This is a genomic window from Rubritalea profundi, assembly GCF_002954445.1.
GTDB lineage: Bacteria > Verrucomicrobiota > Verrucomicrobiia > Verrucomicrobiales > Akkermansiaceae > Rubritalea > Rubritalea profundi.
In genome coordinates this window covers 1709781-1765938 of sequence record NZ_MQWA01000001.1, presented here as the reverse complement: position 1 = coordinate 1765938, position 56158 = coordinate 1709781, and the positions used below count along the sequence as shown (strand labels likewise).

Here is a 56158-nt window from a genome sequence, read left to right as displayed (position 1 = left end):
GCCTGTGACAACACCCTAGAAATTGCTGAAAAATGTAATGTCGAGCTTGCGTTAGATCCGACAAGCTCGGACAAATACCCGCAATTCGAAGCACCAGACGGCAGCCCGCGTGAAGAGTACTTCAAGCGCGTTTGTAAAGAAGGTGTGCAGATGCGCTACCCAGAGGAAAAGATCGAAGAGCTCTGTGGCGTCTACGACACCGATGTCGCTGGAGTCTGGAAGATCCTCGACGAACGCCTCGAGTACGAAACGGAGATTATCAACAGTCTAGGCTTCGCCTCGTACTTCTTGATCACTGCCGATTTCATCCTCTGGGCTCTCGACCAAAAAATCCCCGTAGGTCCAGGTCGTGGATCGGCTGCAGGATCACTGGTCGCCTACGCGATGCAGATCACCGACATCTGCCCGATGCGTTTTGGTCTCCTGTTCGAGCGATTCCTCAACCCTGAGCGTGTCTCCCCGCCCGACGTAGATATTGACTTCTGCCAGACCCGCCGACCAGAGGTTATCGACTACGTGCGTAAAAAATACGGTGAGCGATGCGTTTGCCACATCATCACTTACGGCACGCTCGGAGCAAAATCAGTACTGCGCGACGTGGCCCGTGTGATGGGTGTTTCCTTTGGCGACGCAGCTCATCTCGCCAAAATGATCGAGACACTTCCCGGAGTTAAACTCCAAGGCGAATACGACCTCAAGGAAGAACTGCGCGATGCGATTGCCGCCTCGAGCACCTACCAAGAACTTTGGAAATACGCCATCAAGCTAGAAGGCCTCAAGCGTAACACCGGTGTCCACGCCGCTGGTGTGGTGATAGGTGATGGTGATCTCGACCGCCACGTGCCACTTGCACGTGCGAAAGAAGGTGAAGTTGTTTCACAAGCGGACATGGGTGCGATCACTGAGATTGGGCTACTCAAGATGGACTTTCTAGGCCTAAAGAACCTCACCGTCATCCAAGACGCTGTTGACCACATCACCCCACACACACCGGGCTTTGACATCACCAAAGTCCCACTCGATGACGTCCCAGCCCTCGCGCTACTCAACCGTGGTGAAACCATGGGCGTGTTCCAACTGGAATCCGGCGGCATGGTCGATACCTGTAAGAAGTATGGAATCGACAAGATCGAAGACGTGATTGACCTTTTGGCGGTTTATCGCCCAGGTGCGATGCAGTACATCGATGAGATGATCTCTGTGAAAAAAGGGATCACCACTGTCGACTATGAACACCCGCTGTTAGAGACCATCTGTGGCGACACCTATGGCGTGATGATTTATCAGGAGCAGGTGCAGAATGCGGCAAAAGTGCTCGCGGGCTACTCGCTCGGTGGTGCGGATATTCTCCGTCGTGCGATGGGTAAAAAGAAGCCGTCTGAGATGGCGAAACAGCGTGAAATTTTCATCAAGGGTGCAGCCGAGACTAACCAAATTGATAAAACAACAGCTAACAAGATTTTCGACAAGATCGCTGGATTCGCGGGTTACGGTTTCAACAAATCCCACTCCGCTTGCTACGGTCACATCTCCTACTGGACCGCCTACCTCAAAGCTAACTTCCCCGTCGAATTCCTCTGTGGTCTGCTCTCTAACGAGATCAACAACACTGAGAAAATTTCCGTTTTCATCGCCGAGTGTCACAACATGAAGATCGAGGTCTTGCCACCAAACGTCAACAAATCCAAACTACGATTTTGCCCAGAAAAGCTCGCATCTGGAAAAATGGCGATCCGCTACGGACTCTCCGCCATCAAGAACGTAGGTGAAGGCGCTATGAAAGTTGCCGTTGCTGACCGTGACGCCAACGGCCCATTCGAGTCGATGAAAGACTTTTCCAACAGACTCGACACCAAGGCAGTCAACAAGCGCATTCTCGAGAACCTCGTGAAGGCTGGTGCCTTCGATTGGACCAAAGAAAACCGCTCTAGCCTAGATGCTAGAGTCGAAAACGTGATCGCCTCTGCTTCGTCAGCCCACAAAGACCGCGCCTCTGGCCAGGTCTCACTTTTCGACACCGTCGACTTTGGCTCAGCACCTGAACCCGATGATGCCCCGCGTATCCTCATAGAATGGCCAAAAGAGCAACGCCTTGACACTGAGAAAGAACTACTAGGATTCTACATCTCAGGCCACCCGCTCGATGCCTACCGTGGCATTATCGACGTCGACATGTACACCCGTATCGGCATCATTGATGAACTCGACCTCTCCGACCGCCGCAAGCGCCACCGCTTCGCCGGCATGATCAAACACATCGAGCACAAAGTCACCAAAGCAGGAAAGCCCTTCGGTGTGATTCACCTAGAAGATTTCACAGGCACCAAAGAAATCCTCGCTTGGAGTGAAAGCTACAGCCCCGCCCGAGAAGAAGGCTTGTTAGAACCCGGCAACGTCATTCGCCTTTTCGGAAACGTGCAAGAAGATGATCGCAACCCAGAATCGCGCCGTGTCTCAGGCTCAAAAATCGAAGGCTTAGCAGGAAAACGCGTCACATGTGCCGACAAAAAAGCGCTCAACATCACCCTCTGGACATCCAAACACGACGAAAAAGACCTTCACGAGATCAAAGGAATTCTCCAGTCAAACCCCGGCAAGACCTCCGTACTGATCCACATCCAGAACAGCATGGGCGACCGAGCCACCCTCGCCGCCTCAGAGTCCTTCCTCGTCCGCAAATCCGACTCCCTAGAGATGGCTCTGGCGAAGTGGATGGAGTAAAACTAACAACACCCGCCTAAAACCCCTCAAAACCTCCCTCCTCAAAATCGCCTTCAAAGGTCAATTATTATCAAAATTCTCGACACATTTCCCAAATTGGGAAATTATTTAATTGTTCCCAGAAATAATCTCTCCACGGTGACGCTTAACAGATGAGAGTAGCTGGCAGAGACAAGCTCGATGACTTCATGACGAAACATGCGCAGAGCAAAGGAAAGCTCAGCGCATGGCTGAAGGAAACCGAGAATGCCGATTGGAAAACCAGTCAGGACATCAAACAGCGCTATGCCTCCGCCAGCTTTCTCAGTAACAATCAAGTGGTCTTCAACATTTCAGGAAACAAATACCGTCTGGTAGTAGTGGTGCGCTACCGCAACGGCATTGTCGCCATCGACAAAGTCGGCACCCACGCAGAATACGACAAGTGGAAGTTGAAGTAACAACAGAAAGGACACAGCGATGAAACTAATCAAAACCAAGCAAGCACACGCCGAGGCTATGGAGCATCTCAGCGAACTCATGCTGGCCGATCCCGCGGCTGATTCGCCAGAGGAAAAGGAGCTTGAGCTGTTGGCATTTCTGATCGAATCCTATGAAAAGGAACACATCTGCATCGCCCCGCCCACTCCGGTCGAAGCAATCAAGTTCCGCATGGAACAGCAGGGCTTTAAACAAGCTGACCTGGTGAAATACATCGGCAGTCGCAGCAAGGTCTCCGAGGTCCTCAATGGCAAACGTCCATTGAGCCTGCCGATGATCCGTAAGCTCCATATAGGGCTCGGCATTGCCGCCGACGTGCTGATAGAGCAACCGGATAAAGACCTTCCTGATGAGATCCCGGTTGGAGAATTTCCCGTGAAGGAAATGCACGCTCGCGGTTGGTTCCCTGCATTTCGGGGCACCTGGGCGCAAGTGAAAGAACAAGCCAAAGAAATGCTGCATGACTTCTTTGGAAGCTCAAAGATGATGGCTATCCCAGCCCTTAACCGCCAACTCATCCGCAGCAATAGCAAGCTGGATAGCAATGCCCTGCACGCCTGGCGTCACCGCGTGCTGCAGCTAGCCACAGAAAAAAAACTACCTAGCTATAAAGCTGAAGATGTCAACGACGCCTTCGTTCGTTCCCTGATCGCTCTCAGCAGCTTTGAGGAAGGCCCAGCTCTTGCCATCAAGGCTCTGGAGAATAAAGGCATTGCCGTGGTGATTGAGGCCCGTCTGCCTCAAACGCACCTCGACGGAGCTGCCCTACTCTCCAACCAACGCCCTGTCATCGGCTTGACCTTGCGTCATGACCGACTCGATAACTTCTGGTTCGTCCTCCTGCACGAACTCGCCCATGTAAAACTCCACCTATCCAAGGGAGACATCACAGATTTCCTAGACACAGATATTGATAAGGAAAGCAGCGAGAAACTTGAAAAAGAAGCGGATGAGTTCGCCCTCAACTCCTGCATTTCTAAAGACAATTGGGCGGAACTAAAATCACTCACACGCGCACCTCAAATCCGCTCTGCAGCGAGTAAACTATCCATTCACCCCTCCATCCTCGCCGGCCGCCTCCGCCGCATCCACGGCTACAAAAAGCACTCCAGCATAGTAGGACAAGGAATACTGAGAGAGGCTCTCGGCTTCGAAAATGCCACTTGGCCAAAATAAAAAACACCCCGTTACTTACCGGGCGAACGAGGAAAAGCCGAATTCAGTTGCATGCTGAGCAAGGCACTGTCTGGCTTAGTCAGCTAGAAATTTCAGAGCTATTCAATGCCACCAAGCAAAACATCTCAAGAATCTCTTTCTACTATTACCATCATGAAATACCTATTGCTCACTCTCGCATTACTCATCACCCCAGCTCTAGCTAAAGAAGATGCTAAGCTCTCAACCACTCCTGTCGCTCAGACTGCAAAGTGGGCGGTCAAATGGTGGATGCCGCGCCATGAGGCAAAATTGAAAGAAAAGGAAGCTCTCGGTGACGTGCAGTTAGTCTTCCTCGGTGACTCCATCACCCACGCATGGGATAACAAAGGAAAAGCCACCTTGAAGGACAACTATGCGTCATACAATGCCCTCAACCTCGGTTTCTCAGGAGACCGCACCGAGCAAGTCCTCTGGCATCTCGATCATGGTGAGCTAGACGTTATCAAGCCTAAAGCCATCGTCATCATGATCGGCACCAACAACGCTGGGCACCGCAAAGAGGAATCCACTAAGACTGCGGCTGGCATCAAAGCCATTCTCGAATCTGTCCAAAAAAAGCAACCACAGGCCAAAGTCCTACTACTTGGAATCTTCCCACGTGGAGCCACCAGTGACGATCCCCTGCGTCAACTAACCGATGGAACCAACGCAATCATCAAAGACTACGCAGACAACAAGCGCGTCTTTTATCTTAACATCAACGATAAGTTCCTCGCTAAAGATGGCAAGCTCAGCAGAACTGTCATGGCTGACCTGCTCCACCCAAATAAGTCTCAATACCAAGTCTGGGCCGACTCCATCGCCCCCACCCTCGAAGTACTGATGGCTGATTGATCAATCACTATTTTCCACCTAAACCATTTAAAAAAAATTATGATCACGATAAATAAATGCCTTCTCCTGGCATTCACGGGAGACATCAGCTCGACCACCCTGCAGGTTGATTCGATTAGCCTATTCGATGGCAAGTCGCTTAAGGGCTGGACTGGCGACTAGGCATTCTGGAAAGTCGAAGACGGAACCATCACGGGTGAATCTACCGCCGCCAATCCCTGTAAAAAGACCACTTACCTCACCTATAACAAACTGGAGTTTTCAAATTTTGAACTCACCTTTTCATTCCGATTCATGAGTGAAGCTGGCAACTCTGGTGTCCAGTACCGCAGCCTATGAAAAGACAAAGATGCCTTCCAAATCAAAGGCTATCAGGCAGACATGGAAACCGGTAAAAACTACAGCGGAATTCTTTACGATCAAGACGGCAGAGGGATTGTAGCGAAACGCGGTGAGCATGTCACGATTTCGAAAACTGGCTAAAAAACCAAGAAAACTCCATTCACCCAGTCCTCACAACTCGCACAAGATTCCCTTAAATTGAAAAAATGGAACAGCTACCGGATTGTCGCAGATGGCCATACGCTCACGCATAAAATTAATGGCCATAAAACGATTCAGGTCGTCGATAATCAGGAAAATAAATTCTCACTAAAAGGTCTATTTGCACTCCAGCTGCACCAAGGTCCAGCAATGAAAATCCAGTTCAAGGACATGCTTATGCTGGAGCTGGAAGATACCCAGGAAAAGCCAAAGATCTCTGAAAATATCCAAACCCTACCCGGCTTCAAAGTGACTAAAATCCATCAAGTCAACAAAAAGGAACATAGCTCATGGGTCGCGATCTGCTTTGATGATAAAGGGTCACTTTACACCTCTAACCAGAGCGGTGAAATTTACCGCATTACCCTCAAAAAAGGCCAAGTCCAAAAAATTGAATAACTGGAGAGCCCTGGCCGTATTCAAGGGCTCTGCTGGGCATTCGATAGCCTCTATGTGACTAGCCAACGTAAAGGCAAACAAGGCATCCATAGAATGCGTGATACTAACAACGATGGCAAATTTGATAAAATCGAACACATCGTCAAAGCCAATGGCCATGGTGAGCACGGCCCTCATGGTGTGATCAAAGCGCCAGATGGCAAAAACCTCATCGTCGTAATAGGTAACCACACCCAAATACCCGAAGGTGTGAAATCACTCAATGGTCACAACTGGGCAGAAGACACCCTTCACCCACATCTCAAAGATGCCTCAGGACACGCTGTAAGAATCAAAGCACCAGGCGGAACTCTCATCAAGTTCTCAGCCGATGGAAGTGAGCAGACAGTTATCGCTAATGGTATGCGAAACACCTACGATATCGCAGCCAATACCAATGGCGCCCTCTTTGGCTATGACTCCGATATGGAATATGACATCGGCACACCATGATACCGACCAACTCGCGTCATGCATTACATCGATGGCGCAGAATTCGGCTGGCGTAATGGCACCGCAAAATGGCCAGCCTATTATGCCGATAGCCTCGGAGCTGTGGAAAATGTCGGACCAGGTTGCCCAACAGGTGTAAGCTTTAGCTTCGGCACAAAGTTCTCGGCTGACTATCAACGTGCGCTTTACATCCTCGACTGGACATTTGGCCGCATCGACACGCTCCACCTCGAGCCCAATGGCGCTACTTACCGTGCTAGCCGCGAAACCTTCCTATCTGGCAAGCCACTCCCGCTGACAGACATTGCTGCAGGTCCTGATGGTTCCCTCTATTTCACCACTGGTGGACGAGGCCTAGTTTCAGCTCTCTACCGCGTCGATTATGTCGGAAATGAGAGCACCAAGCCGGTGCAATCTCTCGCCCTCAACGACGCGCAGAAACTCCAAATCAAACTACAAGCTAGCTCAGACGTAAACACCCTCTGGAATGCCCTAAGCTCTCCAGACAGAACCCTCCGCTACACCGCTAGAATCGGCTTAGAGAAGTTGCCACTCAAGCAATGGCTACCAAAGTATAATGCAGAAAATAAACCACAGACACTCATCACATCCACACTCGCATTCGCACGCATGAAGGGTGAGCAAAAACTTGCTACTAAAAAGCTGCTAGGGATCGACTATGCCAAACTTAGTGTGAACCAAAAAATCGAATACCTACGGGCCTGCTCGCTGGTTTGGATCCGACTTGGTTGCTCGGATAGTGATAAGTTAGCATGGATCAAGAAACTCTCTAATCATTATCCATCATACGATAAGAACCTAGACAGCGAGCTCTCTAGAGCGATGATTTATTTGGATTCTCCACTTGCTGTCACTAAAACAATTACCTTGATGCAAAGCGCAGCAGACGAAAAAAAGAAGTCTCCAAAGAGGTTCTCGAAGGCAATGATACCTATGCCAAAGACATTCTAAATATGCTCAAAAACCACCCAAAAACTCAGGCATTACATTATGCTCTGGTGCTTAAAAATGCAAAATCTGGATGGAATGAAAAAACTGTCCTCAGCTACTATTCATGGCTCAACAAAGCGAGCTCTAGGAGTGGTGGACGCAGCTACAAAGGCTTCATTAATAATATCCGTAAAGAAGCCCTCGATAAGCTCTCAGAGCCACTCAAAAAGGTAGCCGCCTCAGCACCGCAATACAAAGCTCCTAAAGAGCCAATCGCTATTGCTGAAGGCCCTGGTAGAAACTGGGACCTAGAAAGCGCCCAGGCAGCGACCAGCGACTTGAGTAAGGCGAACATAGCTAACGGCAAGAAAATGTTCCAAGCCGCTCTCTGCATACGCTGCCACACCATGGGTGGATCAGGAGGCAACTCAGGACCTAAACTAACCAATGTTGGCAATCGATTCAGCACAAAAGACGTGCTCAAAGCTATCATTGATCCCTCCGAAGTCATTTCAGAGCAATACCATTTCTCACAGTTTGACTTAAAAGATGGCAGCAGCACACGAGGTAAGGTAATGCAGGAAGATGCCACTCACCTCAGTATCGCGCTTAATCCCTTTGACTTGAGCCAAGTCATCAAACTCAAGAAGTCCGAGATCAAGAAGACGAGTCACTCCCTAGTATCTCCTATGCCTCCAGCTCTGATCAACAGCCTCAACCCTAGCGAATTGAGAGACTTAATGTCTTACCTAACTCAACAAAACCAAGGATAATACACCAGCAATGAGCATGTTGCCCATTATGCTGGGTAGGCGCCGTAGATGTAATCGTAGAGCGTGTGGATGACTCCTTCTTCTTCGGCGATGGCGCGGTGGGTGAGGTCGCCGCTGGAGATCATGCCTAGCAGGTGGCCGTCTTGAACCACCGGAAGGTGCCGTGTGCGTTTGTCGCTGACAATCTGCATGGCCTCTCGCACGGTGAGGCTGGGTTTGAGGACTACTACGTCCTTAGTCATGACCTCATGAACCTTGGTCGCTGCGGGATCGATGCCTTCTGCCACGACACGATGGAGCATGTCGCGTTCGGTAAGAATCCCGAGGATTTTTTCACCTTGGAGGACAAGTAATGCTCCGATTTTTTCGTGTTTCATCAGCTGGGCTGCTTCTAGCACGTTAGCCTCCGGCTTCACATGGCACACACGACCACCCTTTGTCCTAAGTATTTCATCTAGAGTCGTTTCCATCGTATATAGATAATATTTTTGAGTTGAAAAGTCAAGATGTCTCTACCATAAACTCTGGCTTCAAGTCATTTATTTTGAATGGCTACAGTGTGGTGACTAACATTTTCACCAGCTCTAAAAGTGGAGCAGGATGAATGCCGATTGTTAGGCTGAGGAGAGTGAGTGCGGCTAGGATAACAAAGCTGGATCTATTCAATGGGGATGTAGTAGAGGACAGTTCTGAAAGTTCGTCTGTCGGCGAGTAGAGCACGAAGAGAATGCGGAGATAGTAGTAGAGGCCAATTGCGCTATTGAGGGCTAGTAGGATCACCAGAACCCATAGCCCTGACTGAATGCCTGCGATGAAGATGAAAAGTTTTGCCCAGAAGCCACTAGTTAGGGGAATACCGATGAGCGAGAAGATAGCGAGGCTGAGGAAAACCGCCGCCGAACGGTTTCGCCAGAACAAGCCCTTGAAAGGAGCAAGGGTTTCTGGTTCACCGTCTGCGTTCGAGAGGGCAGCTAACAAACCGAACACACTCAGCGTGGCAATGCTGTAGCTGACGATGTAGAAGGTCGCTGATTCGATGGCTTGGGGGCCACCTGAAAGGAATGCCACCAAGACATAACCAAGGTGGGCGATCGAGCTGTAGGCCATGATGCGCTTTACATTGGTTTGTCGCAGAGCGAGTAGATTACCGATAGTCATGGAGGCTACGGCGATGCAGGAAATGGCGGTAAACACAGCACCGCTTTGATCGCTTGGGATCGCACCAAAGAAACGCAACAACAAGGCGACCATGGCACCTTTCGATATGGTGGCTATGAAGGCTGTTACGGGGGCCGGGGCTCCTTGATAAATGTCAGGTGTCCACATGTGGAAAGGGGCGACAGCCAGTTTGAAGCCAAAGCCCGTGATCATCAGGGCGATGCCAGCGAGTAACAAACCACGACGTTCCCCGATGCCAGCTTGCAGGTTGTCGCGGAGGCCATCGAAATGCATGGTTCCCAGTTCTGCGTAAATCAGTGCCATGCCAAAGAGTAGGAAGGCGGAAGCTGTGGCGGCGAGGATGAGGTATTTTAGTGCCGCCTCTAGCGAGTCGTTCTTACGGAAAACGTAAGCGATCAGCACGTAGAGCGGAACTGAAAGCAGCTCGATACCAAGGAACATGGTGGCGAAGTGGTTGCTGGCGGCAAGCACACACCCACCCAGAGTGGCTAGGGTCAGCAGGGCGTAGAATTCCTCGGCTTTAAGATGGATTTTTTTCAGGTAGTCATAAGCAAAAGTCGTCACCACCGACGCGGCTAACAGGAGGAGGCCTATATAGAACAGTGCGAATGCGTCTATAACCAACATCTCACCAACCAAGTGAGGTGCTTGCGCAACAGCAGCGCGGATTGAGGCGAGTGCAACAAGCATACCGACAATCGTGATCAGGTAAGCAGTGCGGTGCCCTGGTAGGAAAGCCGCTCCCAGTAAAATAAACAAGGAAGTCGCAGCTAGGATGAGTAGAGGGAGCAGAGCTTGGAGGTCGGCAGCTGTCACTGAGCACCTCCATTCTGCTGAGTTCTTTCCAAGGTTTCTGTGAGAGACGGCGACACTAGATCTAACACCGGCTGGGGCATCAGACCTAGCCACAGGATGGCTATGACTAGCACCGCCATCACGCCTATTTCACGTCGGTCGAAATCCGTAACGCTCCACCTTTCTGCCTGCTGGCCATGGAAGGTACGTTGGACAATCCTCAGTGAGTAGATTGCGGAGGCTGGCAATGATAACGCAGCTATAATGGCAATGGTCGGGCTGATTTGGAAGCTGCCTAGCAGGATGAGAAATTCACCTATAAAATTCCCCATACCCGGCAATCCTAGCGATGCCAGAGCAAACACGAGTCCGAATGCCGCGAGCTTCGGAGTGACACCCCACAGGCCCCCCATGCGACGGATATCCCGCGTGTGCATGCGGTCCTGCAGCGCCCCAGCGATAATGAACAAGGCACCAGTGCTGATACCGTGGCAAATCATCTGCATCAGCACGCCTTGCACCGCCCAGCTATTCCATGAAAACACCCCCACTAACACAAAGCCCATGTGGCTCACACTAGTGTAAGCAATGAGCCGTTTCAGGTCAGTCTGAGCCAAGGCTAACAGAGCTCCGTAGAGAATGCCGATGACCCCCATCGCCAGAGCAATCGGTGCAAAATCGCGTGCGGCATCAGGAAACAAAGGCACGACAATGCGCACCAGCCCATATGCACCCGTTTTCAGCATCAGCCCCGCGAGAATGACACTGCCCGCAGTCGGAGCCTCGGTGTGGGCGTCGGCGAGCCAGGTGTGGAATGGGAAGGCTGGGAGCTTGACTGTGAAGGCTACAAAGAATCCCAGCATCAGCCAAAAAGCAGTGCCCTCTGGCATTTCAGTACCCAGCAAGTCGTCATAGCGGAACGTGCCGTGCAGCGCATACAGCCCCACAATCGACACTAACATCAACAGGCTACTGGCCTGAGTAAAAATGAAGAACTTGATGGCAGCATAACGACGGTTCTCGTGCCCCCAGATCGCAATTAGAAACACCATTGGCACTACCATTAGCTCCCAGAAGAAGAAAAAAGCGAGGAGGTCGAGCGCCATGAATACTCCCAGCGTGCCGGCCAGCACCCAGAGTAGATTAAAATAGAAAAATCCAACGCGCTCGGTAATGCCTTTCCACGATGCTAGCACCGCAACAATGCCGAGGAAAATGGTGAGTAAGATCAATGCCAAACTGAAGCCGTCGACTGCTAGGTAAAGCTGGACGTTGAGCGCGGTGATCCAGTCGACTTCATAGGTCATCAGCCAGCGCCCGTCTGCTGGGGAATCATTGATAGCGCAGAAAATCCATCCCACCAGAGCAGCGTCTAGCAATAGCACTGTCAGCGCCGTCCAGCGAGTCGCCGAGGCACTTATTCTCCCTGCGGCCCATACTAACAGGCCACCCAGCAGGAGAACGAGAATGAGCAAAGGAAGCATCATGTGAAATAAACGATTAGGAAGATGAAAATGGTGCCTGCGGAAATGCCCGCCGCATACCAACGCATGCGTCCGGTCTGGCTGGCACTGAGCAGGAAATTGAGTAAACGCGCAAAGCTGGCGAGGCCCGTGTAGAAGAGATCGATGATGTCGCGTCGGTTTAACTGGGCCACAGCGACGATGGGTTTCACCAGCAGCTGATCGTAAATCCAGTCAAACCCCCAACCTGCCAGCCAAGCTTTACGTATAGGTTTCCCCCAGCCAGATGCGATGCGCTCAGGGAGATGTGGCGCTTTTTGATAGAGCCAGTAAGCCAGTGCGACTCCCGCTAGAACAATCGCCACAGCCACGGCTTGTAGCGTGATTTCTACGGAAGAACTGCCATTGAGGTGAGTGACAGGCAGAGCAGTTTCTAGCAGATCAGAAAAGGCATGCAGGTGACCGAGGCTGTGAGGAGTCTGTAGCAAACCCGCCACGGTTGAGAGAGCTGCAAGAATGCACAGCGGTAGCACCATGCGCGCTCCAGGTTGGTGGCTTACTTCTGTTTTTACTTTGCCGAAGAAGGTCAGAATCACTGCACGAGTCGTGTAGAGAGCAGTGATGAAGGCTCCAACAATCCCCGCGGCCCAGAGAGTTGGATGACCATGAGGAGAGGCCCAGGCACTCCAGAGGATGAGCTCCTTACTGTAGAACCCCGAGGTGACCAAAGGGAGTGCCGCCAACGACGCCGACCCTATCAGAAAAGTCCAGAACACGGCGGGCAGTTTTTTCCGCAATCCCCCCATCTTGAACATATCTTTTTGATCATTCAGGGAATGAATCACCGCGCCAGCTCCCAGGAAGAGCAGGGCTTTGAAAAAGGCGTGGGTCATGAAGTGAAACATCGCCGCCGTCCAGGCTCCCACTCCCAACGCGAGAAACATGTAGCCGATTTGACTGATAGTTGAATACGCCAGCACGCGTTTTAGGTCGCTTTGTACCAGCGCACTGCAGCCAGCCACTAACATTGTGGTCGCGCCTAACACGGCCACCACACCCATCACCACTGGCGCGAGTAGGAAAATGCCATGCATCCGGGCGATCAGATAGACCCCTGCGGTCACCATGGTGGCGGCATGCACTAGAGCGCTCACGGGGGTGGGGCCAGCCATCGCATCGGGCAGCCATGTTTGCAGAGGTAGCTGGGAAGATTTCCCCACAGCACCCCCCAGCAACAGGGCGGCGGCGGTGATAGCGATGGTGGATCCTGGCTGCCATTGAGCGTTTGCTGTGGATAGAATTTGCCCGATATCGAGCGTGCCGAGATGTTTGAAAAGCAGTAAAATGCCGACCATCAGCGCTGTGTCCCCCACCCGTGTTACCACAAAAGCTTTGCGCGCTGCAGCGCCATTGGCGGGATCGCTATACCAAAAACCGATGAGTAAATAACTGCACAGCCCCACACCTTCCCAGCCTAGCAGAAGCATCAATAGGTTATCAGCCAACACCAGAACCAGCATGGCGCAGACGAATAGGTTGAGATAGGCAAAGAAGCGGCTATAGCCTTCCTTCGCCATGTATTCGCTGGCATAGATATGGATGAAGAAGGCCACCCAAGTCACCACCAAGATCATCAACAGCGATAGCGCATCAAGGTGCAGACCGATGCTTAGCGAAAGCCCGCCGACCTCGAACCAGTTCCAGAGATGTTGAGTAAAAGAGGCGTTTTCGCTATTCGTTGTTAGTAGATCAAATCCTGCAGCGGTGGCCACTAAGGCGGATAGACCGATCGAGCCACAACCAACCGTAGCCACCAACCCACGACTCCAGCGCGATCCGCACAGTGCGAGGATCAGGAAGCCGAGCAGTGGGAGTGTCGGCACTAGCCAGAGTTGGTTGAGCATGGTTATCCTTTCATCTTGTTAAGGGTGTCAGAGTCGAGCGAGAGACGACGCCAATGAAGGTGGAGAATGAGCGCCAACCCCACCGCTACTTCAGCTGATGCCATGGTGAGAATGAATAGGAACATCACCTGACCATCTGCCTGCTGCCAGCGCGCACCCGCCGCGACAAATGCGAGCCCCGCGGCATTCAGCATGACTTCTACAGAGACCAGCATGAAGATGATGTTACGCCGCGCCAGCACCCCAGTAAGGCCAACGCTGAACAAGATAGCGGCTAGAATCAGCACGTGATTGATAGGCACGGCGCTCACGATTCCTCCTTCCCAGTGATTTCGCTTTGAAACTCACGGCGTCTCAAATGCGACGCTCCAACCACGCCAGCCATGAGCAGGAAGGCTCCCAGTTCGGCGGCGATCATATACGGGCCGAAGAGTAAACTGCCGACCGCCTTGGGCCCAACCTCCTCAGTGACCACGGATGCACTCCCCTCCCCCATGATCGCGTGGATAATAAGAGCTAACAAAATGCAGGAGAGTAATGCTGGTCCTATCCAAATTCTTAGGGGTTGCCACTCGCGTTCCTGCTCTTTGGCGTCCTGTCCCAGGTTGAGCATCATCATCACAAACAAGAAAAGCACGAGGATCGCTCCCGCATAAATGATGACTTCAAGCGCTGCCACGAAGGGCGCGCCTAGCGTGAAAAAGACCAGCGCCACCGCGAGTAACGACACGATCAAGTAGAGCAAGGCATGCACCGCATGGTGGCGGGTGATTGCCAATACAGTGGCGATTATGGCAACCAATGCCGCGATGTAAAAGAGGTTGATCATGGCATAAGATCCTTTGGGTTGATGGGAGGTGACTCATTTTCAGCCTCACCCTTGTCTTTTCCGCCGATCGAGAGTCCCGCTACTTTGTAGTAATTGTAACCGGGGTATTTCCCTTCGCCTGAGATCAGCAGGTCTTCTTTTTCGTAAACCAGATTAGGCCGATCGTATTCCGCCATTTCCACATCGGGTGTGAGTTGGATGGCGTAGGTCGGACAGGCATCTTCGCAGAGGCCGCAGTAGATGCAGCGGGAGAAGTTGATGCGGAAAAACTCAGGGAAGCGTCTGCCGTTCTCGTCCTCGGCGGCTTGCAGGGCAATGCAGTCGACCGGGCACACCACCGCGCAGAGTTGGCAGCCCACACAGCGCTCGCCTCCATCGGGGTCGCGACTTAGGATGATGCGACCACGATAACGCGGCGAGAGGCGAGCCTTTTCCTCGGGATACTGGATCGTGATGTTCTTCCGGAATAAATGCCGGAATACCAGTGCTAGGCTGCGGATGTGAGAAAGCATGGTTAGAAGTGATAAGTGTAGAGTGATAAGTGATAAGGGGGGAGTTAGTGCCTTTGGCGTGTGTTAGGTGTTGGCTAAAATGATTGCTCCGGTGACTAGGACGTTGAGCAGCGATAGAGGGAGCAGAACTTTCCAGCCGAGCGCCATGAATTGGTCGTAGCGTGGCCGCGGCATAGCAGCGCGGCAGAGGATGAAGAAGAACAGGAAGGCGCCGAGCTTAAGTGCAAACCATACTAATGGGGGCAGGAAAGGGCCGTGCCATCCGCCGAAGAAGAGCACCACCATCAGTGAGGAAATCAAGATCACCCCGACGTATTCACCGACAAAAAACATGCCGAATTTCATACCTGAGTATTCGGCATGGTAGCCGGCAATCAGCTCGCTCTCGGCCTCGGGCATGTCGGCAGGCAAACGGTGGGTTTCCGCCAGCCCGGCAATCATGAAGATCACAAAGCCAAGGAACTGCGGCACCACGAACCATAGTCTTTGCTGAGAATCGACGATTTCGCGCAGATTGAAAGTGCCAGCCATAGCCACCACTCCGAGCAAGGAAAGCCCCATGAAGACCTCGTAGCTGAACATCTGGGCTGACATTCTTAATCCACCTAACAGCGAATACTTACTGTTGGATGCCCAGCCCGCCAAAACGATGCTGTAAATGCCTATCGACGACATCGCCAGCACATAGAGTAGGCCAATGTTGAGGTCGATGACTTGAATTCCTGGGGCAAAAGGAATCACGGCGAACGAAAGCAGAGTAGTAGCCATGATGATGGCGGGCGCGAGGACAAACACCACCTTGTCTGAAAATGGTGGGATCCAGTCTTCCTTAGTGAAAATCTTGATCATATCAGCTAGGATAACTAACAAGCCGAATGGCCCAGCTCTGTTAGGTCCCAATCGATCCTGCATCAACGCCAGCAAGCGTCGCTCAATCCATATCATCAAGGCTGCCATGTTCAGCATGCAGAACAGGATGAGGGCCGCGATGAGGATATTCTGGAAGGTTGGGGACATTACTTTGGAGTGCTCCGAAAATCGGCGCTTTGTTTGTTAGAGGACGCTGATTCTTCTTCACCAAGGCGCACCCCAATGAGCGTATTAGCCTCGACGATGTTTGTGGGTAAAGCTGCGGTGCCGATTGGTAGTTCGGGGGTGATGGTTAGGGAAAGTTTGTGTTCGTTGTTGTTTGCTGTGATGGTGACGGTGGAGCCTTCTTTTAGCTTACGTTTGGCAGCTTCTTGAGGGTTAAGGCCGATGGCTGGAATTGGGATGCGTTCGGCGACGGATGAGGATTGGTTACTGAGCTCTTCAGTGCCGAAGATCTGGTGCCGAGGGAGGGCGAGGAGCTTGTCGTTCTCAGGTGTGAATGCTGGTGGAATTTCAGTAAACCACGCGCTGTTGTCGTCTTTTTTTTTCAAAGAGGCAGATGCCGGGGTCGCCACCTCGCAGCGGGCCGCCGATTTCTTGTTGGTATTGATTGAGGGCCTGCACTGAATTCCAACCAGGTGACCAGTAGCGGTTGTTGAGGGCGGTTGATGAGGAGGCCGGGTTGCCTTCCATGGTAAAAGAAAGCGGAGCGTCGGGGTCGCTTGGTGGCTTGGGTTCGTGCACGGTCGCCAGAATGGCGGTACGGCCACCAGAACGACGCGAGGCTCGGGCGACTTTTTGACTGCTCTGACGCCACTTGGAGTTGGGTGCTACTTCTGAAAGTTTTGCAAGCTTGGGGAATTCAGTTACTAAAGAAGCGAGAACGTCGTCGAGAGTTTCCCATGCGCCAGTTTGTTGCTTGTTTGCCGCGACCATAAGATCACGTAACCAACGCCAACTAGCTTGCACAGGATCGCTTGCGAGCACGACCTGAAAGCTTCTCTGCGCACGTCCCTCATTGTTGATGGAAGTTCCACTTGCTTCGGTGAAAGTGGCAGCGGGGAGCGATGCGTGGGCTTGCTGAGTTGTGGCATTCTCGAGGTGATCGATGGTGATCACGCAGTTGGCCGATTTGAGCATTCTATTTATCAGATGATCGGTGGATCGGCGGAAAATGTTGTTCTCTAACACGATGATGGTGTCGGCTTTCTCCTGAATGGCACTACTGATGCTCTTGTCTCCAAGCAAGGCCACACCGAGCGTGTTGGCTTCGGCCACAATCAGAGAAATGCGAGCTTCATTTTGCTTCAATGCCTTGGTGATTTGCCCAGCCGCTTGCACCAAGGCGACGCTGCCAAGGCTTGATCCAGCAACCACCAGCGGACGTTTCGCTTGGCGGAGGTCATGGGCGACTTGTTTCGCGTAGGCGGCTTGTTCGGATGTTAAGTTTGCTACGGCTGGTGCGTCGGAGTCTAACTCATGGGCGATGGCGAAACCGATGCGTGCTAGGTCGGCGGGTGCGGCCAAATGTCTGCTGGTGGCGATATCATCGAGCTGAGTCGCAGCGATGGAGGCGAGGTGTAGCGGGCCGTGGCGGTGCTGGATGACATCTGCCACAGCCCTAGCGTGCCAGCGAGGGATCTTGAGTTTATCGGCGTCTTCCAGCGGCGTATTGCGCACCGCTTGTCGCAGAGCCAAGGCTAGTCGTGGTGCGGTATTGGTGAGGTCTTCACCGAGAACAAAAACGGCATCGGATTCTGCGGCGTCACGCAAAGAAGCGATGTGGGTGTGTTGGTAGATGCTGATGATTTGCTTGGAAATGGCGGCATCGTTCTCTGACAGTCCGTTAAAAAAGGCGTCTTCACCCACCAAAGTTCTCAGAGCATAGTTGGCTTCCATTGAGGCACGCGGCGAGCCGATGCCAATCACTTTTTTACCGTCTAAAATTTCAGTAGCTAACAAGTCGGTGATGGTTTGTTTGTCGAGGCTAACCGTCTGTCCATTTTCCCTCCATTGGGGCTGCCTGCTACGTTTGTCGCTATTCACAAAGGCTGAGCCAAAACGTCCTCTATCACAGAGGAAATAGCCGTTGAGGTCGTGGTGGTAGCGGTTGAGCACTCGGCGGAATTTTCCATAGCGTTCGCCTACGATAGTATTGCAACCAAGGCTGCAATGAGGGCAGATGGAGGCTGCGGTGCTGAGGTCCCACTTACGGGTGGGCTGGGCTTTGAAAGGCTTATCGGTGAAGACGCCAGTGGGACAAACTTCGACCAGATTTCCGCTGAACGGGTTTTCTAAAACTCCTTCTTCATGACGCCCAAAGTAAACCCGATTGCGGGAGGAAAAAACATCGAGATCTCTGCCACCAGCATAGTCTTTGTAGAAACGCACACAGCGGTAGCATTGGATGCAGCGGTTCATCTCGTGATTGATGAAGGGGCCTAGGTATTGGTTACGGTGAGTGCGTTTCTGGAATCTATAACGACGCTTGGAGTGGCCAGCCATCACTGTCATGTCCTGTAGGTGACACTCGCCTCCTTCGTCACACACTGCGCAGTCATGCGGATGGTTGGTCATCAGCCACTCGACCACGCCCTTGCGAAATTCTTTGGCTTCGGGGTCGTCGATGGAAATGCGCAGTCCATCGCTAACTGGCACCATGCAAGCCATCACAATCATGCCAGTGGTGTCGTCATCATCGCGGAACTGCCTGACCGCACATTGGCGGCACGCCCCGACAGATCCCATGGCGGGGTGCCAGCAGAAATACGGTAGGTCGAACCCCAGCTGCAATGCTGTCTGCAGAAGGTTCTGCGAAGCATCGGCTTGGTAGGATTTGCCGTCTATGGTGATCGTGGCCATTTAAGATTGAAGATGTTTGTAAGGGCAGCGTTTTTCGGAGATGTGTTGCTCGAAGTCGTCGGCGAAGTATTTGAGGGCGCTCTGCAGGGGTTCGACGGCTCCGGGAGCGAAGGCGCAGAAAGTGCGTCCGGGGCCAAGCATCCGGGAGTGTTGGTGGAGAAGGTCGATATCGCTAGCGACACCCCTCCCCTCCTCGATGGCGCTCAGGGTTTTCTCGATCCATGGCAGGCCATCGCGGCAAGGGGTGCACCAGCCACAAGATTCGCGGGCAAAGAAGGTTTCCAAGTTATGCACCATGGCTATCGGGCAGGTGCGGTCGTCGAGAACGATCATGGTGCCAGTGCCCAGGCGACTGCCTGCTGCGGCGACGGTTTCATAGTCGAGTGGCAGGTCGAGGTGTTCCTCTACTAAGAAATCCGTGGAAGCTCCACCGGGGATGACGCCACGGAATTTGTAGCCATCCAGCATGCCGCCCGCGTGCTCCTCAATGATTTCTCGCAGTGTGGTGCCTAGCGGGAGTTCCCACAGACCCGGTCGTTTGACTCGGCCACTGACCCCGTAGATTTTGGTGCCGCTGTTGTTGGTTTTGCTAAGACCTTTGAACCAATCCGCGCCGTGATTGATGATGTGCGGCACACAGCAGAGAGTTTCGACGTTTTGCACGATAGTCGGCTGCCCCCAAAGACCCACTTGGGGCGGGAAAGGTGGCTTGGCACGTGGCACGGCGCGTTTGCCTTCCAGAGCATTCAGTAAGGCGGTTTCCTCACCGCAAATGTAACGACCCGCACTAGTGTGGAGATGGATGTTTAGGTTGTAGTTAGAGCCTAGAATGTTGTCGCCTAACAAGTTTTCAGCGAACAGCTCCGCTATGGCCTCACGCAAGGTTCGCTCCGAGCATGTGTATTCGGCTCGGAGGAAAATGTAGGCGGTATCGGCCTTGATGGCGTAGGCTGCAAGCATGATTCCCTCTAGCAGCTGGTGCGGATTCCCTTCTATCAGGTAGCGGTCTTTGAAGGTGCCTGGCTCCATTTCGTCAGCATTACAGACGAGGTAGCGCTGGCGTGGCGCGTCATCGCCACTGGGCACCAGGCTCCACTTCAATCCAGCGGGAAATCCGGCGCCACCGCGACCGCGAAGGTTCGAGTCTTTTACGGCCTCAATAACCTCAGTTGGAGTCATTTCCGTAAGGGCACGACGCAGCGCCTGGTAGCCGCCTAGTTTTTGGTAGGCGGCGAGGTCTGGCGACGGGTGTCCAGGACGGATGTGTTCTGTCAGAGGAGTTTCCAATTTGTTGGGGGAAATAGTTATTTGTTAGGGGAGTTTTTCCAAAAGTGCGTCGATGGTTTCTGGCGTGAGATTTTCGTGAGTGGTTTTGCCAACCATCATGGCGGGAGCCTTATCGCAGGCTCCGAGACAGACAATGGGCAGGAGGGTGAAGCGGCCGTCTGGGGTGGTTTCCCCCATGTTGATTCCGAGGCGTTTTTTCAAATGCTCGCAAATACTGCCGCAGCCCATCACCCAGCAGCTGATGCTGTCGCAGACATGGATCACGTGGCGGCCTGTGGGTTGGCGGTAGATGAGGTTATAAAAGGTGGCCACGCTATCGACTTCACTGGGCGACATCTCCAAGATCTCGGCAACTTCCTTCACCGCCTCATCGGATACCCAACCACGGTGCTTCTGCAAAATTTTCAGCGCATCGACACAGACTGCTTGCTTGTAGGGATAGCAGGCGATTTCGTGTTCAATTTCTTGGCGTTCTTCGGGGCTCATTATTTTAGGGGTTATCAGGGCGGTCGTGTTGCTAGCGATCTATATCTGCTAGGACGTAGTCGATGCTGCCTAGGATGGCGAGGAGGTCGGGGATCATGTGGCCTTGGCTGATGTTGTTGATGATTTGCATGTGGGGGAACGACGGGGCGCGGATGCGAGTGCGGTAGGAGATGCTGTCCTTGTCGCTGATGAGGTAATAGCCGCTCATTCCCTTGGTGGCCTCGACGCTGCACATCATTTCTCCGGCAGGCACCACCGGTCCCCAGCTGACAGAGAGGAAGTGGGTGATCAGGGTTTCTATGTCATGCATGGTGCCGTCCTTGGTGGGCGGGCAAGTGAGTGGATGATCGGACTTGTAGGCGCCGCCGGGCATGCACTTGAGACATTGCTCGATGATGCGCAGGCTCTGGCGCATTTCCTCGATCCGCACCATGCCTCGGTCATAGCAGTCGCCGTTGTCGGCTGTGGGGATGTCGAAGTCGAATTGGTCGTATCCGGCGTAGGGCCGTTTCTTGCGCAAATCCCAGTCGCTGCCAGTGGCGCGCAATCCGGGTCCAGTGATCCCCCACTCCAGCGCCTCCTCGGTGGTGTAGGCACCGATGCCGATGGTGCGCGCTTGATGATGCGGTTTTTCATCACCATGGTGTCGTATTCCTTGAGCCGTGGTGGCAGGTAGTCGAGGAAGTTTCTGACTAGGGTGTCCCATCCCTTAGGGAGGTCTTGGGCGACTCCACCGATGCGGAACCAGTTTGGGTGCATGCGTGCGCCGCAGATTGATTCGATGATACCTAATAACTGCTCGCGGTCGTTGAACATGTAGAACACGGGCGACATCTGGCCGAGGTCTTGGGCGTAAGTTCCATACCAGACGAGGTGGTTAGAAATGCGGAACAGCTCGCAGAGCATGATGCGGATGACCTTGGCGCGGTCGGGGACATCGATGCCGCACATTTTCTCCAGCGCCAGCACGTAGGGCAGGTTGTTCATCACCCCTCCGAGATAATCGACGCGGTCGGTGTAGGGAATGTAGCTGTGCCACGACTGGCGCTCGCCCATCTTTTCCTGTCCACGGTGGTGGAATCCGATGTCTGGGATGACATTGAGAATCTCTTCACCATCAAGCTGAAGCACCAGACGTAGCACGCCGTGGGTTCCGGGGTGTTGAGGGCCTATGTTGAGAAACATGAACTCGGAGTCGGCGCTGCTGCGCTCCAGCCCCCAAGCTTCGGGGTCGAATTGCAGAGCCTTGTGCTCGGCGTCTTCTTTTTCAGGAGTGAGTTCGAAGGGACCCATCTCGGTCGCACGCGCTGGATGTTCCTTACGCAGCGGGTGGCCTTGCCAGCTTTGTGGCATAAGCAGGCGTCGCATCTTTGAGTGGCCATCGAAGCGGATGCCAAACATGTCCCAGACCTCACGTTCATACCAACTTGCCGTTGGCCAGATATTAGTGATGGATGGGATGCTGGGGTAGTCACCTTCGAGGGCTACCTTGATGCGGATGTCGGTATTGTTAGGAATGGAAAGCAGATGATAGACGACGGTAAAATCACTCGCGGGCTGGCCATCGCGGTGGCGGCGGTGGCGTTCGTCGATAGCAGTGAGGTCGTAGAGCATCGCAAAGCCCTCGTCGTGTTTGAGGTGACGAAGCAAAGGAATCAAGTGTTCGCTAAGAACCCAGAAGGTGGGGATGCCATCTACCGTGGCTTGCTCAACAATCTGCCCCCAAGTCCCTGAGGTCAGGGACTCCATAAAAGAGATCTTTGTGTGCGCCGTTGTCACTTGCTAGTGTCTAAGGATTAAAGGCTAACAGTAGGTTAGAGTGGCTGAGTCAGTCAAGGATATTTCACCATTCACCCAAGTCGACAGCACTCGATATTAATGAGTTACGACTGATCCGGAGTCCTAAGTGTGGTGACTCCCATGCGTTCTTCGTGTTTGAGGTCACGCTGGCTGAAGCGGCCTGGTTGGGAAACCCCCTGAGGCCCGATGACGTGGCTGAGCGGGCGTTTTTCCTGACCGACGGCTTGCTGAAGAAGAACGAGTCCCTGCATGAAGGCATCGGGCCGGGGCGGACAGCCGGGCACGTAAACGTCTACTGGGAGAAATTTGTCGACCCCTTGCACCACGCTGTAGATGTCAAACATGCCGCCGGAGTTGGCGCAGGAGCCCATCGATATCACCCAGCGCGGCTCCATCATTTGTTCGTAGAGCCGCTGGATGATGGGAGCCATTTTCACGAAGACGGTGCCGGCGATAATCATCACGTCGGCTTGGCGCGGGCTTCCGCGCAGCACCTCGGCTCCGAACCTAGCAATGTCGTATTTACTGGTTAGGCTGGTGGCCATTTCCACGAAACAACAAGAGAGACCGAAGTTGAAAGGCCATAGCGAATACTTGCGGCCCCAGGCTACGAGGTCTTGAAGCTTTGCCATGGCGAGGACTTTGCTGACTTCGTCGTCAAGGTCACTAAGGCCGTTTTGCGGAGCGGGGTCTTCTGGATTGGATATGCTTATATTCATAGTTTGTCTTTCTTGTTAGTGATTCTCCCTGGCCGCCGTGGTCGGCTCCAGTCCAGTGCGCCCATGCGCCATTCGTAGATCAGGGCGACAATCAAGATTCCTATGAACACCGCAATGCCACCATAGCCTTGCCAGCCAAGTTCTCGTAGTGCGATAGCCCAGGAGAAAATGTAGATTACCTCGAGGTCAAAGATAACAAAAAGAATGGCGATCAGATAGAAGCGGATAGAGATTTTCAGCCTTCCCGTGCCCGTGCCATCGAGCCCCGATTCATAAGGTTTTCCCTTGCCTCGAGCGTTGTGTTTCTGGCCGAGCAAGGCTGAGACACCGAGCATGCCTCCCGCCACCGTGGCGATGAGCGCCACGTAAACCACAAACGGCCAATAGTCTGGGGGGGACATTACGAGTAGGATTTATTGATGAGAGAAGCACCTAGCAGTAGATCAGAAATGATAGATCTACGCAACAGAATAGAGTTACTAACTATACTCGTAAATTGTTGATGTTGAGCATGATGCTATAAATCACATTAAATCTTGTTGAATCCCCCATCTACTCTCCTGTGATTCGACGATTGACTGCCGAGTTCATCACACACACTTTGATTTAGATGAAACCCTTTACTCGACTTCTATCCTTATGGCTTCTTATTTCATTAGGAATTGGAGCCAACTCTTCCTGTGTGAATGTGAGAAGTGAGCGAGGAGTCGAAAACCTTTGGAACTCGGATGAGGGAGACAACAAAGCCTCCAATTGGAGCAAAGGAAAAACAACAAAATCTAAGATACTAAAAGACCTTGGCCCCCCTTCCCAAGTACTCACCCTAGGAGATGAGACGGTCTTTTACTATCTACGCGAGCAAATCAACGGCGAAGGTATTGTGCTTATCGTTTACAACAACGTTAAGGTTCACGCGGAATACGATAGGGCCATTTTCTTCTTTGATAAACAAGGAGTGCTAACAGACTTCTCAGTAAGTGAGGGGTAATAGTCAGAACATCCTTACGCTGATGAGATCGGGAATAACGGGTTTAGAAACTGCACGTTTTTTTGCAACTTGGGCACGGCTTGCTGTTGTACCTTTGCTGTGCAGTAGCTGTACGGTTCTCAAGTACAAAATTGGTGGTGAGTCTATTGGAAATCTGGCTCAACCTAACGACTTAAAAATACAACAAGTACCGCAAATTCCATCTACCCGCTCAGAGATTTTGGACCAATTGGGACCGCCGGAAAAAGTGGGCCAACTCGAATCTGGCCACTACGTGTTCGCCTACGAATTTCGTGACGTCGTAGAACGTCAAATCGGTCTGAGCATACCAAATTTCAGCTTATTTAAGCTCTCACTCGGCAAGGCCAGGGCTGACAGGTATGCCCTTTTGATTGAGCTTAATGAACACAATAAGCTCCATTCTGCAGGATATTCACACTGGATAGAAGACGTAGGGTATGGTGTAAACATTCAACTATTCCTAGCGGTCACTCCGACTACGGACACTAAGGCATTACGCGAGCAGTTAGATACTGAGGTTTGGACAACCCGCCTGCTCTCTAGTCCTGTCGGCCTTGTTGACCTTACACACAACTCGGATCTAACTGGTTCAGGCCTCTATTTCTCAGGAATGCCGAATCCCAGCCTCCAATGGCCCACTAATAATAGGAAGCGATGACTCCAGTCAAAGGTGGTGGGTATTTTTTGTTCTTATCCTGATCAATCATTTGGCTTTCTTTAGTAAATAAAGTCTCTCGCTTGCTTCTCGATCTAGACTAGTTTCTCGCCATGGACGACTACAACCGCCGCCACTTCATCCGCACCTCGCTCCCTGGATTTCTCGGGCTAAGCCTCGCGTTGCCAGCCATCACAGCTCTAGCAACCCGCGCCAATGCGTGCCAAGGAAGGTTGCCCGCGGATGGAGCCATCAATTGGGATGCCTTCCTCACTGCTGTTGAAAAGGAAGCTGCTAAACAACACCTCGACCACTGGAATCAGGAAAAGTATGTCAAGCAAGTGGCAGCACTCGCCCTCCAATTGAACCTCAAAGATGCAGATCTCTCTGAGGCTTTTGAAAACAGCAAGAATGGTCTCGGAAATATGCGCCCAGATTTCTATAAGCTCGAAAAGCAACGCAACTTCGAGGTAAGTCTCGTACAGTTTGAAAAAGGCGAAGAAATAAAGCACCACGACCACCCAGACATGACTGGAGTGCTGCTCTGTGCCACAGGCAAGATTGACGTATGGAACTACGACCTCCTGCCGCACGAAAACGATGCAGAAAAAGTCCTCCTCAAAGAAACGGCAAAGTCCACTTTACTCAAAGACGATGTCTCCACCTTGACCTCTAAAGCACGCAATATCCATCGCCTTCGCGCTCACCAACTGACTCAGTTGGTTGACGTTTGCTCCGCCCTACAATAAAGAACGGATCAAAAAGAGCACCTGGTTTGAGGTCGATACCGACAGCTACCTTGGACGAGAAAAAATCTACGAAGCCAACCGTAGATAGCCTGAATCCGAGTCATTATTGCCAATCCAGCAAGACTTTACCACTGCGCTCACCTTGTTGGGATCGCTCTAGCGCCTCGACTAGCTCACTTGGTTTGTAGGATTTTTCTACCGACTGAGTAAGCTTTCCATCCACCACCCACTCAGCGAGCTGCTGGTAAACTTTTTCAATCTCCCCTCTCTCGGCGGCGGCTATCCATTTGGTGATCCACAGTCCACGCAGGCTGATACCCTTAAAGATAAGAAATTTGTTAGGCACTTTGAGGCTGCGCATACTCATCGCTCCAAAGGTGACTTGCGTTCCATGTTCGGCGAGAGCGTCCATCTGGCGCAGGGCACTGTCGCCACCAACGGCATTGGAGGCGAGTTTTGGTAAATTATCGCCACAGATCTCGCGCACCTTTGTCACGAGGTCAGCATCATCTAACAACACGTGATCCGCGCCGAAAGCTTTCAGCTCAGCCTCGAGCCCTTCGCGACGGACAGTATTGATGGTGCGCAGTCCGAGTTGTTTGGCAATTTGAATCAAACACTGGCCTACACCTGAATTTGCCGCATTTTGAATCACCCAATCACCAGGGTTAAGATCGGCGTAGGCGTGGAGTATCTGCCAAGCAGTCGCGGGATTCACCTTGAGCATTGCAGCCTGTTCTGGAGCAATCTCGGAGGGAATACGTAGGGTATTCTGAGCATCACAGACCACATGGCTCTGCCATGTGCCCACACGCTCGATAAAGATTACCTTATCTCCTGCAGCAAAGCCCTCGGCTTTGCTTTCTAGCACCTCTGCACAACCTTCGATTCCGGGCGATGCTGGGAGCTCGGGTTTAACTCCGTAGTTGCCTTGGATAAAATTGATATCCGCTGGATTGAGTGGAGTCGCCAGCATTTTAACTAGCAACTGTCCGTTCTCTGTCGCAGGTAGTTCGATTGGCTCTAATTGAGCGACTTCTTCGACTTTGCCGAAGCTATGAAAGCGTACTGAATTTGATATCATGGGAATAGTCCTCTTTGTTTTTTAACATTGGCAACTTCTTTAATGCCGAGTGCTAGGGCAGCCACACGATGTGGTAGTTTATTTCTTTGAGCAAAGGTTATCACACGATCAAATGCCTTTGCCATCATGGTGTCGAGTTTGGTCAACACCTCTTGCTCACTCCACTGGAAGCGCTGTAAATTCTGTACCCATTCGAAGTAGGAAACCGTCACACCTCCTGCATTGCAAAGAATGTCGGGGATCATGAAAATGTCATCTCTGCGCTCTAAAATGGCGTCCGCCTCAGTGGTTGTTGGACCATTGGCTGCTTCCGCAAGAACGCGGCATTTGAGCTTGCCAGCATTTTTTGAGGTAATCACCCGCTCAAGAGCCGCTGGTACTAACACATCACAAGGCTGCACCAACAAATCAGCTGGATCAATAGAGTCAGCGGCCGTAAAGCCGACGACTCCCCCACTCTTTGCGACATGCTTGCCTAATTCCTTCACATTGATTCCCTCGGGATTATGCACGGCTCCAGTCACATCTGAAATACCTATGATTCTCACTCCAAATCGCTCCATGGTTAGAGCTGCATGATAACCGACATTACCAAATCCTTGGATGATAGCAGTGGCATTTTCATGGCGTATTTTACACTTTGTCAGTGCCCGTGTGGCTAGGAATGCCACACCGTGACCAGTAGCAGCCGTTCGTCCTTCCGAACCTTGGAGGTTCACAGGTTTACCGGTAACGACCCCTGGTACCAAATGACCTGCGTGGCTGGAATAAACATCGAGCATCCATGCCATCACTTGTTCATTGGTTCCCATGTCGGGAGCCATCACGTCGGTCTGTGGGCCTATGAATGGTAGCATCTCGGCTGTGTAGCGCCTTGTCATATTCTCTAACTCAGCCTCGCTCATGCTTCGTGGGTCACATGTCACACCGCCTTTTCCACCACCAAATGGCAAGCCCATCAATGCACATTTCCAGTTCATCCACATAGCAAGCGCCGCCACCTCGCCTAGCTTGACATTGGGGTGAAACCTCAAACCACCTTTGACTGGACCACGCGAGAGTTCATGCTGCACACGATAACCAAAGAAGACCTCAGTCTCACCACTGTCTCTTTTGATGGGGATGCTCACAGTCAGCAAGCGCTTAGGCCACTTGCAGCGCTCTCGCACATCGTTTGATAATTTTAGGAAATCTGCTGTGCGGTCAAATTGCTCAGCAGCCATCTGGAATACAGGATTTTTGAGGAGTTGCTCCTTCATATAAGTTAATCAAACATGCAGAACACTTTTCCAAAAGGTAAAACGTCAAGAGATCCAAATGATGTTTTGGATTCTTCGTAGTCTATCACTGCACAAAGAAAAACACCCTGTTAGTCATTCACTAACAGGGCGCTTTAAGAAATATTTTTTGAATCAATCAACTAGAGTTGGGCCATTTGCGTAATGACTTCACGCATCGACTCTATATTTTCAAGCCATCCATCGAAATCTTCAGAATCTGACCAAATCTCACGAAGTTCAGATTCCTTGCCGAGCACTTTAGCGAGAGCTGGGAGAGCTACCTCAGGAAGGTCGCTCACGTCGTCACATTCGTTGTCGCCAACCCAGTCAACCAATTCACCAGGAACTCCGATGCGTGGTTCGTCGAGAAGAGCAATCAGAGTCTCACTCGCAGCTAGGACTATGGCTGCTTGATCGGCTTCAATATAACCAGGATCAATACTGAGTGATTCACTCAGAAATTCACGTGCATCTTCAGAGTCAATGAGCTCCTGAATCCAGTCGTTAGCAGTATCTTCTTCAAATGTTTTTGTTCCCCAGGCAGCCATAATTTTTAGTGCGTTGTTGTGCGCGTTCTTTTTGATTTAGAGGATGAAATTGCAGCGGTCAACCTCTCTTGCTGACTTTTTTTCAAGCTCCATCTCCCTCAAGCTCTTCAAACATATGTATCATTGATTCTTAGAGCTTTATTCCACATACTGTTCTCCCATGGAGACTAAAAGTATCTATCAATGCCCAGAACAGTGTGCGCGCGATACATCTGAGATGAGTAATAGTGAACTTCGAAACTACTACTCACAAGATGAAATATGTGTGCAAACTGTCGCATGGCTGTATCTCTTTAGCGGAACCTTTGTCGGAGTTCTAACGCTAGTGTTTCTCAAAGTTGCCATCGATATCCACCATCTTCTTCTTATTTTTATGAGCTTTTTCTCGCTGATTATAGCCATCATCTTCGTCTTACTTGGGTGGGGCATGCGTCATTACGATCCTTGGTCGCGCACCCCAGCTCGTTTCGCGGCCGTCGTCATGATGTTTTTTGTACCCTTAGGGACTCTCATCGGCATCATCTGCTTTTTCTTACTCAAACAAAGAGCCCACAAGGAAATCTTCACCAACAAATATCACGCTATTTTGCTCTCAGACCCCTTGCACAGCAAATACCACAAGTTGTGGCTACCCATGCTCATTGGAGCGCTCACAGCTATCCTGATGACTTTAGCAGTAGTATTCCAACGCCATTTCATCATCAAGCTACTGACGGATGGTTATAGTTTTTAAACTGTCTTGAAAGACTGGCTCACTCCCCTCCCCCAGTGCTCAAAAAATGGCATGCACCTGAGAGGTACATGCCATTTTATGAAAATTCTCATTGAAAAAATTACACGAGCATCAGCGTTGGCTGTTCGATGAATTTTTTCACTGCATTGAGGTAGGTAGCGGCAACAGCACCATCAACCACGCGGTGGTCACAGCTGAGGCCGATGTTCATGCGGAGGCCAGATTTGATCTCACCCTTGATAGAAACTGCCTTTTCAATGATACCACCCACACTGACGATTGCCGCCTGTGGTGGGTTTACTATCGCATCAAAGCTCTCTACGCCCCATGCGCCGAGGTTAGAAATGGTGATTGTTCCGCCATCAAACTCGTTAGGAAGAAGCTTCTTATCGCGAGCACGCTTTGCCATCGCTTTGATTTCTTGCGAAATCTCAAGCAACGACTTATTTTGTGCCGTCTTGACTACAGGAGTCACTAAACCGTCTTCCACTGCAATCGCTACAGAAATACCTACGTTTGCAAATTCTACAACACTGTCGCCATTGTAGGCTGCATTGACTGCTGGGACTTCCTCGCAACTATTGATCATCGCTTTCACAACAAAGTCATTGACGGAATACTTGTTGCCGCCGGTTTGTTCAGTCTGAGCGTTGATCTGCTTGCGCAGTGCCATCAGTGGAGCTGCGTCACATTCTACATGTAAGTAGAAGTGTGGGATGGTTTGCTTCGATAGGAGTAGGCGCTCAGCGATGATTTTGCGCATGCCAGAAAGTGGTGTGACTTTGTCGTCTGCTCCAACCGCTGGAAAAATACCTTGAGGCACTGGAGCGGCAGAGCTAGGTGCCGCTACGGGTGTAGCAGAGGCAGCCTTGGCAGATTCTACGTCAGCCTTCACAATTCGGCCACTTGGTCCTGATCCCTTTACGGTAGTAAGATCGACACCTTTTTCTGCTGCAATCTTGCGAGCGAGTGGTGAAACACGGAGGCGTGAGCCATCCGCTGCCACAGTGGCAGTCGGTACTGCGGCAGCTACTGGAGTCGAAGCGGCGGCGGCTGGTGCTTTTGTCGCTGGAGCAGCTGGTGGTGCAGTCACAACGGAAACGTCTTCGTCCTCTTCTGCTATGATAGCTAGAACATCTCCAACAGGGGCTTTAGTCCCCTCTTGTACCAAGATTTCAACGATTGTGCCTTCGTCGAATGCTTCCATTTCCATGGTTGCTTTATCCGTTTCGATTTCAGCAATAATGTCGCCGATTTCGACGGTGTCTCCCGCCTTTTTGCGCCAAGAGACTAGTGTACCCTCAGTCATCGTGTCTGAGAGCTTTGGCATTTCGATATTAATAGGCATAACTAAATTCTTAAAAATGATCACCGCAATTGTTGCGGTGCCTATATTTCCCTCAAACTCTAGCAATGGGCAAGAGGAATATCTGTCTTTTCTACGACAATTCACATGATCAACGACGATTCATGCGCAAAAAACCCGCTCGCTGACGCCAAGCGGGTTTTTAGATAAAATTTTGACTATGTTTGGAGCTATTAGAGCTCAGGGGCAAGTGTCTTCATGGTCGGGATGAGACCTAACTGAGGCTCACCAGTTCCACCCTGCATAGTAGCGCGTGAGAGCACCTCTTTGCTTACTATTCCACAGCAATCTGGCTTAGGACAGAATCTTGAGTAACACTTTGTGCAGCCTTGTGTTTTAGCTTTCTTAACTCTTGGCTTACGAACCTTAGCTACTTCCGGCTTAGGCTTCTGGGCTTCTGGGCAGCAAAACCAGCTTCTCCTAGGCTTTGACTCGAATACTGGAGGAGCCACATATTTTCCCTTAGAACTTAAGGAGTCTGAGGAGGAAACGGCGTTACCACTGGCATCATAGTAGACTGCCTGCTGGCTGCAGGATGCGAAGAACATTGCTACCATAGCGGTGGCTAGAAGTTTAAGTGCTGTTTTCATAGATAGGCATAGAGGATAGTTTGTTGAACGAATCTTACAAATCAAATTTTACATAAATATTAAGCTGCGCACTATAAATTAACAAAAATATACTACATAGTTAATCACATAATAACTTTTAGATATATAATAAAAAGGGCGACTCTAAGGCCGCCCTAGCAAGAAATGATTCAAAAATCTATGAAATACTCAAAACAGCTTTGACCACCTTAGCTGGTGTCGGAAGCTGTTCAGACTCTAAAGCTGGGGAATAAATCGCAGGAGCATCGAGTGAACAAACGCGCTTAATAGGGGCATCAAGATCATCGAATGCGTATTCCTGAATCAGTGTGATCAACTGTGAAGAAACACCACAGAATGGCTTGGATTCATCCACAATCACTGCTCTGTTGGTCTTTTTGACTGAATTGATGATAGCGTCCTGATCGAGAGGGCGGATGGAGCGAAGGTCTACTACCTCAGCATTGATTCCGTGCTCAGATTGAAGAATCTCAGCAGCCTCAAGAGCGACAAGAACACTTTGACCATGGGCGATGAGAGACACGTCTGAGCCTTCACGCTTGATATCAGCCACTCCGAGGGGGATGGTGAAGTCGCCGTCATTAGGGTCAGGAACAGGTCCTTTAACACCGTAGAGAAGGGTACTTTCCATGACGTAGACTGGGTCATTATCACGGATAGCAGACTTCATCAGGCCCTTTGCGTCCGCCGCTGTAGCAGGGGATACGACTTTAAGACCTGGGAAAGCAGCGAAGAGGCCTTCTGGTGTATGTGAGTGAGTAGCGCCGACGTTAGTTCCGCCGTTAGCTGGGCCACGTATTACAATAGGGCAGTTACAAAGACCACCAGACATGTAGCGGACGTTGGCTGCATTGTTGACCAATTGGTCGAAAGCTACGGAGTGGAAGGACCAGAACATCAGCTCCATCACAGGACGAACGCCGAGCATTGAGGCACCGACACCCATACCAATGAAGCCCGCTTCAGAGATCGGCATGTCCATCACGCGCTTGTCGCCCCATTTGTCCCAAAGTCCTTTAGTGACCTTGTAGGCTCCGTTGTATTGGGCAACTTCTTCACCCATAAGTACGACGTTCTCATCGCGTGCAAGCTCTTCATCAAAAGCTTCGTTGAGCGCATCTCTGTATTCGATTTCTCTCATTTTAAAGAATAGTTAAATTGTAGTAAGTGAAAGGGGACTAGTCGTTGAAGAAATGGCGGCCAGTATTGCCAGCTTCAGTTTTATTATCCACTTCCCAGTAGACGTCTTCAAAGATCGAATCGATTGTTGGGAAAGGGGACTCTTCAGCAAATTTGACTGCAGCTGCTGCTTCCTTCTTAGCTTCTTTATCAATCGCTATTGCTTCTTCTTCAGTAAGCAGACCTTCTGAAATAACTTGCGCACGCCAGAGTAGCACTGGATCGTGGTTCTTCTTATAGTCTTCGATCTCTTCAGGTGTCCGGTACTTCTTGTGGTTCGCATCCGCTACTGAGTGACCGTAGTAACGATAAGTAAAGATCTCGAGGACTGTTGGCTTGCTCTGATTGTGAGCACGTTCAAGCGCCTGCTGAGTCTTTGCGCGAACTTCGTAGATATTTTCCCCATCCACACTGTCCCATGCCATATCGTAGGCGTCAGCGCGCTGAGCGAGGGTATCCTTGTAAGCAGAGGAACGCTTCTGACTGGTGCCCATTGAGTAGCCGTTGTTTTCAATGATATACACCACAGGTACATTATGCAGCTCTGCAATGTTGAGTGACTCATGGAATGCACCTTGGTTGATAGCTCCATCACCCATGTAACAAAGACAAGCACCTTTGTTGCCCTTGTATTTCTCACCAAAAGCAAGACCCAGACCGAGTGGAGTCTGACCACCTACGATTCCGTGACCACCCCAGAAGTTCTTATCAGGAGCAAAAAAGTGCATTGAGCCACCTTTGCCTTTAGAGCAACCAGTCGCTTTACCAAAGAGTTCAGCCATGCACTCATTCATGTTCATCCCACAAGAGAGAGCGTGCGCGTGACAACGATAGGCCGTGATCACGTGATCGTGTGCTCCACAGAGTGAGATGGTACCAACAGCTACAGATTCCTGACCGATGTAGAGGTGGAGGAATCCTCCCATTTTACCCTGGGAATAGGGTTTCTGGGTTGCCTGCTCGAAACGACGAATACGCGCTAGCTGTCTGTAGAGGCCAATCTTATCATCCGCCGTCAGCTGCTGGTTGATAGGTGCCTGAGAGTAATCTGTAGTAGTTGCCATAGTAACTAGATAGTTAATGTTAAATCTCTGCCGAGTTAGATCTAAGGTACCGTTTAGCTCCTATTAGAACTTCCCGCAAGTCCGAATGCTAGTATAACAATTACTATTTTTCTCCTAGTCATGAACCCTATTCATTGTTCCACGTGGAACAGCTTGATCACCACTTTAACTTCTTGTTCCACGTGGAACAACTAACTACATGAATACCTGCTTGCCTTCCTATAGCTCAGGAGTAAGTTTCTGCCGCTATGTTTCGCTACCCGAAAGAATACGACGTCCTCGTCATTGGTGCAGGTCACGCTGGTGTAGAAGCCGCGTTGGCTGCCGCACGCCTAGGCTGCTCAGTCGCAATGCTCACACAGAACCTCGACACCATTGGAGCTATGTCCTGCAACCCAGCGATTGGTGGGCTCGCCAAAGGGCACATAGTGCGTGAGATCGATGCGCTCGGCGGAGCCATGGGTCTAAACACAGATGCCACAGCTATCCAATTCCGCATGCTCAATGCTAAAAAGGGACCTAGCGTCAGAGCTCCACGAGCCCAGTGCGATAAGAAAGCATACCAATTCCGCATGAAGCGAATCATCGAGGGTCAAGAAAACCTCGATATGCACCAAGGGAATGTGGCTGAAATTCTAGTCAAGAACGACCAAGTCTATGGTATTCGCACCAACTTGGAAATGGAGATTCTAGCCAAATCAGTCATCCTATCCGCAGGCACATTCATGCGCGGTTTGATGCATGTTGGCCTCAAAAATGAAAAGGGTGGTCGCATGGGCGACGCCATTTCCACCGTCAGTGATAGCCTCAAAGAACTCGGATTTGAGGTGGATCGTTTCAAGACTGGAACCCCATGCCGCATCAATGGTCGCTCGATCGGCTACTCGAAGTGCGAGCGACAAGATGGTGATACACCAGTGTCTAACTTCTCTTACATGGCTCACACCTTAACGAAGAAGCCCAACGACATTTTCACTCTCAATCCTTTCGGCGACCCAGCGTTCCACGTGGAACAAGTTCCATGCTGGATTACCTATACCAATCCAAGGACCCACGAAATCATAGCCAACAACCTGCATCAATCGCCTATCTACTCAGGTAAGATTGAGTCTGTAGGGCCACGCTATTGTCCATCAATCGAAGACAAGGTAGTGAAGTTTGCTGAGAAAGAACGCCACCAAATTTTCATTGAGCCTGAAGGTCGCCACAGCCTAGAGTGCTACATCAATGGAGTTTCTACCTCACTCCCGTATGACGTGCAGCTCGACTTCATCCACTCGATCGTCGGTATGGAGAATGCTGAGATCATCCGCCCAGGCTACGCCGTGGAATACGACTACTGTCCGCCGACACAATTGCTACCAACCTTAGAAACAAAGCTGGTAGAGAACCTCTATTTTGCAGGGCAGATCAATGGCACCTCTGGCTACGAAGAAGCCGCAGCCCAGGGACTCATGGCTGGAACCAACGCCGCCTTCAAAGTGCGCGGTGAAGATCCCTATATTCTAGGCCGCGATGAATCCTACATCGGGGTCATGATCGATGACTTAGTCACCAAGGGCTGCAATGAGCCTTACCGCATGTTCACCAGCCGTGCTGAATATCGATTGCTGCTACGCCAAGACAACTCGGATCTGCGCCTCACACCGAGAGCGGCCGAGAGGGGGCTCGTCAGTGATGAACACAAGACATTCACTGAAGAAAAAATAGCCACCATAGCCGAAGCATCTGAGTTCATACGTCAGACAACTTACCAGTCCACGCGATTGAACAAGTGGTTCCGTCGTGCTGAGAATTCTTGGCAAGACCTCCCACAGGAAATGCGTGATAAATTCCCTGCCGATCTGTGGTCAGTTGTTGAAACTGATTTTAAATATGAAGGGCACATCGTACGACAACATAAGCAAGTCGAGCGACTCTCTAAAATGGAGCACAAGAAAATCCCCGACGACCTTGACTACTCAGAGATCAGCGGGCTCAAGAAGGAAGCTAATCATAACTTCTCTACCATCCGCCCCCAAACACTTGGACAGGCTGGGCGCATCACAGGCATTACTCCTGCAGATGTGACCTTACTCTCCATCTGGCTCGATAAAAAGAAGCGCGAACAAGATGCTTAATTGGGTAGAGCCAGTCGTGGTATTGTTGGGTGGGGGAGTGCTCTCACTCAAATTACTAGCGGTCTGGTCTCATACCCGCTATACCGCGCATGGTGTCGTTGATGGTAAACTGGCTCCTAACAATCTATCGCCCAATAGCGTTTGTAGCGAAGGAGAAACAGCTAACATCGCGCCGTTAGCAGCAGAACATGTTGATAGCTGGGAAAACCTACAAGACGCCGTAGAGAGCCTCTCAGGGCGGTTTATCTTAACAGAGGTAAACTACCTCCACGCAGTCTTCCGCACACCACTACTAGGTTTTGAAGAAGACTTTGAAGCCAGATACGATAAAGAAGCCGGCTGTATCCACCTGCGCTCAGCCAGCCGCGTCGGTTTCTCAGACATGGGCAGCAATGCGAAGAGAGTCGAGTCTCTGAAGAGACTGGTGGAATAGTTCACTGGTTGAACGGTTTATTGGTCAATAGTCAACAGTTGCGCCATACTTATGGAAACCCCCTAATTCCTACTCTCCCCACATTTCACGCCATTCCTTGGGCAGGCGTTGAGGACGACCAGCAGGCATTTGCACCATTGCTAATGCTTGGCAACAGGTGATAAGGCAGCGATCGATACCTTCTGCGTAAACCTCAAAGGAGACCCAGAACTTGACCTTTTCTAAACTTTCTAACCGACCTTTGATTGTCAACTTGTGGCCCAAAGTCGCTGGGTATTTGTAATCAATTTCAGTACGCACAACAACCGGGTAGAGGCCGGTGTCGGCCATCGATTTGAGGTTCATCCCCATTTTTTCAGTAGCCAACTTAGTGCGGCAGGTTTCAATCATTCTGAGATAGGCAATATTGTGGACTACACCACCGATATCGGTGTCGAAGAACATCACCTCTTCTTGAGTCTCGTAAACTGGCATCAATTCTGGCATGCGCACTTTTAGAGCTGGCATAATTATAGGACAAGCCGTAACTATCCTTGATTGTGTACGTATAAAGTTGGTAGACTACCGCATTTAGAAATGAAACAGTTCTTACTCGGCCTCGCCACACTCACTGTATGTGCTTCCAGCTCCTACGCTGCTAAATATATTGAACCAAACCTTGAGGGTAAGACCCTAGTCAAAATTGACCAAATCCCGCTCGATAGTAATACGATGCACTGGATGGCCATATACCTGACCGAGCTGGCCGAACAACAAGCGGGTAGTAAAGACCCTAAGAAACTCAAAGCCAGTGCAAAGCTCCTAGCTCTTGCAGAACAACTTGATAAATCACTGCTACAAGTCTCTGCAGCTAATTTGAAGCTCAAGCAGGGAACTCAAACTAAGCCAAACGAAAAGCTTAATAAGCATAAACAGAACCGTTTGCTTGGTATTTTAGAATACCTAGTAACTGAAGAATCAAACTCTGAGGGTAAAGTTTTAGTCCATCTCACTAAGGATGCCATAGCTGCTATAGCCCCACAAAATTCCCCACTGGCTCAGTTTTCAGCACCCGATCATCTTTGAAAAACTCCATTGCTAACTACGATAAACTCGACCACATTGATGCTCCTAAAATAGCTAGTAACGATCATGTCAAACACAGCGAGGTTGAAGCTATTTCTAAACCGAATATCGACACTCCAACGGCTAAAATAGAAGTCGAAAAACAACCTTCAACAGCTGAATGGAGAATCAAAGATCTCGTTGTCTTAGCTCCAATCACAACCTACGAACTTGTTGGTGAATATCACAGGCAAGTCTTCTCTAGCGGACTCAATAATATAAAAATTCAGATCAACCCATTCTCAGATCTGGGCGATAAAGAATCCACCTTTGCTTCGAAACCCTACTATATAAACGACTATCTAGCTCATCTCTCATGGAGTGTGATTAGGCCACTGCAGTCTCAGTGGGAAAATATTCCACCTTCAAAATTTTCTATCAGTTTAAATCAGGCCTATAGTTACCGCAGTGATAAATAAATAACCTCAAGTTCACTCGTTGTTGCACTAGATTCCGCATTACTTGGCTCACCATTGAAAAAGAACCTTCTAGTCATTTCATCTATAGATAAAAAAGCCAATTTCAAGCGCAGTCAAAAATTCTGGAAAACCCTCGCTCTACTTGCCGAAGAGGCGCGTGATTCACGTGTTCTTGTGGGCCAAAGTAGCGAAGACTACCTGCTCCAACTCCTTGCTCTCGGCCACCCATAATTTTTTATTCAAAATGAAGTCATTGAAGTAGAAAATCTAACACAGTCGCGCAAGCTAACTAGTAAAAAAGATCACGTAGATTACTCTGAAGCCACCACTCTTTTCGCAGAGGTTAAAAGCGCTATTGAACGCAAGTCTTTGCGCTCAATGACTGGAAACAAATACGTCAGAGAAAAGTTAGAAAAAGTCGTAGAAATCATGCCAAACCACCTTTCTGCTAAGATACTATTCGAATACGGATTACGCAAAAATCCTTCCCTGTTAGAAAGTAAGTATTTTGCCATTTCTATGAAATACCTCCTTGATTCGATCAACGGAAGACTCACTAGAGGTGGTGATGATTCATTCTCAGAGCGTTATGCGATGGAGCAAAGAGATGAAATATCCAAAGGTTTAGAAACTGTCAGAAACATCATCTCAACTGAAGATCGAAAAGTATACGATAAGGTCGATGAAATTTGCAAGATTCTTCACAGATTCAGCAGGGCTAAAAAAAAATCAACGGATGAAAGTAGGACTAGTACTACCTATTATTCTGAGGCTTCCATTAAGATTCTTCGTGAACTAAAATCTCTCAATAATGAAATCCAAGTCGACCTAGCTCGACTCAGTGGGACTCAGCTAAAAGAAGAATAACATTCGCTGCTTGCCGAATTTTTTCCACCCGCCATCCTTTCTTGCAGATATATGAAAGATGGTTATCGCAGATTTTTGGTCACCACCATCGTACTACTCAGTGCGTTTTTGGTCGTCGTCGTTTTACGTAAAATTTCCAACAGTCCTGGGTTGTTAGAATTTCTTCGAAATTCTGAACCCGTTTACCAACAAAACACACCCGATCAGGTCACGTTAAAACTTAAACCAGCGCTCACAAAAAAGGACGTCAGCATTCTGAGCCAGCTCAATGACGAATACACCCGTATCTCAGCAGCTGTCATGCCCTCCGTAGTAAGCATCAATACCGCTGGCCACGAAAGTAAGCGAGTGCGTGATAGATTTGGCCGTATATCCACTCTAAGAGAAGCAACCACAGGGCAGGGGTCTGGAGTGATTGTGAGCCGTGAAGGTCACGTCCTTACTAACTACCACGTGGTTGCTAGAATGGAGAAAATCGACGTGCGTTTAGCTGATGGGAGAACTTTTCAAGCTTCGATTATCGGCATGGACTCAGCTCTCGACATTGCTGTACTCAAACTGCAGAACGAAGGACCGTTCGAGGCTATCAGCTTTGGTGACTCAGATGCCGTCCGCGAGGGTAATATCGTACTCGCTTTCGGTAACCCATTTGGAATTGGTAAATCTATCACCCAAGGAGTCATATCTGCTCGTGAGCGTTCTATATCTGATTTACAAGGAGGATTACTTCAAAGCTCTGCTGCCATCAACCCTGGCTACTCTGGTGGACCATTAGTAAACATCTACGGTGAGATCATAGGCATCAACTCCAGTATCTTTACCAATGATGAGAAAAACCCAGGCTTCCAAGGAATTAGTTTCTCTATTCCATCTAACATTGCCCAACGTACCCTTATAGACATTATCAAACGTGGTCGCCCAGTCCGTGGTTTCCTAGGCGTTTCATTCAGCGTTAGTGAGCGCACGGCGCACAGCATTGTCGTATCAAAAAAATATGGCGCATTGATCGATGATGTAGGCCCACGCACACCTGCAGCCAAGGCTGGACTCAAAAAAAATGACATCGTCATCAGCTATGACAAGCGACCCGTCCGTGACCCAGATCATCTCATTGGCTTAATCCAACGCAGCGAAGTAGCAAAGCTAGTAGAGATCAAAGTCTGGCGCAACAAACGAGAAGTAGACACCACCGTCACGCTTGAAGAATTTAACAAAGACCTCGCTACAGTCCCAGCATCAAGAATTGACCAATCCGAGAAAATCCTCCGCAGTATGGGAGTGGCCGTTACCTACCTCAGTACGCGCCACCGTCGCTCAGGAATCTCAGGAGTTCGCGTCACTAGAGTGATGGATAAATCAGCCGCCGTGGGCAGTATCCAACCTAACGATATCATTTATCAAGTGAACCAATACCGAATCAACCAGCCTAACGAATTCTACGATCTCATTGGTATGACAGCTACAAAAATGGAGACAGAAATCTATGTGATCCGCAATGGCAAGGTGCTCAGCCAACCGATCATCATTTCTAGGTTAGAACTCTAACTTCTACTCAGCAGAATCGGAGTCACCATACTTTTAGATCATTGACGCCCACCATTGTCGAAAGTCTCAAATCAAAGAGATCGCGTGGTCGCAATAGATAGGCTCACAAAGTCCCCAGACTTTGCTAGCTCGACATTGGACTCTCCGACCTTAGACACTTTGTCAATCTGGTAAAGACAGCTCGGCGATAGATCAGCCTCTACCAATTATTAATCCAAGAATTTTCCTGGATTGAGAATTCCTTTTGGATCCATTGCCTGCTTGATCTGTTTATGCATAGCAAAGCTTACTGGACCTAGCGCTTGCTTTATCCACGGCTTCTTAGCTAGGCCTACGCCGTGCTCACCAGTGATAGCTCCATCGTGTTCTAGCACCCATGTGAATAGCTTATCGACTGCTGCATCGGCACGCTTCTTTATCACTGGATCTGAGTAGTCCTCGACCATTAGATTAGTATGGATATTACCATCACCCGCATGGCCAAAACACGCCACTGGAATTCCCGTGTCTTTCTGCAATTGACGGGCAAAGTTTACTAACTCTACCAACTTACTGCGAGGCACTACGATGTCTTCGTTCAGCTTGGTTAGACCTGTGTGTTTGAGTGAATACGAGAAATCCCTTCTAAGCTGCCAAATCTCCTCACAGGCGGCCTCGTCAGAGGCTTCGTTGATACGGAGTACCCCAAGCTCGTTCAAGAGCTTGGTGAGGCCTTCTAGCTCGTTTTTAACGGAACTCAAACGACCATCAATCTCGACCATCAAATAAGCATCGCCAGGAGGCAGGCTGTCTTCTCCTAAATAATCTCTAGCAGCAGCCAGCGTAAAGGCGTCTGTTATCTCCAGAGCACTCGGTAAAATACCAGCATCGAGTATCGCTTGAACCGCAGCTGCTGCCCCCGTAAAATCAACGAACGACGCACCTAACATTGCCCGCGTTTCAGGGTGGGGGATGATTCGCACAGTCGCTTCAGTCACGACGCCTAACATCCCTTCTGATCCACACATCAATGTGGTCAGATCAAAGCCTGTTTTGTTCTTATGACAACGGCCGCCGACGCGCATTATTTCACCCGTCGCAGTCACCACCTCGAGACCTAACACATATTGTTTTGTCACACCATACTTCAGGCAACGTGGCCCACCGGCATTGGTCGCGATGTTGCCACCTATCGAGCATTCTTTCAACGAGGCTGGATCTGGTGGATAGTACCAACCTTTGGTTCTAGCAGCTTCTTGTAAATGGCCAGTGATCACACCTGGCTGAACCACTGCGACACCATCGCCTGTGTTCACTTCGAGGATATCATTCATTTGTGCCACAGATAGGGCTATACCGCCGTTCACTGGCACGCAGCCGCCCACATAGCCTACTCCGGCTCCACGCGTGTATACCGGCACCTCGTGCTCATTTGCGTAGCGCAACACAGCTGCTACTTGTTCAGTGCTCTGGGCAAACACCACAACCTCGGGATCAGCCGCCGCATGCCACTTATCGATCCGATGCACTTCTAGGTCACCCTGGGAAATGGAAACAAACTCACTTGGTAGCAATTTGGATAAATCTTGGTAAATCTTACTCACTCGCGCAGCATAGGCATTCTTGCTCTAAAGTCAAAAGCCACTCACGTCTGCTGAGCTAGAACGTGAATGGCTTAGTTGATAAATTTCTTAACTAAGAATATTTTTTAGAACCCTTCGTCCTCTTTAGCCACCCGTTTTGCCGGAACTGAACGCGAAGCACGAGGCTTGATGCTAATCGCGTGTTGGTTAACCTTAGCAGTCGAGTTGCTAAGGTTCATGAGGTAGTCCAACACAACATTCGCAGGAACCTGCTTCATGTTCAATGTGACGGGTTTGTCCTTCAAGGTATTACTTTTATCATGAATTACAAAGTTAGGGATCACTTTGTCCTTACTCGTTTCTTTTATAAGCGTACTCAACATCCGTAGAGCATCGCCCAATGGCATCCTATCGAAATCTACCATCGGTAGAATAACGGCTACTAATTGCCTCTGGCCGGCTTTGATTTTAAATTCATTGCCACTACGCTTTAGCTTCAGTGCGAGAGCATATGCGGGACCATGGTTGCGATCTATAGCAAAAACATTCCGAAGTGCTGACTTCGATCTCTCGAGATCTCCATCTTGGTAGGCTTGTTCCGCTTGCTTGTAAAATGCCTCTACTTTGCGTGCTTGAGATTGACGGGCTTTGGAAATGGAGTCTTGTGCAATGAGCGTAGAGCACGACAATGCCAAGACCATCACGACTGGGGTCATGGAGTTTTTCATAAATAATTTATTTTGGGGGTTAGGTGTGTTTGCTAACCAACGCTATTGGCCAGCATCTTTACACTAGCAGACAGCTACTTTCACTCAAACAGTAAAGTGGATTACTCTTTTACCTTTTTAACAACGCAATGAACCACATTCAATGGTCTACTTGTTCACACGGTATATTATAATCTTTTTTAAATGAGATAAACATTCTTCTTCTTAAGCGTGTGAATAACTCTTAAATTTGGCTGTAACTCTATCAACCTTATAGTGAAAGTGGGTGTGAGTGTGTTGTGAATAACTTTTGAGTGGTATGGATAAGGTTGACTTAATCCCAATAAAACACTCAAAACTTATTCACAGTTATTACCAATTCACACTTTATTAACAACACAACGAAGACTTACACACACTTATTCACATGGATAATGAGAGCAAAACAGCCCCAAATCTAGCAGTTTCGAGCAGCCAAATGTCACCTTCAAATTACGATGAAAAATGGATGCTCAGAGCACTAGAAGAAGGGTGGAAAGGAATAGGTCTCACAAGCCCAAATCCTGCCGTAGGAGCTGTCGTCGTGAAGGACGAAATGGAATTAGGATCAGGCTACCACCATCGTACCGGCTTGCCTCATGCCGAGCGTGAAGCGATCGCGGACGTGGTGGCTAAACATGGTGCTGAAGTTTTGCATGGCGCGACGATTTATGTGACTTTGGAGCCCTGCTCGACTGTTGGCAGAACCCCAGCATGCACCTCGGGGATTTTAGAAAATAAAATTCGGAGAGTCGTTTATGGAGCGGTGGATCCTAACCCTAAACACGCTGGTGCAGCCGACACACTTTTACGAGGGCAGGGGATTGAGGTCACAGCAGGGGTGCTGCGCGAGGAATGCGAGAAGCTCCTGCGCCCCTTTGCCAAGCGCATCACCAGCGGACTTCCCTGGGTGATAGCAAAGACAGCCATGAGCCTGGATGGACGCATCACGAGACCACCGAGCGAGGGGCAGTGGCTCACCAGTCCAGAGTCACGAGAGGTCGTCCATCAGCTACGTGCTCAGGTCGATGCCATCATTGTTGGTGGCAAGACAGTGCGTCGCGATAATCCGCGCCTGACGCTGCGTAGTGAGAAAGGTGCAGCGGAAAAAGAACAACCGTGGCGCGTAGTTCTCACCCATACTGGCCGTGAATCCCTACCGCAGGACTTTCATTTATTCACCGATGAGTTTAAAAATAGAACACTCATCTATCAGGATAAACCACTTGCAGAAGTGCTCCGAGATCTGGCTGAGAAAGGCTGTAATAGCGTGTTGTTAGAATGCGGTGGGCGACTCATGCGCCAGTTCGCCGAGGCCGAACTCATCGATGAATACCAGCTCTTTTACGCTCCAATCATCACCGGTGGTGAAGACTTCGGCTTTGGCCTAGGTGACCATTTTAAAAGCAGCCTCACGCTCAAAGAAGTCCACTCCAGATCCATCGGTCAAGACACTCTCATCAGCGGAGTGGTTGTGAGGAGTGAGGAGTGAGGAGTGAGGAGTGTTCGGACCGGTGCTATGAAGCCTTGGGTTGTGTTGCGCGGATTACTCAGATGAAGACCGGCGAGTTACGTAGCGTGACCGTTCCGGTCACTCAAAACAGATCGCCGAAGGCCAAATTACCTATCTGTTGAGTAACCCAGAATACACCAGCGAGATGGGGTTCCTGCGGAGAGGTGGAAGCGTGCTGGTTCTGAAAACTTCCTCAGCTTCATCGCCCCAGCAGCTTTCAAATCTTTCGCGGTGAACTTATTTCTTCTCCTTATCAGGGACAAACTTCAGCACGATTCCGTTGATGCAAAACCGCTTATCGGTCGGGGTATTGAAACCTTCACCTTTGAAGACGTGGCCGAGGTGGGCGTCGCATTTCGCGCAGTTGACCTCGGTGCGTACCATGCCAGCGCTGATGTCATTCTTAGTCGTCACATTTTTCGCATTGGATGGGTCGTAGAATGACGGCCAACCGCAGCGGGCATCAAATTTTTCCTTCGAGCTAAACAGCTCGGCATTACAACCGACGCAGAAATACGTGCCCGCACCTTGGGCTTTAAATTGCTTATAGGCCTTACCATTAGCCGCCTCGGTTCCAGACTTTCTAGCGACTCGGTATTGCTCTGGAGTGAGTTGGGCTTTCCATTCGGCGTCGGTCTTTTCAACCTTCTCAGTGGGTTGTGCGGGCTTATCGTTGCTAGTTTCCATTGGTTCTTTTGGCTTTGATTGGCAGGAGGTGACAGTCATGGCCATTGCTGCGACGGTGGCGAGGAGTTTTATGGTCATAGAAGTAGGATGTTTCATCTCAGTTGTTTATTCTTACATTACATAGATTTCATAAATTGCACATTCTTTGTCTCAGGGTGGGTGGCAGGTGCCGCTTGATTCCACTGGCTGATCTGGTACATGCTGGAAACGCCCGATGCAGACACTCATTCCAGATCACCGCCCAGCGCTCGTTCTCGCACCTATGCAGGACATCACCGACCTCGCCTTCATGGGAGTGGTCGACAGCTATGGTGGTCCAGATTACTACGTCACCGAGTATTTTCGCGTCCATCGTGACTCGAGTTTGGAAAAAAAAATCCTCCGCTCGATCACCCAAAATGAGACAGGAAAGCCAGTCTTTGCCCAGATGATCGGGGAAGACATCAAAGCGCTCACCCGCACAGCAAAGCAGCTGATGCAGTATCCAGTCGCTGGGATAGACCTCAATCTAGGCTGCCCAGCTCCCACGGTGTATAAGAAAAATGCCGGCGGTGGACTGCTGAGGTTATTGGATCACGCCGATTCGATTCTTGGAGCACTGCGCGAGTGTGTAGACGGGAGATTCACCGTGAAGACCCGCGTAGGTTTCGAAACCCATGAGGAATTTGACGCCATTCTAGCAGTCTTCCAAAAGCACGACATCGACGCCCTCACCATCCACGGACGCACCGTGCGCGAGCAATACAGAACACCAGTCCACGCGAATCTGGTAAAACAGGCTGTGGACCTGATGAAGTGCCCAGTGATAGCCAATGGCAATGTGGTCAATGTAGCAACCGGCAAAGCCTACCACGCGCAAACAGGAGCCGCTGGGCTAATGGTCGGACGAGGAGCCATCCGCAGTCCCTGGCTTTTCCAACAACTCAAGGACAGCTACGAAGGCCGCCCAGTCGTGACCCCCACCCGCAAAGACCTTCACGGCTACGTCACCGCGCTCTACCACGCCGTCGCGGAAAATGAGAAACGCAAAACCTACGTCGAGGGCAGCCATGTCAATCGCATGAAAAAGTACATGGCCTACATCTCCCAGGGGATCGATGCCGAGTTCGAATACCAAATTCGCCGCGTGAAGACAGAATCCGACTTCTTCACCGCCTGCGACACCTTCATGTTAGACGACAGCAAACTCCCCGACACCCCACCAGTAGAATCAAAACTCTACTCCGGTTTCAGTAAGTTGTTAGAAGACGAAATCGCGTAGAAGAGCGCTTCCAGCCTCTTTGCTCCAAACTAGCTTTGGATGCGCTTTTTCCACCGCGAATGATACGAAAATTTCGAAAATGCAGTGCAATGAAACACCTCTACCACGAATCTCACCAATCCCACGAATGGTAGCAAGCAAGTAAAAATCCTACCTATGTTCTGATCAGCGTACTGGAATTACTAATTGGACTGGGTGATGAAGGCCAAGCTGAAATCGAGGTATATTATTGAGCTAATTGCGGTGGGAGAACCTTGGTTCCTTCTGGGAATTCTTGAAAGATATCGATATCTTGAGTTCCTCGTTTTTCTAAAATGATTCCATCTTCCATCTTCCATCTTCCATCTTCGGTCTTCGGTCTTCGGTCTTCGGTCTTCGGTCTTCGGTCTTCGGTCTTTGGTCTTCACTTCACCAAAGGTGAAACTCATACCAGCCTGGCTGAAGGGCACAGCCCAAACCCTAGGTCATCGTCATAAAAAACCACTTGGCTGAAAGCCAAGATCATCCACTTCATCTTTGAACTTGTGAGATACTAACAGGTGAAATAAGATCAACAACCATGTCCCAAAGTCTGTCGAAAATCGTTGTCCACCTGGTCTTCAGCACAAAGGATCGATTACCTTTTTTAAAGAACGAGATAAAACCCCGACTTCACGCCTATCTCTCCACACTTGCTCGCGATCATGATTGGCAATGCTACCGTGTGGGAGGCGTGGAAGACCACGTGCATCTGGCACTCAAACAGCCCAGAACTGCAATCTCAGCGACTTGGTGGGGCACATCAAATGCCAATCAACGATTTGGATGAAAAACGAAGGTGTCGGCGCATTTCATTGGCAACGTGGCTATGGAGCATTTTCAGTCAGCCCGACGGATCTATCAAAATTGTTAGGATACATTGATCAACAAGAAGAACACCACCAGAAGCTAACATTCCAGCAAGAGTGTAGAAAATTTCTCAATAAGTATCAGATCGATTATGATGAGAATTATGTATGGGACTAGGCGCGATGAGCTTGGCCTTCAGCCAAGTAATTCTACGGTGGTGAGGACCTAGGGTTTGGGCTTCGCCCTTCACCCTAGGCTGGTATGAATTTCGCCGTTGGCGAAAGAGCATTCGACCACAGTAGCAAGGAATGACTTGGCGAATAGAGGTTTCTTGGAGTGCTGAGGCTTGACTCAGCTCTTGAGGAGGGCTGTGGCTCGACACATGGGGTGCGGAACTGCGGAGGACTGGGTTTCATCTTTATGGGGAATCCGTGGAGAACGAAGAGGCGTTTGGCGACTCACCGGCCACGCGCGTCAAGCCACGCCAAACCCCAGAGCTGAGTCAAGCCTCAGCACTCCACATCAATTCGCTAACTGCGGTGGGAGAACCTTAACGCCTTCCGGAAGTTCTTTGAAGATATCGACGATTGAGTCTCCACGTCGTTCCAGGATATAGCCTTCATTTTGTTGATTTGGAGAATTACTAATTTGTGAAATATGCATGGCTTTTACCGAGCCATTGAATTTAGCGACGATGGCTTTTCCTTCCCAGACACTGGTATTGAATACTCCTGCTTCTGTTGAGCTATTGAAGGTAGTGGGGAGGTTTGCGGGGGAAGGTGTGGTGAGACCCATCACGTAGCCTGTCGTGTTTTCATTTTTTGTGAGTGGGCTAATATTGTTAGGGGGAGATGGACTCGCAGTATTTAAGGTGAGAGCATTTTGTTTGTTCCAGAACGTCTCTTCTTCATCGATTTTACCAGATTGAATCAATTCATCAAAACAGGCAGCGACAGTTGGTGATTTGCTTTCTAAATCGGTCGGGTAGAGTCCATCATGGTCTGAGGCATAGCTAGAGAGGGCTACGTAAATCTGTTTAAAATTACCATTGGCACTGGTGAGCTCGGCAGCACGTACTTGTTTCTGAATTGGTCCATAGGAGATGATTCCCAAAATGGCTAACAGCAGCACAGGAATCGACCATTGGGCGATTCTCATATTACGGGTGACGGGTGGTTTGTTTGTCATTTGACGAATTGATAAGAATGAGTGATAGAGTTGTACCTTAGCTCCCCTGATTACTTGGCTAGTTGCGGTGGGAGGACTTTGGTTCCTTCGGGGAGGTCTTTGAAGATATCGATTTCTCCGCGGCCACGTTTTTCAAGAATAGTACCGAACTTGGCACTGCCGTCCTCGTTGAGTGGAGAGCAAGATCCATAGCTGATTTTCGTATGTTTAACCGAGCCATTGAGTTTAGCTATGATGGCTTTTCCTTCCCATACACTGGTGTTGAAAATTCCTGCTTCTGTCGAGCTATCGAAAATAATGAGGAGGTTGGTCCTGGAGCGTGTCGTGAGTCCATCACGTAGCCTGTCGTGTTTTCATTTTCTGTGAGTGGGCTTATGTTATCAGGGCTGGCTTTACTCGCAGTACCTAAAGTGAGGGCATTATTCCTGTTCCAGAAACAATCTTCGTCGTCCATCACACGAGATTGGACCAGCTTATCAAAACATGCTGCCGCGGTTGGTGATTCATTTTCAAAATCTGTTGGATAGATACCGTCATGGTCTTTGGCATAGCTAAAGAGGGCTGTGTAGACTTGCTTGAAATAATTGTTGGCTGTCGTCATTTCCGCTGCACGAACCTGTTTCTGAATGGGCCCATAGGAGATTATTCCTAATATAGCTAACAGTAGGACAAGAATAGCCCATTGGGCGATTATCATATTACGGGTGACGGGTGGTTTTTCATTCATGACTTTTTCCTTTATCCCTTTTCCTTTACCCTAACAAAACACTCCTCCACATGATCATCGACCATGCCGATCGACTGCATGTAGGCGTAGATGATGGTGGGGCCGACGAAATTGAGTCCGCGCTTTTTTAGGTCCTTGCTGATGGTTTCAGCGAGAGGAATGAGGGCGGGGATTTCGTTGAGGTCTTTCCTGTGGTTGACGATCGGGGAGTGGTCGATCCAGCTCCAGAAGTAGTGGTCGAGCGAGCCGCATTCCTCTATCAGCTTGAGGACGGCAATGGCATTGCGGCGGGCTGAGTAGACTTTGAGCCGGTTTCTGATGATTGCTGGGTTGAGCAGAATTTCCTCCAGATCCTCATCGCTCATGGCAGCTACCTTTTTGACATCAAAGTTATGGAATAGCTCACGGTAGGCGGGACGTTTCTTGAGCACTGTGATCCACGAGAGACCAGCCTGTGCGCCTTCGAGAATGAGCATCTCAAATAGCCGTCGTTCATCGTGCAGCGGCACCCCCCATTCGTAGTCGTGGTAGTCGGTATAGATCGGGTCGTTAGAGCACCATTCGCAGCGGGGTTTCATGCGGAAAGTGTGGAGAGAGATGTGAGGAGTTTGAAGTTTATTTAATATCTTCTGAGACCCCATCGATAGAATTCACGTGTCAAAGGTCAGAAAGTCGAAAGTCCGTCTACAAAGTCTGGTGACTTTATTCCTAAGCAAAGAACTCGACTAGCTCCCTAGTCTGACAAAATCTGCGGTCAAGTAGTCAGGTTTCATCGTACAGGCTCTGAACACTGAACACTGCTAACTGAACACTTCCCCAAATCCTTCAAATCGACATTCCTCGATTTATGGTTTGCTGTTTTAGAGATTTGGATTTATATAAAGGGTATGCAGTTAGTCGAACTTCACAAAGCCCTGGCAAATGATACCCGCATGGATATCATGAGATGGATGAGTGATCCTGAGAAAAATTTCCGTCCACACAAGGATGGTAAAGATTTTTCAGATGGTGTCTGTGTGCAGGTTATTCAAGAAAAGACTGGGATGTCTCAGTCTACTGTATCGCACTACCTTTCGATTCTACAGCGCGCAAATCTCGTCATTACTGAGCGAGTGGGGAAGTGGACCTACTACAAAAGAAATGACGAAACCATTCGGGCGTTTTTGAGCGAATTGCAGCTGACTCTCTAATAGAGGTAGCTCATTTCTAAAGAAAACATATCGATAATCCTAGTTATCCAAACCAATAATACAACAAACCAAATAATACTATGAGCACTATCATTCCATTAATCAGTTCAGGCACATGTGGCCCTCTCGGCATTCTTCACCTACCACGCCTCTGGCAGAAAGTTTCTCTCGATGTTGCGGGCAAGCTCAATGCTGAATACCCAGCGATCGGCGGTGGCTACGACCAGATGCTTCTCGATGCTTTCGGTCTCAACAAAGAAGTATTCAGCGCATTCATGCAGAGCAAGCCAACCTACCCGCAGCTTGAGGCATGGCTTCTTGAGCAAAAGGGAGGTCAGCTCGACCAAGCAGCTCTCGAGGCATTCAATGCGAGCGTGTTAGGCTACAATCACACCGATGATACCCGTAAGGAAATCCTCGCGGCAAATGGCATCGAAGACAACGGCACTTTGCTCGATGCCGTGAACCTCAACAATCTCGATGATTGGTTGGGCTTCCACATCAATGTTATCAGGTAATCATTCCTAACATAACAGCGCTTCTGGTCGTTTCCAGGAGCGCTCATTTTTAAAAAATTATGAAACCAAGAATCGGAATAGTCGGAGCGGGCAGAATGGGCGCAAACATGGCGCGTCACCTCAACGATTCAGGCTACAACGTGGCTGTCGTGTACGATATCCACACACCAGTTGCGGAAGAACTCGCGCAAGAAGTTGGTGCTCAGTGTGCTAAAAATTTACCGTCCGTTACGGCCGCGGCAGATGTGGTGCTCACCGTGGTGAGCGATGATAATGCGATGCGTGACATTTTCAAAATCCAAGGCGACACACTTCTAGCCAATGCTGAGGGAGTGACCTTTATCAACTGCGCGACCCTGAGCCCAGAGGTGCATCAAGAGGCTGCTGAGGACGCAGCTGTAGTCGGTGCCAAGACGCTCGAGGCTGCGATGGCTTCAAGTATCGACCAAGCCCGTAACGGCACGCTCTATCTAATGGTGGGCGGTTCTGAGGCTGTGTTCCAAGAAAACAAGGAGCTACTCGAGGTACTTTCCGTGGCGCTCCGTCACACAGGCGATATCGGCTCAGCGGCCAAAGTGAAGGCGCTGGTCAATATGGTGATGAATATCAATACTGCGGCTCTAGCAGAAGGATTGGGGCTCGCCGATGCGCTGGGACTCGACCTCGGAATGGTGCGCGAAATTTTCTCACAAACTGGCGCTAACTCACGGGTGTTAGAAACGGATGCAGAGGACATGCAGATCCGTGACCACGCATGCTATTTCTCGTCTGCTCACGCCGCCAAGGACAGCGGGATCGCTAATGCGCTGGCAAACTCAGCAGAAATTGCTGTGCCGCTCTCACAGGCGACAGAGGCGCAGTACAAGAAGATGATCGAGCTTGGGCTCGGTGAATTGGATAAATCCGGCATCGCTGAACTGACCTTTAAGGGCCGTTCGTAGAGAATACTTTCTTATGAAGATTCATAATAAACACGGCGAGGTGATCGACCACGCATTCCACCCGACTGAGCGCGATGACGTGTTGGTGGTAGTAGCTCACGGAGTGACAGGGGACATGGATCGGCCATTGATTGTCGAGCTCACAAATCGGCTGGTAGCAGCTGGCTGGCCGTGCCTGCGCATTTCCTTTTCCGGTTGTGGTGCCTCAGAAGGTTCCTATGCAGATATGTGTATCAACAAGGAGGTCGATGATCTGCACGCGGTGTTAGACCAAGTCAAGGGCAGCAAAAAAGTAGCCTACATCGGTCACTCTATGGGTGGCGCTGTAGGTGCTCTAGCAGCAGCTAAAGACGATAGACTCAGCGTCCTCGTGTCGCTGGCTGGGATGGTGGACACCAAGGCATTTTGTGAAACTGAATTTGGCGATCAAGTACCTGATGAGGGCTACATGTGGGAGGACGAGAGCCTGCCGCTGAGCCAGACCTACGTCGATGACCTCCATAATATTGGCAACACGCTCACAGCTGCACGCGATATCCGCAGCCCGTGGCTCATGCTCCATGGTGACAAGGATGACGTCGTCCTACCAAAGGACAGCGAAAACCTTTTCCTCACCCTACGTGGCAAGAAAAAGCACGTCGTAATCGAAGGCGCCGACCATTGTTTCGAAGGTTTCTATGACCCTCTAGCAGCAGAAGTTGGCACGTGGCTTAAGGCTCACCTCTAAATCATAAAAGTCCGAACTCGTGGACCAACGAGTTCGACGACTTTTGTTGTGAGATAATTTCCGATAAAGTACCAATATAGGGAAGGTGGAAGCTAGAAAATGAGCACCACGGAACTCTCCATCAGTGCTTTAATAGCGCCGTTGGTGGACTAATTCGCAAAATACGGGAACTGCCGCTTGGAGCGCCGAGCCCCAGCTTGGCTCATAGAGTGGCAGCCGAGCTGGGGCTCGGCGCTCCCCAGATTAGACACACAATATCTGTGCAATGGCACGGTATCTCCACGTAGCGCGACCGTCTCGGTCGCTTAAATAATCCCAGCGAAGCTGCTGCCTCACACATAGCACACAGACTTCACTAACGAAGTGACGCGTGCCATTCAGTCCCGGCATCCCCACACAAACCTAGCTGAGATAGCCCACCACAGAGCCCAATCATTTTTAAGATCCCTTATAGACAAGGGATTAATCAACTTTCAGACTCATATAGCCTGTCTCATAGGTTATGCCTCTGAAGCCATTCAACGGTTCTATTTCCGTGACTTCCAGCGACGCCCTATTCTGGCCTGACTGATGGGCACGATATCCTCCAGTCGGTTAGAGTTCACGGATCCAGATGTTGCGGAACTCGATTGGGTCGTTGTGCCATTGCAGGCGGATGGGTGCTTTTTCTGGGTGGGTCTTTGGGTATTTGGCGAGAGTCTTATGGACTGTGGGACCGTAGAAATTTTGGTGGTTGTGGAGGACTACGCCATTGTGGATGACGGTGACGAATGCTGGGCTCACCAGTTTGCCTTCGGCATATTTTGGAGCGGTGAAAAGGATGTCATAACTTTGCCATTCTCCCTGTGCAGTGGAGGCATTCACCACGGGGGGAGTTTGCCCGTAGAGGGCTCCGGCTTGGCCGTCGGCGTAGGTGACATTGGTGTGGCTTTCCTGGACCTGGACTTCGTATTTATCCATCAGGAAGATGCCGCTGTTGCCGCCTTTTTGGTTTTTTATTTTGCGGCCAGCTGGAATCTTCCACTCGATGTGGAGTTGGCAATCGCCAAAGCTTTGTTTGGTGTGGTTGTCGCCGGGTGAGGCAATCAAGGAACCGTCGACGACTTTCCACGCTTTAGTGAAAGCGGAGGTATCTTTACCGTCGAAAAGGACCGTGGCGTCGGCAGGGGCAGGGGTGGTTACCGCTCCTTGGGTTTTGACCTTTTCTGGGGTTGGACGTGTGCCATCGTGGACTACGTAGTCGCTCCAAGGTTGTTTTGGGGTGTCCGGCTTTTTGCCAGGTTCAGTTGCGAGACAGATGGAGCCGATTCCGATGAAGAGGCTGGTGGAAAGTAATAGATTCATAGTAGTTGTTAGTGTTTGGGTAAATGATTTTAGCTACACCTAAAATCCAACTGTTTTAGGACTGGTAGTCCCACATTGGAAGTTGATATTTCGTGTAGATAGTTGTTCTTGATAGAATTAGAGTACGAAATTTATACTTGAGATCTGTAGCATTAATTACGACAAATTCACCTAAAATTAACGACATTCTCTATTTATACCATTTGAACAGTCAGATTGCCGCACCCATCTCGGCTCCGCTGACTATTTCATTCAACGTTAAAAACCTATCATTATGGTAAGATGACTCAATTGGTATTAGTCCTTAATGTGGCCCTCCACTCGACAGGGCATTGAGCTTCCCCTAAAGGCCGCTAACTGCTATTGTTTGAAATTATCATGAAACAATTATCTAGGATCGGTTTGATAGCTTTAGTGTGCTGCCAAATTTTAAATGCGGAACAACTTCATTTATATATTGGGAATGGCTCATCAGATGGAATTTCAAAGGCGTTGTTAGATACCGACACTGGTGTCATTTCAGAGCCTCGAATTACGAGTCCTGCTGTGTCCCCTAACTTCTTGGTATTTTCTAAGGGTAAACAATTTTGCTATAGTACAACTCGTAGCAAGCATAGTGATGGTAAATCGAACCTCGGAGGAGTGTCGGCTTATCTGAGAACTGAGGATGGGACTTTGGTTTTTCTCCAGAGTCGTCTAACGGGAGGAACTGGCGCCTGCCACGTAAGTCTAGATAGAACTGGGACCTGTTTGTTCTCCGCGAATTACGGCGCGGGAAAAGTATCTAGCTACAAGGTGAAAGTGGATGGAACTTTGAGCCCAGCTGTGAGTGTGATTGAACACAAAGGCAAAGGGCCTCACTTGCATCGACAAAAAAGCCCACATGCCCACTCGGCCTATGCGAGTGCTAATAACAAATTTGTCTACGCGGCGGATCTAGGGACAGATTCCATAGAGGTATACAGTCTAGATGAAAAAACTGCGGAACTGAAGAGTGTTGCAACAGTAGCATGCCCACCGGGAAGTGGCCCTCGGCACATGTGCTTCTCGCTCGATGGCTCATTTCTTTATGTCCTCAATGAGCTCAAACCATCGGTCACGACTTTCAAATGTGACTTAGCGAGTGGTGGTCTCACCATGGGTAAAACCATTCCATTGTTAGAAGATGGGGTGAAAAATATAGCATGCTCTGAGATTAGAATGAGCGATGACGGTCGATTCATCTATGCGGCGAACCGTGACTTGAAAAACGAGGGTAGAGATTCTATCTCGGTACTTTCGGTCGATGGCAGTGGTTCTCTGAAATTAATCCAGACCGCACCAGTCGGGGTATGGATTCCTCGCCACTTTGATATCACACCTGACGGTAGATTGCTGGTGGTGGCAGGTCAGAAGTCCAATGCCGTGGTGACCTTCCACCGAGACCCAGCAACAGGAATGCTTAAACCGACAGGAAAACGAATTGCTGTCAAACTACCGATGTGGATTGGCTTCGTGCGGCCATAAATAAAAAAGAATTCTGGCTAGCATCTTTGGATTTTAATTTTTTTTGTAATATGAGTAGCACTTGTATTTGGCTCGAAGAAGCCAAGCGAGATGCTGAAATCACATGGGTAGTGAGGTGGCTCTAGCTAGAAACAGAGAAAACCTAGGCATGCGGCTGTGCCTAGGCTGGTTTGAAATTCGCCATTGGCGAAGTTAGAGGAGGTATCACATTACACGACAGTTTTTGAGCTTCTATCCAGCCAGAGACTTTTCACAGGAAAAGTCCTAGAAATTGACCCGCAAGCAAGCTCACTTTTTCTTTTCCTCAGGTACGAGGACATTGAGTGGGCCTTTTGAACGAGTGGCCTCGGTGCTGGCATCATTTGTGGCCAACAGGATAGTACCGGGAGCGATCACAGTTCGAACGAGCTGACCAAAGTCTTTCGGCATCTCGATGCTATTTCTGAGACGGTCGACGGCATTGACCGGAGAACCGCCGTGGAGGGCTAGCATCGACCATGGGTGCAGAGGTTGACCAGTGGTTGATGATTTATTTTCGACGCCCTCAAGCATGAGGAAAATACCTTGTGGCATGTCGTCGCTGAGGGTCAGCGCCACAGGACTTTGACCGATTTGCACACCATTGCGGAATACGTAGACGGTCTTGTCGGCGTAGCTGAGCAGCATGTTGACTGGTCCTTCGGGGCTTTTGTTAGGCTCCCAGACCACACGACCTTTTGGCACAGGTCTGACTCCTACAACACTGCGACTATCGAGTAAAATCGAAGCGGGCTTTTTAGAGATTGCTGGAGTAGAGGCTTTCTCGCTGATCACTACAGTGGAGCCATTTCTGGTGGTGCCATAGAGTAGTTCAGAAAAGTCATAGGGCAGGCGGATGCAGCCTGCCGAGGCTGGGTGGCCCGGGAGCTTGCCAGCATGCATTGCGATGCCGGTCCAGGTGAGACGCTGCATGTAGGGCATCTTGGCGCCCTTGTAGATGTTTGACTCGTGCTTCTTCTTGCGTTGAAGAATAGTAAAAACGCCTGTTGGAGTTTCCTTGCCTGCACGACCAGTACTGACTGTCGAGCGGCCAATCTGTACGCCATTGCGGTAAACGTAGGCCATCTGGTCGTCGAGACTGACTACCATCAGGATTGGGCCCTTTGGTGCGCGCTCTGGTTGCCATTCGAACTGGCCAGGTTGGAGGGTTTCTTGTGCAGCTGAAAGGGTAGATGTAGCCGACAAAAGTGCGGCTCCGGCGAGGAAAGAGAGAAAAAAGGGTTTAGCCAACATGGTGCTAGACTAGAGAGTCGCTCACGAGCTTGGCAAGGCCAGATGTAGCTCTAGCGTTTTCTTCTGAGAAGAAATGTGCTCCCCGCAAGCATCAGCAATGCAGCAGAGCTTGGCTCGGGGATACTTGTGACTTCGAAGCTAAAAGTGTCAATATTTGCCGTGACGCTTTTCTTCGAGTTTTGGAATTCTTGCAGAGGAACATCGGCTCCGAATGTAATGGTGTAGCTTCCAGCTTGATCGATGATGATGAAGTCGTTATTAACCC

At 50.1% G+C, this 56158-nt stretch carries 59 protein-coding genes and 3 pseudogenes (1 of these 62 running past the window's edge); 30 read left to right on the top strand and 32 right to left on the bottom strand.

Annotated features, from left to right (window positions below; genetic code table 11):
• From dnaE to BSZ32_RS07755, 10 genes and pseudogenes are all read left to right on the top strand, one after another.
• Window positions 1-2721, top strand: the 3' portion of a protein-coding gene (gene dnaE, locus BSZ32_RS07800) for a DNA polymerase III subunit alpha (protein ID WP_105042920.1). It extends 786 nt beyond the left edge of the window; 2721 of the gene's 3507 nt are visible here — the last part of the coding sequence; the start codon falls outside the window, past its left edge; its stop codon occupies window positions 2719-2721.
• A 152-nt stretch (window positions 2722-2873) separates the two neighbouring features.
• Complete coding sequence (locus tag BSZ32_RS07795) at window positions 2874-3161, top strand: type II toxin-antitoxin system HigB family toxin (protein WP_105042919.1); 288 nt, start codon at window positions 2874-2876, stop codon at window positions 3159-3161.
• Between the two features lie 19 nt (window positions 3162-3180).
• Window positions 3181-4377 carry an ImmA/IrrE family metallo-endopeptidase gene (locus tag BSZ32_RS07790; RefSeq protein WP_105042918.1) on the top strand — a complete coding sequence of 399 codons (1197 nt, stop codon included), beginning with the start codon at window positions 3181-3183 and terminating at the stop codon, window positions 4375-4377.
• A 153-nt stretch (window positions 4378-4530) separates the two neighbouring features.
• Complete coding sequence (locus BSZ32_RS07780; protein WP_105042917.1) at window positions 4531-5253, top strand: GDSL-type esterase/lipase family protein; 723 nt, start codon at window positions 4531-4533, stop codon at window positions 5251-5253.
• Between the two features lie 39 nt (window positions 5254-5292).
• Window positions 5293-5415, top strand: coding sequence for a DUF1080 domain-containing protein (locus BSZ32_RS19725; protein ID WP_240610585.1), 123 nt, complete (start codon window positions 5293-5295; stop codon window positions 5413-5415).
• Between the two features lie 18 nt (window positions 5416-5433).
• Window positions 5434-5592: pseudogene (locus BSZ32_RS20575) on the top strand (3-keto-alpha-glucoside-1,2-lyase-like domain-containing protein); the annotation flags it as partial.
• 189 nt (window positions 5593-5781) lie between these two features.
• Window positions 5782-6195 (top strand): annotated as a pseudogene (locus BSZ32_RS07770) (3-keto-alpha-glucoside-1,2-lyase-like domain-containing protein); the annotation flags it as partial.
• A 54-nt stretch (window positions 6196-6249) separates the two neighbouring features.
• Entirely contained in the window at window positions 6250-6687 is a 438-nt protein-coding gene (locus BSZ32_RS07765) for a hypothetical protein (RefSeq protein WP_165788726.1), read from the top strand.
• 18 nt (window positions 6688-6705) lie between these two features.
• The gene (locus tag BSZ32_RS07760; protein ID WP_105042914.1) at window positions 6706-7659 is read left to right on the top strand and encodes a PQQ-dependent sugar dehydrogenase family protein; all 954 of its coding nucleotides are present in this window, start codon (window positions 6706-6708) and stop codon (window positions 7657-7659) included.
• Window positions 7660-7661: 2 nt separating this feature from the next.
• Entirely contained in the window at window positions 7662-8411 is a 750-nt protein-coding gene (locus tag BSZ32_RS07755) for a c-type cytochrome (RefSeq protein ID WP_105042913.1), read from the top strand.
• Between the two features lie 26 nt (window positions 8412-8437).
• Here the strand turns inward: BSZ32_RS07755 and BSZ32_RS07750 are convergent, their stop codons facing one another.
• The 15 genes and pseudogenes from BSZ32_RS07750 to ndhC all read right to left on the bottom strand — a co-directional run bounded on the left by BSZ32_RS07750 (window position 8438) and on the right by ndhC (window position 23518).
• Entirely contained in the window at window positions 8438-8881 is a 444-nt protein-coding gene (locus BSZ32_RS07750) for a CBS domain-containing protein (RefSeq protein WP_105042912.1), read from the bottom strand.
• 82 nt (window positions 8882-8963) lie between these two features.
• Window positions 8964-10406 carry an NADH-quinone oxidoreductase subunit N gene (locus BSZ32_RS07745; protein ID WP_165788725.1) on the bottom strand — a complete coding sequence of 481 codons (1443 nt, stop codon included), beginning with the start codon at window positions 10404-10406 and terminating at the stop codon, window positions 8964-8966.
• A complete protein-coding gene (locus tag BSZ32_RS07740; RefSeq protein WP_105042910.1) occupies window positions 10403-11872 on the bottom strand; it encodes a complex I subunit 4 family protein in 1470 nt (489 codons plus the stop codon). Before BSZ32_RS07740 ends, BSZ32_RS07745 begins: the two co-directional genes overlap by 4 nt.
• Entirely contained in the window at window positions 11869-13752 is a 1884-nt protein-coding gene (gene nuoL, locus BSZ32_RS07735) for an NADH-quinone oxidoreductase subunit L (protein WP_105042909.1), read from the bottom strand. The genes BSZ32_RS07740 and nuoL overlap by 4 nt, the downstream gene beginning before the upstream one ends.
• A 2-nt stretch (window positions 13753-13754) precedes the next feature.
• On the bottom strand, window positions 13755-14063 hold the full coding sequence (nuoK, locus tag BSZ32_RS07730; RefSeq protein WP_165788724.1) for an NADH-quinone oxidoreductase subunit NuoK: 309 nt from the start codon (window positions 14061-14063) through the stop codon (window positions 13755-13757).
• Entirely contained in the window at window positions 14060-14581 is a 522-nt protein-coding gene (gene nuoJ / locus BSZ32_RS07725) for an NADH-quinone oxidoreductase subunit J (protein ID WP_105042907.1), read from the bottom strand. The genes nuoK and nuoJ overlap by 4 nt, the downstream gene beginning before the upstream one ends.
• Complete coding sequence (nuoI, locus tag BSZ32_RS07720) at window positions 14578-15093, bottom strand: NADH-quinone oxidoreductase subunit NuoI (protein WP_105042906.1); 516 nt, start codon at window positions 15091-15093, stop codon at window positions 14578-14580. The genes nuoJ and nuoI overlap by 4 nt, the downstream gene beginning before the upstream one ends.
• A 63-nt stretch (window positions 15094-15156) precedes the next feature.
• Window positions 15157-16110 carry an NADH-quinone oxidoreductase subunit NuoH gene (nuoH, locus tag BSZ32_RS07715; protein WP_105042905.1) on the bottom strand — a complete coding sequence of 318 codons (954 nt, stop codon included), beginning with the start codon at window positions 16108-16110 and terminating at the stop codon, window positions 15157-15159.
• Complete coding sequence (locus BSZ32_RS18775; protein ID WP_165788723.1) at window positions 16110-16514, bottom strand: molybdopterin dinucleotide binding domain-containing protein; 405 nt, start codon at window positions 16512-16514, stop codon at window positions 16110-16112. Before BSZ32_RS18775 ends, nuoH begins: the two co-directional genes overlap by 1 nt.
• Window positions 16477-18825: an NADH-quinone oxidoreductase subunit NuoG gene (gene nuoG, locus BSZ32_RS07705; protein WP_105042904.1), complete on the bottom strand. Its 2349-nt coding sequence runs from the start codon at window positions 18823-18825 to the stop codon at window positions 16477-16479. The genes BSZ32_RS18775 and nuoG overlap by 38 nt, the downstream gene beginning before the upstream one ends.
• A complete protein-coding gene (nuoF, locus tag BSZ32_RS07700) occupies window positions 18826-20112 on the bottom strand; it encodes an NADH-quinone oxidoreductase subunit NuoF (RefSeq protein ID WP_206018764.1) in 1287 nt (428 codons plus the stop codon). It abuts the gene before it with no gap.
• A 24-nt stretch (window positions 20113-20136) separates the two neighbouring features.
• Entirely contained in the window at window positions 20137-20598 is a 462-nt protein-coding gene (gene nuoE / locus BSZ32_RS07695; RefSeq protein WP_206018763.1) for an NADH-quinone oxidoreductase subunit NuoE, read from the bottom strand.
• A gap of 31 nt (window positions 20599-20629) precedes the next feature.
• Window positions 20630-22347 (bottom strand): annotated as a pseudogene (gene nuoC, locus BSZ32_RS07690) (NADH-quinone oxidoreductase subunit C/D).
• A 134-nt stretch (window positions 22348-22481) separates the two neighbouring features.
• Window positions 22482-23117: an NADH-quinone oxidoreductase subunit B gene (locus BSZ32_RS07685; protein ID WP_105042901.1), complete on the bottom strand. Its 636-nt coding sequence runs from the start codon at window positions 23115-23117 to the stop codon at window positions 22482-22484.
• Window positions 23114-23518, bottom strand: a complete 405-nt coding sequence (gene ndhC, locus BSZ32_RS07680) for an NADH-quinone oxidoreductase subunit A (RefSeq protein WP_105042900.1) — start codon at window positions 23516-23518, stop codon at window positions 23114-23116. Before ndhC ends, BSZ32_RS07685 begins: the two co-directional genes overlap by 4 nt.
• Before the next feature lie 209 nt (window positions 23519-23727).
• Between ndhC and BSZ32_RS07675 the strand changes: the two genes are divergently transcribed.
• The 3 genes from BSZ32_RS07675 (at window position 23728) to BSZ32_RS07665 (ending at window position 25530) form a co-directional block, all read left to right on the top strand.
• The gene (locus tag BSZ32_RS07675; protein WP_105042899.1) at window positions 23728-24105 is read left to right on the top strand and encodes a hypothetical protein; all 378 of its coding nucleotides are present in this window, start codon (window positions 23728-23730) and stop codon (window positions 24103-24105) included.
• Window positions 24106-24127: 22 nt separating this feature from the next.
• Window positions 24128-24784 carry a hypothetical protein gene (locus BSZ32_RS07670; RefSeq protein WP_129589653.1) on the top strand — a complete coding sequence of 219 codons (657 nt, stop codon included), beginning with the start codon at window positions 24128-24130 and terminating at the stop codon, window positions 24782-24784.
• 110 nt (window positions 24785-24894) lie between these two features.
• On the top strand, window positions 24895-25530 hold the full coding sequence (locus tag BSZ32_RS07665) for a cupin domain-containing protein (protein WP_105042897.1): 636 nt from the start codon (window positions 24895-24897) through the stop codon (window positions 25528-25530).
• Between the two features lie 103 nt (window positions 25531-25633).
• On the opposite strand, the gene BSZ32_RS07660 is transcribed toward BSZ32_RS07665, so the two are convergent.
• The 3 genes from BSZ32_RS07660 to BSZ32_RS07650 all read right to left on the bottom strand — a co-directional run bounded on the left by BSZ32_RS07660 (window position 25634) and on the right by BSZ32_RS07650 (window position 28442).
• On the bottom strand, window positions 25634-26614 hold the full coding sequence (locus BSZ32_RS07660) for an MDR family NADPH-dependent oxidoreductase (RefSeq protein WP_105042896.1): 981 nt from the start codon (window positions 26612-26614) through the stop codon (window positions 25634-25636).
• On the bottom strand, window positions 26611-27873 hold the full coding sequence (locus tag BSZ32_RS07655; protein ID WP_165788722.1) for a Glu/Leu/Phe/Val family dehydrogenase: 1263 nt from the start codon (window positions 27871-27873) through the stop codon (window positions 26611-26613). The genes BSZ32_RS07660 and BSZ32_RS07655 overlap by 4 nt, the downstream gene beginning before the upstream one ends.
• A 161-nt stretch (window positions 27874-28034) precedes the next feature.
• Entirely contained in the window at window positions 28035-28442 is a 408-nt protein-coding gene (locus tag BSZ32_RS07650; RefSeq protein WP_105042895.1) for a DUF4259 domain-containing protein, read from the bottom strand.
• A 160-nt stretch (window positions 28443-28602) separates the two neighbouring features.
• Here BSZ32_RS07650 and BSZ32_RS07645 point away from each other — a divergent pair, with 160 nt between their 5' ends.
• A complete protein-coding gene (locus BSZ32_RS07645; RefSeq protein ID WP_105042894.1) occupies window positions 28603-29175 on the top strand; it encodes a hypothetical protein in 573 nt (190 codons plus the stop codon).
• Between the two features lie 100 nt (window positions 29176-29275).
• On the opposite strand, the gene BSZ32_RS07640 is transcribed toward BSZ32_RS07645, so the two are convergent.
• The 4 genes from BSZ32_RS07640 to pdhA form a co-directional block, all read right to left on the bottom strand.
• Window positions 29276-30523: a dihydrolipoamide acetyltransferase family protein gene (locus tag BSZ32_RS07640; RefSeq protein ID WP_105044790.1), complete on the bottom strand. Its 1248-nt coding sequence runs from the start codon at window positions 30521-30523 to the stop codon at window positions 29276-29278.
• A gap of 191 nt (window positions 30524-30714) precedes the next feature.
• Window positions 30715-31131, bottom strand: a complete 417-nt coding sequence (locus tag BSZ32_RS07635; protein ID WP_105042893.1) for a hypothetical protein — start codon at window positions 31129-31131, stop codon at window positions 30715-30717.
• 178 nt (window positions 31132-31309) lie between these two features.
• Window positions 31310-32293, bottom strand: coding sequence for an alpha-ketoacid dehydrogenase subunit beta (locus tag BSZ32_RS07630; RefSeq protein ID WP_105042892.1), 984 nt, complete (start codon window positions 32291-32293; stop codon window positions 31310-31312).
• A 37-nt stretch (window positions 32294-32330) separates the two neighbouring features.
• The gene (pdhA, locus tag BSZ32_RS07625; RefSeq protein WP_105042891.1) at window positions 32331-33395 is read right to left on the bottom strand and encodes a pyruvate dehydrogenase (acetyl-transferring) E1 component subunit alpha; all 1065 of its coding nucleotides are present in this window, start codon (window positions 33393-33395) and stop codon (window positions 32331-32333) included.
• A gap of 248 nt (window positions 33396-33643) precedes the next feature.
• On the opposite strand from pdhA, the gene mnmG reads away from it, so the two are divergent.
• Together mnmG and BSZ32_RS07615 are read left to right on the top strand one after the other, a co-directional pair.
• The gene (gene mnmG, locus BSZ32_RS07620; protein WP_105042890.1) at window positions 33644-35515 is read left to right on the top strand and encodes a tRNA uridine-5-carboxymethylaminomethyl(34) synthesis enzyme MnmG; all 1872 of its coding nucleotides are present in this window, start codon (window positions 33644-33646) and stop codon (window positions 35513-35515) included.
• On the top strand, window positions 35508-35948 hold the full coding sequence (locus BSZ32_RS07615; protein WP_105042889.1) for a DUF1499 domain-containing protein: 441 nt from the start codon (window positions 35508-35510) through the stop codon (window positions 35946-35948). The genes mnmG and BSZ32_RS07615 overlap by 8 nt, the downstream gene beginning before the upstream one ends.
• A 69-nt stretch (window positions 35949-36017) precedes the next feature.
• Here BSZ32_RS07615 and BSZ32_RS07610 read toward each other — a convergent pair whose 3' ends face one another.
• Window positions 36018-36455, bottom strand: coding sequence for an acyl-CoA thioesterase (locus tag BSZ32_RS07610; RefSeq protein ID WP_240610584.1), 438 nt, complete (start codon window positions 36453-36455; stop codon window positions 36018-36020).
• A 69-nt stretch (window positions 36456-36524) separates the two neighbouring features.
• On the opposite strand from BSZ32_RS07610, the gene BSZ32_RS07605 reads away from it, so the two are divergent.
• The 5 genes from BSZ32_RS07605 (at window position 36525) to BSZ32_RS07590 (ending at window position 39883) form a co-directional block, all read left to right on the top strand.
• Window positions 36525-37013 (top strand): hypothetical protein, encoded by a 489-nt coding sequence (locus BSZ32_RS07605; protein ID WP_105042888.1) that lies wholly within the window; start codon window positions 36525-36527, stop codon window positions 37011-37013.
• A complete protein-coding gene (locus BSZ32_RS07600) occupies window positions 37010-37471 on the top strand; it encodes a hypothetical protein (RefSeq protein ID WP_105042887.1) in 462 nt (153 codons plus the stop codon). The genes BSZ32_RS07605 and BSZ32_RS07600 overlap by 4 nt, the downstream gene beginning before the upstream one ends.
• 54 nt (window positions 37472-37525) lie before the next feature.
• Window positions 37526-37702: a hypothetical protein gene (locus BSZ32_RS18770; protein ID WP_165788721.1), complete on the top strand. Its 177-nt coding sequence runs from the start codon at window positions 37526-37528 to the stop codon at window positions 37700-37702.
• Window positions 37703-37849: 147 nt separating this feature from the next.
• The gene (locus BSZ32_RS07595; RefSeq protein ID WP_105042886.1) at window positions 37850-38338 is read left to right on the top strand and encodes a hypothetical protein; all 489 of its coding nucleotides are present in this window, start codon (window positions 37850-37852) and stop codon (window positions 38336-38338) included.
• 51 nt (window positions 38339-38389) lie between these two features.
• Window positions 38390-39883, top strand: a complete 1494-nt coding sequence (locus BSZ32_RS07590; RefSeq protein ID WP_105042885.1) for a trypsin-like peptidase domain-containing protein — start codon at window positions 38390-38392, stop codon at window positions 39881-39883.
• 209 nt (window positions 39884-40092) lie between these two features.
• Here the strand turns inward: BSZ32_RS07590 and BSZ32_RS07585 are convergent, their stop codons facing one another.
• Both BSZ32_RS07585 and BSZ32_RS07580 read right to left on the bottom strand, forming a co-directional pair.
• Complete coding sequence (locus tag BSZ32_RS07585) at window positions 40093-41466, bottom strand: FAD-binding oxidoreductase (protein ID WP_105042884.1); 1374 nt, start codon at window positions 41464-41466, stop codon at window positions 40093-40095.
• 104 nt (window positions 41467-41570) lie between these two features.
• Window positions 41571-42173 carry a hypothetical protein gene (locus BSZ32_RS07580; protein WP_105042883.1) on the bottom strand — a complete coding sequence of 201 codons (603 nt, stop codon included), beginning with the start codon at window positions 42171-42173 and terminating at the stop codon, window positions 41571-41573.
• 457 nt (window positions 42174-42630) lie between these two features.
• Here BSZ32_RS07580 and ribD point away from each other — a divergent pair, with 457 nt between their 5' ends.
• Window positions 42631-43683 (top strand): bifunctional diaminohydroxyphosphoribosylaminopyrimidine deaminase/5-amino-6-(5-phosphoribosylamino)uracil reductase RibD, encoded by a 1053-nt coding sequence (gene ribD, locus BSZ32_RS07575; RefSeq protein ID WP_105044788.1) that lies wholly within the window; start codon window positions 42631-42633, stop codon window positions 43681-43683.
• A gap of 258 nt (window positions 43684-43941) precedes the next feature.
• Here ribD and msrB read toward each other — a convergent pair whose 3' ends face one another.
• Entirely contained in the window at window positions 43942-44469 is a 528-nt protein-coding gene (msrB, locus tag BSZ32_RS07570) for a peptide-methionine (R)-S-oxide reductase MsrB (protein WP_105042882.1), read from the bottom strand.
• A 136-nt stretch (window positions 44470-44605) separates the two neighbouring features.
• On the opposite strand from msrB, the gene BSZ32_RS07565 reads away from it, so the two are divergent.
• The 3 genes from BSZ32_RS07565 to BSZ32_RS19715 all read left to right on the top strand — a co-directional run bounded on the left by BSZ32_RS07565 (window position 44606) and on the right by BSZ32_RS19715 (window position 46657).
• Entirely contained in the window at window positions 44606-45652 is a 1047-nt protein-coding gene (locus tag BSZ32_RS07565) for a tRNA dihydrouridine synthase (protein ID WP_105042881.1), read from the top strand.
• Window positions 45653-46211: 559 nt separating this feature from the next.
• Entirely contained in the window at window positions 46212-46460 is a 249-nt protein-coding gene (locus BSZ32_RS19720; RefSeq protein WP_240610583.1) for a transposase, read from the top strand.
• Entirely contained in the window at window positions 46457-46657 is a 201-nt protein-coding gene (locus BSZ32_RS19715) for a transposase (RefSeq protein WP_240610582.1), read from the top strand. The genes BSZ32_RS19720 and BSZ32_RS19715 overlap by 4 nt, the downstream gene beginning before the upstream one ends.
• Before the next feature lie 345 nt (window positions 46658-47002).
• Here the strand turns inward: BSZ32_RS19715 and BSZ32_RS07555 are convergent, their stop codons facing one another.
• The 3 genes from BSZ32_RS07555 to BSZ32_RS07545 form a co-directional block, all read right to left on the bottom strand.
• The gene (locus tag BSZ32_RS07555; protein WP_129589652.1) at window positions 47003-47668 is read right to left on the bottom strand and encodes a hypothetical protein; all 666 of its coding nucleotides are present in this window, start codon (window positions 47666-47668) and stop codon (window positions 47003-47005) included.
• A gap of 229 nt (window positions 47669-47897) precedes the next feature.
• Entirely contained in the window at window positions 47898-48395 is a 498-nt protein-coding gene (locus BSZ32_RS07550; RefSeq protein ID WP_105042879.1) for a hypothetical protein, read from the bottom strand.
• Window positions 48396-48406: 11 nt separating this feature from the next.
• Complete coding sequence (locus tag BSZ32_RS07545; RefSeq protein WP_105044787.1) at window positions 48407-48973, bottom strand: DNA-3-methyladenine glycosylase I; 567 nt, start codon at window positions 48971-48973, stop codon at window positions 48407-48409.
• A gap of 309 nt (window positions 48974-49282) precedes the next feature.
• Here BSZ32_RS07545 and BSZ32_RS07540 point away from each other — a divergent pair, with 309 nt between their 5' ends.
• The 4 genes from BSZ32_RS07540 (at window position 49283) to BSZ32_RS07525 (ending at window position 51771) form a co-directional block, all read left to right on the top strand.
• Window positions 49283-49585, top strand: coding sequence for an ArsR/SmtB family transcription factor (locus BSZ32_RS07540; RefSeq protein WP_105042878.1), 303 nt, complete (start codon window positions 49283-49285; stop codon window positions 49583-49585).
• Window positions 49586-49665: 80 nt separating this feature from the next.
• On the top strand, window positions 49666-50103 hold the full coding sequence (locus tag BSZ32_RS07535; protein WP_105042877.1) for a DUF5069 domain-containing protein: 438 nt from the start codon (window positions 49666-49668) through the stop codon (window positions 50101-50103).
• Between the two features lie 59 nt (window positions 50104-50162).
• The gene (locus BSZ32_RS07530) at window positions 50163-51044 is read left to right on the top strand and encodes an NAD(P)-dependent oxidoreductase (RefSeq protein ID WP_105042876.1); all 882 of its coding nucleotides are present in this window, start codon (window positions 50163-50165) and stop codon (window positions 51042-51044) included.
• Between the two features lie 13 nt (window positions 51045-51057).
• On the top strand, window positions 51058-51771 hold the full coding sequence (locus tag BSZ32_RS07525; RefSeq protein WP_105042875.1) for an alpha/beta hydrolase family protein: 714 nt from the start codon (window positions 51058-51060) through the stop codon (window positions 51769-51771).
• A 594-nt stretch (window positions 51772-52365) separates the two neighbouring features.
• Here the strand turns inward: BSZ32_RS07525 and BSZ32_RS07520 are convergent.
• Window positions 52366-53115, bottom strand: a complete 750-nt coding sequence (locus BSZ32_RS07520) for a 3-keto-disaccharide hydrolase (RefSeq protein ID WP_105042874.1) — start codon at window positions 53113-53115, stop codon at window positions 52366-52368.
• Between the two features lie 378 nt (window positions 53116-53493).
• On the opposite strand from BSZ32_RS07520, the gene BSZ32_RS07515 reads away from it, so the two are divergent.
• Window positions 53494-54621 (top strand): lactonase family protein, encoded by a 1128-nt coding sequence (locus tag BSZ32_RS07515; RefSeq protein WP_105042873.1) that lies wholly within the window; start codon window positions 53494-53496, stop codon window positions 54619-54621.
• A 288-nt stretch (window positions 54622-54909) separates the two neighbouring features.
• Here BSZ32_RS07515 and BSZ32_RS07510 read toward each other — a convergent pair whose 3' ends face one another.
• Entirely contained in the window at window positions 54910-55893 is a 984-nt protein-coding gene (locus tag BSZ32_RS07510; protein ID WP_105042872.1) for a L,D-transpeptidase family protein, read from the bottom strand.
• A 50-nt stretch (window positions 55894-55943) separates the two neighbouring features.
• A partial coding sequence (locus BSZ32_RS07505; RefSeq protein WP_165788720.1) for a PEP-CTERM sorting domain-containing protein occupies window positions 55944-56158 on the bottom strand: 215 nt, incomplete at its 5' end.

Bases quoted from the DNA above. Each gene is read 5' to 3' on its own strand.
- BSZ32_RS07795 (WP_105042919.1), top strand. From the start codon at position 2,874: ATGAGAGTAGCTGGCAGAGACAAGCTCGATGACTTCATGACGAAACAT.
- BSZ32_RS07790 (WP_105042918.1), top strand. From the start codon at position 3,181: ATGAAACTAATCAAAACCAAGCAAGCACACGCCGAGGCTATGGAGCAT.
- BSZ32_RS07780 (WP_105042917.1), top strand. From the start codon at position 4,531: ATGAAATACCTATTGCTCACTCTCGCATTACTCATCACCCCAGCTCTA.
- BSZ32_RS19725 (WP_240610585.1), top strand. From the start codon at position 5,293: ATGATCACGATAAATAAATGCCTTCTCCTGGCATTCACGGGAGACATC.
- BSZ32_RS07760 (WP_105042914.1), top strand. From the start codon at position 6,706: ATGCATTACATCGATGGCGCAGAATTCGGCTGGCGTAATGGCACCGCA.
- BSZ32_RS07755 (WP_105042913.1), top strand. From the start codon at position 7,662: ATGCTCAAAAACCACCCAAAAACTCAGGCATTACATTATGCTCTGGTG.
- BSZ32_RS07750 (WP_105042912.1), bottom strand. From the start codon at position 8,881: ATGGAAACGACTCTAGATGAAATACTTAGGACAAAGGGTGGTCGTGTG.
- BSZ32_RS07740 (WP_105042910.1), bottom strand. From the start codon at position 11,872: ATGATGCTTCCTTTGCTCATTCTCGTTCTCCTGCTGGGTGGCCTGTTA.
- nuoL (WP_105042909.1), bottom strand. From the start codon at position 13,752: ATGCTCAACCAACTCTGGCTAGTGCCGACACTCCCACTGCTCGGCTTC.
- nuoJ (WP_105042907.1), bottom strand. From the start codon at position 14,581: ATGATCAACCTCTTTTACATCGCGGCATTGGTTGCCATAATCGCCACT.
- nuoI (WP_105042906.1), bottom strand. From the start codon at position 15,093: ATGCTTTCTCACATCCGCAGCCTAGCACTGGTATTCCGGCATTTATTC.
- nuoH (WP_105042905.1), bottom strand. From the start codon at position 16,110: ATGTCCCCAACCTTCCAGAATATCCTCATCGCGGCCCTCATCCTGTTC.
- nuoG (WP_105042904.1), bottom strand. From the start codon at position 18,825: ATGGCCACGATCACCATAGACGGCAAATCCTACCAAGCCGATGCTTCG.
- nuoE (WP_206018763.1), bottom strand. From the start codon at position 20,598: ATGAGCCCCGAAGAACGCCAAGAAATTGAACACGAAATCGCCTGCTAT.
- BSZ32_RS07685 (WP_105042901.1), bottom strand. From the start codon at position 23,117: ATGAATATAAGCATATCCAATCCAGAAGACCCCGCTCCGCAAAACGGC.
- ndhC (WP_105042900.1), bottom strand. From the start codon at position 23,518: ATGTCCCCCCCAGACTATTGGCCGTTTGTGGTTTACGTGGCGCTCATC.
- BSZ32_RS07675 (WP_105042899.1), top strand. From the start codon at position 23,728: ATGAAACCCTTTACTCGACTTCTATCCTTATGGCTTCTTATTTCATTA.
- BSZ32_RS07670 (WP_129589653.1), top strand. From the start codon at position 24,128: ATGAGATCGGGAATAACGGGTTTAGAAACTGCACGTTTTTTTGCAACT.
- BSZ32_RS07665 (WP_105042897.1), top strand. From the start codon at position 24,895: ATGGACGACTACAACCGCCGCCACTTCATCCGCACCTCGCTCCCTGGA.
- BSZ32_RS07660 (WP_105042896.1), bottom strand. From the start codon at position 26,614: ATGATATCAAATTCAGTACGCTTTCATAGCTTCGGCAAAGTCGAAGAA.
- BSZ32_RS07655 (WP_165788722.1), bottom strand. From the start codon at position 27,873: ATGAAGGAGCAACTCCTCAAAAATCCTGTATTCCAGATGGCTGCTGAG.
- BSZ32_RS07650 (WP_105042895.1), bottom strand. From the start codon at position 28,442: ATGGCTGCCTGGGGAACAAAAACATTTGAAGAAGATACTGCTAACGAC.
- BSZ32_RS07645 (WP_105042894.1), top strand. From the start codon at position 28,603: ATGGAGACTAAAAGTATCTATCAATGCCCAGAACAGTGTGCGCGCGAT.
- BSZ32_RS07640 (WP_105044790.1), bottom strand. From the start codon at position 30,523: ATGCCTATTAATATCGAAATGCCAAAGCTCTCAGACACGATGACTGAG.
- BSZ32_RS07635 (WP_105042893.1), bottom strand. From the start codon at position 31,131: ATGAAAACAGCACTTAAACTTCTAGCCACCGCTATGGTAGCAATGTTC.
- BSZ32_RS07630 (WP_105042892.1), bottom strand. From the start codon at position 32,293: ATGAGAGAAATCGAATACAGAGATGCGCTCAACGAAGCTTTTGATGAA.
- pdhA (WP_105042891.1), bottom strand. From the start codon at position 33,395: ATGGCAACTACTACAGATTACTCTCAGGCACCTATCAACCAGCAGCTG.
- mnmG (WP_105042890.1), top strand. From the start codon at position 33,644: ATGTTTCGCTACCCGAAAGAATACGACGTCCTCGTCATTGGTGCAGGT.
- BSZ32_RS07615 (WP_105042889.1), top strand. From the start codon at position 35,508: ATGCTTAATTGGGTAGAGCCAGTCGTGGTATTGTTGGGTGGGGGAGTG.
- BSZ32_RS07610 (WP_240610584.1), bottom strand. From the start codon at position 36,455: ATGCCAGCTCTAAAAGTGCGCATGCCAGAATTGATGCCAGTTTACGAG.
- BSZ32_RS07605 (WP_105042888.1), top strand. From the start codon at position 36,525: ATGAAACAGTTCTTACTCGGCCTCGCCACACTCACTGTATGTGCTTCC.
- BSZ32_RS07595 (WP_105042886.1), top strand. From the start codon at position 37,850: ATGACTGGAAACAAATACGTCAGAGAAAAGTTAGAAAAAGTCGTAGAA.
- BSZ32_RS07590 (WP_105042885.1), top strand. From the start codon at position 38,390: ATGAAAGATGGTTATCGCAGATTTTTGGTCACCACCATCGTACTACTC.
- BSZ32_RS07580 (WP_105042883.1), bottom strand. From the start codon at position 42,173: ATGAAAAACTCCATGACCCCAGTCGTGATGGTCTTGGCATTGTCGTGC.
- ribD (WP_105044788.1), top strand. From the start codon at position 42,631: ATGTCACCTTCAAATTACGATGAAAAATGGATGCTCAGAGCACTAGAA.
- msrB (WP_105042882.1), bottom strand. From the start codon at position 44,469: ATGACCATAAAACTCCTCGCCACCGTCGCAGCAATGGCCATGACTGTC.
- BSZ32_RS07565 (WP_105042881.1), top strand. From the start codon at position 44,606: ATGCAGACACTCATTCCAGATCACCGCCCAGCGCTCGTTCTCGCACCT.
- BSZ32_RS19720 (WP_240610583.1), top strand. From the start codon at position 46,212: ATGTCCCAAAGTCTGTCGAAAATCGTTGTCCACCTGGTCTTCAGCACA.
- BSZ32_RS19715 (WP_240610582.1), top strand. From the start codon at position 46,457: ATGAAAAACGAAGGTGTCGGCGCATTTCATTGGCAACGTGGCTATGGA.
- BSZ32_RS07555 (WP_129589652.1), bottom strand. From the start codon at position 47,668: ATGACAAACAAACCACCCGTCACCCGTAATATGAGAATCGCCCAATGG.
- BSZ32_RS07550 (WP_105042879.1), bottom strand. From the start codon at position 48,395: ATGAATGAAAAACCACCCGTCACCCGTAATATGATAATCGCCCAATGG.
- BSZ32_RS07545 (WP_105044787.1), bottom strand. From the start codon at position 48,973: ATGAAACCCCGCTGCGAATGGTGCTCTAACGACCCGATCTATACCGAC.
- BSZ32_RS07540 (WP_105042878.1), top strand. From the start codon at position 49,283: ATGCAGTTAGTCGAACTTCACAAAGCCCTGGCAAATGATACCCGCATG.
- BSZ32_RS07535 (WP_105042877.1), top strand. From the start codon at position 49,666: ATGAGCACTATCATTCCATTAATCAGTTCAGGCACATGTGGCCCTCTC.
- BSZ32_RS07530 (WP_105042876.1), top strand. From the start codon at position 50,163: ATGAAACCAAGAATCGGAATAGTCGGAGCGGGCAGAATGGGCGCAAAC.
- BSZ32_RS07525 (WP_105042875.1), top strand. From the start codon at position 51,058: ATGAAGATTCATAATAAACACGGCGAGGTGATCGACCACGCATTCCAC.
- BSZ32_RS07520 (WP_105042874.1), bottom strand. From the start codon at position 53,115: ATGAATCTATTACTTTCCACCAGCCTCTTCATCGGAATCGGCTCCATC.
- BSZ32_RS07515 (WP_105042873.1), top strand. From the start codon at position 53,494: ATGAAACAATTATCTAGGATCGGTTTGATAGCTTTAGTGTGCTGCCAA.
- BSZ32_RS07510 (WP_105042872.1), bottom strand. From the start codon at position 55,893: ATGTTGGCTAAACCCTTTTTTCTCTCTTTCCTCGCCGGAGCCGCACTT.